Raw genomic sequence first — 57,302 nt, 5'->3', positions numbered from 1 at the left:
GTGAACAGCAGCACGACTGTCAACACGGCCTTGCCGGCGAACGAGAACCGGGACAGCGCGTAGCCGAGCGGGATGCCCAGGCCGACCGAGACGACCATCGTGCCGACAGCGATGATGAGGCTGTTGAGCAGCCAGCCGGCCGCCTTGCCCTCGGCCAGCGCGTCGACGAACACCCCGAACTGGCCGAGGTCCGGCGTGAGCCGGGGCTGGTCGGCGAAGAGGTCGCTGTTGCTCGACAGCGCCGTGACGAACATCCAGTACAGCGGGAACACCGCGACACCGAGTACGACGAGCACGGCGACGATCCGTGCGGTGACACCGAAACGGAAGCGCCTCATCGGGCGTGCTCCTTCTCCACGGCACGGGCGACCAGTCGGCTGCCGATGACGACGATGAGTGAGATGACGACGCCGACCATTCCGATGGCCGCCGCCGATCCGAGTTCCTTCGAGTCGAACGCCTGCGAGTAGAGGTCGATGACGAGCGTCTCGGTGGCGCCGACCGGCCCGCCCTTGGTCATCAGCCAGATCAGCTCGAACCGCCGCAGCGACCAGATCGTCATCAGCAGCGCCAGAAGCCCCACGGTCGGCTTGATGACCTGCCAGGTGACGGCGCGGAAGGTGGCCCAGCGTCCCGCGCCGTCCACGGTCGCGGCCTCGTTGAGGTCCTGCGGAACGGACTGCAACGCGGAGAGCAACACCACCGAGGTGAACGGGAACAGCTGCCAGATGGTCGTCGCGAGCACCGCCGGAAGCGCGTACCGCGGGCTGTCCAGGATCGCGCCGCCCGGCACCCCGAGTCCCACCGCGTCGAGGAACCGGTTCACGATCCCGTACTGCGCGTTGAGCATCCAGGTGGCGATGAGCGCGACCGCGATGCCGGGCGCGGCCCAGGGGACGGTCACCAGCGCCCGCGCCACACCACGGCCCCGGAACTTCCCGTTCAGCAGGAGCGCGACGACGAGCCCGGCACCGATCGCGACCACCACGCAGGTGAGCACGTAGACGACCGTGATCAGCAGGGTGCGGTGGAACTCGGGGTCGCCGAAGATCCGGTTGAAGTTGTCGAGCCCGACCCACTCGCTCTTGGTCGGGTTGAGCAGCCTCGTCCGGGTGAAGCTGAGGTACACCTCCTGGACGAGGGGCACCGCCTGGAAGACGAGGATGAACAGTGCGGCGGGTGCCAGGAACAGGTACGGCGTCCACCTGCTGCCCAACGGGCTGGGCCGACGCCCGGCCCCGGGCCGGGGTGTTGTCTTCGGTGCTCCGGTCTGCTCGACCACAGTCATCGGGTTCGATCCTTCTGGGAAGGACGCTGCCGGCGCACCTCGCGTCGCGCCGGCAGCGTCGCCGTGTCGAGCGGTCAGCGGACCAGGTCGGTCGCCTGCTGCTGGGCGCGGTCCAGTGCGGACTTCAGGTCGGTCTTACCCTGCAGGGCCGCGACGACGTTCTGCACGACCACCTTGCGGATGTCCGGCGTCTTGGCCTCGAACCCGAGGACGATCTGCGGCAGGCTGGTCTCGGTGAGTCCGTCGAAGACGGGCAGGAACGGGGTCGCCTTGAGCGTCTCCGCGCTGCGCTGCGTGGTGGTGGCGACGCTGCTCGCGCCGAGGATCTCCTGCAGCTTGACCTGGTTCTGCGGCTCCAGCGCCCACTTGATGAAGGTGGCGGCCTCGTCCTTGCCCTCGCTCGCCTCGTTGATCACGATCGGCGCCAGGATCGCGCCCTGCTTGCGAACGGGGAACGGGATGGGCGCGACACTGAAGTTGAGCTTCGCGTTCTGGCCACGGGTGGCGGTCACGTAGCCGCCGTTGTTGAGCTCCATGCCGACCTTGCCCTCGGCGAACATCCGCCGGAACGTCGCCGCGTCCGCTCCGCGCGGGATCACGTTCGCGTCGTACAGGTCCTTGAACGCCTGTAGACCCTTGAGGTTCGCCGGCGAGTTGATTGTCAGGTTCTTGCCGTCGGACCACGCGCCGCCGAAGCCGTAGACGTAGTTGAAGATGTCCTGCCACACGCCGGCCTCCTCGGCCTCCGTCTGGCGGAACGCCAGGCCGAAGACGTCGCCCTTGGTCAGCGACTTGGCGGTGGAGGCGAACTGCTCGTACGTGGTCGGGGGCGTCGGGATCAGGTCCGCGTTGTAGAACATCGCGTAGTTCGACGCCTCGAAGATGATGCCGTGCCGGACACCGTCGTGGACCATGAACTGGTCGGGCTGCTTGAGCAGGTCGTACTTGCCGGCGTCGATCACCTTGTCCAGCGGTGCGACAAGGCCGGCGTCCGAGGCGGCCTCGAACTCGGGCATGTCGAAGCGGACCAGGTCGGGGCCCTTACCGCTGCCCATCTGCGTGAGCACCGTCTGACCGAAGGTCGGGTACGGGACCGCGGCGGCGGAGACCTGGACCTTGGTCTGGCTCGCGTTGAACTCGTCGAGCCACTTGGTCAGCAGAGGTCCGCGACCCGGATCGCCGAAGGTCGAGGCGGCGAAGGTCAGTTTGGTGACACCGTCCCCCGAATCGCCGCCGGAGCCACAACCGGTCAGGAGAGCGGCGACCAAGCCGAGGGCACATGTCGCCCTGGCGATGCCGAAGCGAGCGCGCTGGTTACCCATTGTTACTCCAGTGTTACGAGACAGCCTCATCTGGGTGAAATTGCAACGATCGTAGCGCCATGCGCAACGGTGTCAAGAGGCGATTGCACATGGCGTCATCCATATTGCATAATGTGCAATGACAGCGACGGCCCGACCGTCGCGCGAGGGAGGCACGGCCTTGGCGCAATCGATCCGCCGCGCGATCGACCTCATCCGTCGATCCGCAGAGCACCCGCTGTCCCTCACGGAGGCTGCGGAGGTGCTCGGCGTCCACAAGTCCACAGCCCTGCGCATCCTGCAGACACTGGAGTCCGCGCGTTTCGTCCGGCGGACCGGCGCGGGCACCTACGTGCTCGGCAGCGGCCTGATCGAGTTGTCCGAGCTCGCGCTCGGCTCGATGGACCTCCGCCAGCCCGCCGCCGCACACCTGCGGGCGCTGCAACGCGAGACCGGCCACACCGTACACCTGGCACAGTTGACCGGCGACGAGATCATCTATATCGACAAGGTGGACAGCCCGGCGTTCGACGCCGTCAAGCTGCCGTCCCGGGTCGGGCGGGCGGTGTCCATCTACGCGAGCGCCGTCGGCAAGACGATCCTTGCCTACCTCCCCCGCGAGGAACGCGACCGCCTACTCTCCCACGTCGTCTACAAGAGATTCACCGACACCACCTTCACCGACCGCGATGCCCTCGACGCCGAACTCGCCCGCATCCGCGACAACGGCTGGGCCACCGACAACGGTGAGCACGACGCCTACGTGATGTGCGTCGCCGCGCCGATCAGGGACTCCCGGGGCCAGGTCATCGCCGCGGCCTCGATCACCGCGATCGAGGTCATCGCCAGCCTCGACCAGCTGAAGGGCAACCTGCCGCGCCTGCTGGAGACCGCGACCCAGATCTCCAACGAACTCGGCTACACACCCCCGTCCGCCCCGAGCCCGGCCGCGCCGAAGGATGGCCGATCGACCGACGGGTGACCCCTCAGCGTCCGGTCGACCCGGGCGCGGTCCACCACCAGGTTTCGAGCCTGGTTTCGGCGGTGGGTCGACGTCGAGCGGGAGGCGGTCGCGCTGCGCGCATTCCAACTCGCGTGGGTGCCGGGCCTACTGCAGACCGAGGCGTACGCGCGGGCCACGCTCGCGTGGGAGGCGCTGACACCTGCTGAGACAGACGAGTTGGTGTCCGCGAGCATAGGGGCGATCAGTGGAACTCCGGAGAGAAGCGGCACTGACCCGGAAGCGCAGGAAGGCCCGGCCTCCACACTCGGGGCCCGGGCCTTCCTGTTTCGTGTCTCAGTCGTATGGCGTGGCCGTGGAGGGTCACGCGTGTCCGCGTTCCCTCCGACCCGCTCGGCCGAGGTCTGGTGACCGCTTGAGCAGGACGACACCGCCCACGATGAAGATGATGCTGAGGACCAGCCCGGTGACGTTGCCCTGGGCCAGGGTCGCGAAGATGCCCAGCAGGCCGATGATGACCGCCACCCCGCCGACAAGTCGCATGAGGTAGCCGCCGACTGACTTGACTCGTTCATTCGCCATGGTCATTCTGTGCCCGACGGGCCGTCGCCACAAACACGTGCTGGCGGCGGAGCGTTCAGGCGTCGCCGAGCCGCTGGTGTTCGTCGGTCTCCATGTCGATAAAGGCATGGATCATGGCGCGGTAGATGCGCTCGATCAGGTCCGGGTCCGCGCCGGCCTCGTCCGCCAGCGTGCGGACCCGGGCAACCACCTGGGCGACCCGGTCCGGCGCACGGACCGCCTGCTTGTCGCTCTTGAGCGGGGCCGCTCGCCGGACCAGGGCCTCCCGCCGGGCGAGCAGCCCGACGAGCGCCGCGTCCAACTCGTCGATCTGGGCGCGGATGTCGGCGAGCGCCGACGCGGTGTCTGTCATGCCGGGAATCGTGGCACAGCGGGGTCGGACGCGCGGACCGCCGTCAACCCGCCGGGAACGCCGAGCACGGCGGTGTCCCCGACCGCGCGTAGATCTGCGCGTGCTCCGGGTACCACTCGGAACCGTTACTTCCCTTGTAGATGCCGATGAAATCGGGGCGGCCGATGTCGAACCACGAGAATGGCCCGAAATAGTCGTTGCTGTTGCGCTCGAAGTTGTCGGCCGAGTTGTCGAGGTTGACGTAGCCGGGCGACTCGGCGAGACCTGTTCGTGATTGCTGCGATGGCAGTGGAATGAGGCCGACACGCTCTCCCACGCCGGGGAGAGTCACCAGGCGGCGGGCGACCCGGGGGGCCGCTCGGCTCGCCTGGCTGCGGGCGTTGGACATCCTCGCCGCACTCGGCCATCCCGACGCCGACGGGCTCCGCGCCACGCTCCGCCACCACCCGTCGGTGCGCCCCGCCGCCCCGTCGACCGGCGCCTGACCCAGCTCAGCCGCCGGAGTCGTCACCGTCGGCGAACGCCGCCCGCGGTTCGAGGCGCTGGCCCCGCGCGTACTCCTGGGCGTAGCCGTCCGGACCGAGCGCGTCGACCGCGACCGCCCGCACGGCCGCCAGGTCGGCCGCGTCATCGGGATCCGGCACCTGGCCCAGTGCCGCGAACGCGGCGTCGGTGACGGCGACCAACCGAGCGGCCCGCGCGTGGTCGCCGTGGGCCGACGCGAGCGCGGCGCCCGCCAGGCAGACGTACGGGACGAAACCCGCCCAGTCGTTGCGGAAGACCCTCTCGCGACTCGCGGCGAACAACGCCCCCGCCGCGTCGAGATTGCCGAGGCCCAGCTCGCAGAACGCGAGGTTGTGGGTCTCCGAGTTGACGGTCTCGGGCCGGCCCAGCGCCTCGTTGAGCGCGATGCTCTCCCGGTAGAGCTCCCGGGCGCGGGCCAGGTCACCGGACATCCGTGCCACGGCGGCCAGCACGTGGCGGGGTCGCTCCTCCAGGCTCCGATCGCCGGCTCCCACCGCGACCGCGAGTGCCTCCCGGGCGCGTGCCTCCCCACCGGCGAGGTCACCGCCGCGGATGGCGACCCGGGCGAGGCTGTAGCGGGCCTCCACCTCCCCCGCCGGGTCGCCGGCGGCCCGAGCCCTGTCGATCTCGGCCTCGCTCATCCGCACCACCGCGGCGGTCTCGCCCCGTCGAAAGGCCGAGCGGACGTCGTCGCTGAAACCCATGTCTGTGCTTCCCTCTCCGCTGCGGTCATCCTGCGCGAACGTGTGCTTGTCAGCCCGCCGTGAAGACGGTCCAGGTCTCCACGAGACCGAACCCCATCGACTCGTAGAGCGCCCGGCCCATCGCGCTCGACTGCAGGTAGGCGGCGTCCGCGCCGGCCGCGATGCCATCGCGCAGTACGGCCTCCGTGATCTCGCGGCCCAGCCCCCGGCCTCGTGCGGACGGCACGACGGCGATGTTGAACACGCCGACCACGCCGGAGGTCGACATTCCGAGCCCGGTGCCGACGGGCCGACCGGACTCCTCGGCCAGGTGACCGGTGATGGAGTCGGCGTCGAGCACACCGCCGCCCATCAGTGGACCGAAGATGCCCTCGGGCGCCTCGAAGCCCCGGGTGAGGGTGTCGGTGTAGAGGTCAGCCTCCGCCGCGCGGACCCGGCGGACCGACTCTCGCCGCCTCGCGTCGGCCCGGAACACGACATCCTCCGCGCCGCAGGCCAGCATCGGCAGGTGACTGCGGTGGAGCATCCCGTGTCGAGCCGCGAGAGCGCGGACCTCGTCGTCCGCCTCACCGCGAACCATGATCGACCAGTGCGCGGTCTGTCTGCCGACCTCGACCGCCATCTCGTCGAGCGCCACGAGGTCCGGTTCGAGCGTCGTGTCGTAGGCCACGTTCAGCGTCGCCACCCCGGCGTGGGTCAGCGCCGCGCGGGCGGTGCCCCGCTCGGCGTACCAACCCTTCGGGGTGACCGCACAGAGGCCCCTGGTGGCGTCGAAGTACGACGCCGCCATCCGCTCGGCGATGGTGTTGATCGGAACCCCCTCATGTTGCCCGCGGGCCACTGACCCCAGCTCCGCGGCCCCCGGACCAGCCCGGGAAGCGTTCGAGTATGCCTGGGCCGGTTTCCATCGATGGAAACCGGCCCCAGCGAGGGCGGTCAGGCGGTGAGCTTGTTGGCGATCTTGACGACCCGCTGAACCATGTGGTCGAGGGCGTTGAGCTGAGCGTCACCCAGCGGGGCGTCGTTGCCGCCGCCGGTCACGTGCGAGACGCCGTACGGGTTGCCGTCCGCGAACTTCAGCGGGTCGGTGTAGCCGGGCGCGACGACCAGGCCGCCGAAGTGGTGGATCGTGTTGTAGAGCGCCAGCAGCGTCGACTCCTGGCCACCGTGGGCGGTCATGGTCGCGGTGAAGCCGGCGTACACCTTGTCGGCAAGCAGGCCCTGCGCCCACTGCGGGCCCAGGGTGTCGAGGAACTGCTTGAGCTGGCTGGCGACGTTGCCGAACCGGGTGGGCGTGCCGAACAGCACCGCGTCGGCCCAGACGAGGTCGTCGGCGGTCGCCTTCGCCTCGTTCTTGGTGGCGTCGAAGTGCTGGCTCCAGGCGGCGTTGGAGGCGATGGCCTCCGCCGGGGCAAGCTCCGGAACCTGACGCAGGCGCACCTCGGCGCCGGCCTTCTCGCCAGCCTCGGCGAGCCGCTGGGCCATGGCGTGGATGGTGCCGGTGGAGGAGTAGTAGATGACGGAGAGCTTGGCCATCGAAGGGTCCCTTCTCGAAGTAGTTGCTGGCGATAAATTTGCGCTAGCAACAATCTGACTCTAGCAACGGGAGCGGAGGTTTGCCACCGGGGCCCGGCCGGGCGGAAAATGCCGACAGACGCGCACGATCGACTCGGCTTGCAGAAAACCGGGCCATCCGACCGGCCCGGACACCCCGACATTCAGCAAACCGAGTCGATCACCCCCGAACCCGTCGCGGGCGGCCGTCGACCACGGACCGCAGAACCGGCGGCCGACCGGGCGAGCCCGCGGCCGGTACGCTCGACCGCGTGGATCTGGACGTCACCGCCGACAGACTCGGGGTGCCCGTCGAGGATGTCGACCGCGTACACCGCCTCGCCGGCAGCCGGCCGTCGGCTCCGCTGCCCGCCAGGGCGGACGTGCCCGCGCTCCTCGACCGACTCGCCGTACGGCCGGACGACGCCGCCGAGATCATGGCCGGCTGGCCCGACCCCGGCTCGCCACTGTGGACTCCGGAGCTGCGGTGGCTGCTCGACCGCTCGACCGCTCTGGTCCTCGCCGATCTCGGAGGCCACGGCTGGCTGCCACCCGGCCCCGCGCTGCCGCGCGACCGAGGCCCCGCCTGGCGGCACCTCTACGTGTACGCGTACCTGGCCCTGGTCGACGTCGTCCGGGGATACCACCGCGACCACGGCATCGCCGACGACGTGTCCTGGGCGACCCTGGCCGACCTGGGCCGCAACCTCGCGATCGACAGGCGGATGCGCCGCGAGGGTTGGCCGGTCATGCAGAGCTGGCTGACGCTGCACGCCCGCGGCGGCCTCTACGAGCTGGGCCGACTACAGCACCAGCGCGGCGGCACCGCCATCGATCTGCACATCCCCGAGGCGGGGCCGCTGACCCCGGCGGCCGTCGACGCGTCCCTCGACGAGGCCCGCGCGTTCTTCCCACGGCACTTCCCCGACGAGCACCACACCGAGTTCGCCTGCGGCTCCTGGCTGCTGGACCCGCAGTTGCGCGAGTACCTGCCCGAGGGGTCCAACATCATCCGGTTCCAGCAGCGCTTCGAGCTGGACCCCTACGAGGAGCCGGAAGGCATCGACGCCGACGTCGAGGTGCTGCGGTTCGCGTTCCGCACCCTGACCACACCACTCGACCAACTGCCGCGCGGCACCGTGCTCCAGCGTGCGGTCGTCGACCACCTGCGGGCCGGCCGCCACTGGCGCTGGCACCGGGGCCGGTTCTCCATCTAGCCCGACCCGACCGCCGGCCCGCTGCTGCTCAGTCGAGGCAGAACTCGTTGCCCTCGACGTCCTGCATCACGAGGCACGACTCGTTGTCCTCATCGGCGGTGAGCAGCCGCACGCGCGTCGCACCGAGCGCGACAAGTCGCGCGCACTCGGCCTCCAGTGCGCCAAGCCGCTCGTCGCCGACGAGGCCGGTGCCGACCCGTACGTCAAGGTGCAGCCGATTCTTGACGACCTTGCCCTCGGGAACGCGCTGGAAATACAGGCGCGGCCCCACCCCGGTGGGATCAGCACAGGCGAACGCCGCACCCCGCTTCTCCGGTGGCCGCGCCCGATCGAAGTCGTCCCAGGTGGCGAACCCCTTCGGCGGCGGCGGGACGACGTAACCCAACACCGCAGACCAGAAGCGGGCGACGCGCTCCGGCTCCGCGCAGTCGAAGGTGATCTGGACCTGCCTGACCGACGCCATCCCTCCACCCTAGAGGGATGGCGCGGTCGGCCGGACGGTCGCCCCCGACGCCTGGTCGGTCAGGACAGGATCTCGACGTACCCGTCGCTGCCGTGTACGCGGATCCGCTGCCCGTCGGCAATCAGCCGGGTGGCGTCCACCACGCTGACGACGGCCGGCAGTCCATACTCCCGGGCGATCACCGCGCCGTGCGTCATCTGCCCTCCGACCTCCGTCACCAGGCCCGCGACGGCGACGAAGAGAGGCGTCCAGCTCGGATCCGTGTGGGCCGTGACGAGGATGTCGCCCGGTTCGACATGAGCCTGGGCCAGGTCCAGGATGACGCGGGCACGCCCCTCGACGGTCCCGGCGGAGACCGGTTGGCCGATCAGCGCGCCGGCCGGCGCGTCGTCGCGCCGGTACGCCCCGGTGAGGGCCTCGCCGTCCGAGGTCAGCACCCGGGGCGGCGTGAGCGCATGGTACGACCGGAACTCGTCCCTGCGACGCTGGATCAGCGCGTCGTCCACCACCTGGTTCGCCCGCACGACGTCGTGCAACTCCTGGAACGTGAGGTAGAAGACGTCCTCCCGGTCACGGAGCACGCCGGCCCGCACGAGGCGCTCGGCCTCTCGCATCAGGGCCTGCTTGTAGACGAAGTAGCGGCTGATGATGCCGTACTTCGGGTACTCCCGATAGCCGACGAAGGTCCGGACCCGGTCGATCATCCGTTTGGTCTCGTCGGCCTTCTGCTCACCGTCCGGCAGTGCCCGCAGGCGCGTCAACACCTCGTGCTCCTTCTTCTGCGCCTCCTGCCGCCCCTGCTCGAAACGCCGCTGGGCGGCACCCGGCGCGAAGTTCGCGACGTTGTCGAGGAGCACCGGCACGAGCGTGGCGGGGCGTTCACGCCACCGCGGCCTGGTGATGTCGATCTCGCCGACGCAGCGCATGCCGTACCGGTCGAGGTAGGCCTCGATGGCATCGCGCGCCTCGGGCCCGCCCGCGAGCTTCGGCAGCTCGTCCAGGAAGCCGTCGTCCTGGACGCCTCGCAGGAACGCCACCACCTCCGGATGCGGACGGATCACGTCCGCGACGTCGAGCAGCGCGAGCCCCATCTCCGACGTGACGTTACCGGGGGCGGACAGCGTGAGGATGTCGGCGGCGTTCCTCTCGCCCAACCACTCCCCCAGCCGGTCGTTGAGCCACCAGGTGGCCTCCATCCCCGCCATGATCACCTGCATGTTCAACGGATCGCCGAGGGCGCGCTTGTGCTCCGTGAACGCCTCCACGAGGAAGTCGAACAGCGCCGGGCCACTCAACGCCGCGATGTCGTGCCGCAGGGCGGCGACGGCCGCCTCGCTGCGCTCGACCAGTTGGGTCACGATGGCCGGATCGGTCTCGATCGGGGCGGACGCACCGCGAGACGGCGGACCGGCGGGACCGCTGTCGGCGAGCGCCGCGACGAAGTCGGGGCGCCCCAGGACCGTCTCCAGCGCGTCCCCGGTCAGTGGGTCGATCCGGTCCGTCATCTTCAGGAAGCCGGCCCGGCTCGCGGGCGAGGACAGGATCCGGGTGGCGTCGACGAACAGTCGACCGCCGGCCTCGAGCATCGGCGCCATGGCCGTCAACTGCCACATGGAGAGCCCCAGCGGCCTCATGGGGTCGGTCATCATCTGCTGGTGACCGACGGAGAGGTAGACGTGGTTCTCCTGGTCGTCGGCGGCGGGGACGGGAAAGAGCGTGGTGATCGGCCGGCTCTGCACGATCTGGAAGTCGTCGTCGACCAGGCACCACTCGATGTCCTGGGGGCGACCGAAATGCGCCTCGATCCGTCGCCCGAGTCGCACGAGTCGCACGACCTGCGCATCCGTGAGCGCCGGCTGCTCCTGCCGCTGCGGATCGACCGGCACCTCCCGCGTCCCACCGGCCGGCAGGGCGTGCACGGCGACCCGCTTGGCGGCGACCGTCCTGGCGGTTACGGCACCGTCGCGCACCGTGAAGACGTCCGGGTTCACCCGGCCGGAGACCAGGGCCTCGCCGAGGCCGAAGCTCGCGTCCACGGTGGCGACCTTCCGGTTGCCGGTGACGGGGTCGGCCGTGAACAGGACGCCGGCCGACTGTGGGAAGACCATCTGCTGCACGACCACGGCCATGCCGACCCTGCGGTGGTCGAAGCCGTTGCGCAGGCGGTAGGTCACGGCCCGCTCGGTGAACAGCGACGCCCAGCACCGGCTGAGGTGCTCGAGGATCGCCGCCGGGCCCAGGACGTTCAGGTAGGTGTCCTGCTGACCGGCGAAGGAGGCGGTCGGCATGTCCTCTGCCGTCGCACTGGAACGCACGGCGTAGGGGGATCGCTCGCCGAGCACGGCGAGCGGACGGGTGATCGCCGCGGCGAGATCGCCAGGGATGGAGGTCCCCTCGATGCTGCGGCGGACCTCCGCGCTGAGCGCACCGATCGCCTCCCGATCATCCGGGCTCAGGCGCGACAGCCGGTCGAGCGGGTCGTCGATCGCCGGCGCGTCCGCCAGGATCCGCCGGAAGGCGGCGGTCGTCACGCAGAAGCCGGCCGGCACACGGATGCCGTCGATCCGGGACAGCCCGCCCAGGTTCGCGGCCTTGCCGCCGACGAGCGCGACCGACGTCTGGTCAACCTCGCGAAGATCCAACACGTACTGCTCGATCATCGCCACACCTCCCGGGTAACCGTGCTCCGTCGCACCGCGGCGGCCGCGGTCGCGGGCAACCGCACCGCCACTCCCGTCCGCGGATCGCGATGGCCACGCCCCCCGTACAACGACAACACACCCACGTCAGGCCCTCGTTCTCTTCGTCGACGCCGCGTTCGGCCGCCGATTCTGCGGCACGACCAGGGTCTTGCCGCAAGCCCACCGGTGCGGTATAAGTTAGAAGTGGCAGGGAGTCTGATCTCCTTGCCTTTTGCTTTTGTCGGCCGTCGCGGGCCGCGATCCTTCCACCGCCTCCGAGCCCACCGGGCACCTGCGGCGGACGCCGGGTTAGGGGTGGTCCGCTCCGGTGGGTCGGACTAGGTTCACAACGTCCGGCAGTTGCCTGCCGGGGCACCGGCCACCCCCGGCGACCCGCACCGGGCCCGGCCGTCGTGCGCCGGTGACGCGCCGCGGGGTACGACGAGAAGGGGCACCTGCCTGTGCTGCTGAGTTGGCTGCTCGCGTCGACCGACGAGCACCCGGACGCGATCCGGATCGACGACCGGGCGACGTCCTGGGTGGAGTTACGGCGCCTCGCCGGCGCGGTCGCCGACGACCTGCGCGGGGTGGACCGTGTCGCCATCGACGCGACTGCCAGCCTGCACACCGTGGTCGGCGTCGTCGGCGCGCTGCTGGCCGGATCGGCGGTGATACCGGTGCCACCGGACGCCGGCCCGATGGAACGGGAGCACATCCTGCGCGACTCGGCGCCCGGTGCGTTGCTCGTGCCGGCCGACGCGGAGCGCCAGGAGGCACCCGACGGGCTGCCGACAATCCCGGTCGACCTGGCACGCCGTTCGGACACCAGCCATCCGGAGCCGGATCCGGCCGGCATCGCGCTGATTCTCTACACCAGCGGCACCACCGGGGCGCCGAAGGGCGTGACGATCTCCCGGCGCGCCATCGCCGCCTGCCTCGACGGGCTCGCCGCGGCCTGGCAGTGGACGCCGGACGACCTGCTCGTGCACGGGCTGCCGCTGTTCCACGTACACGGGCTGGTGCTCGGGGTGCTCGGCCCCCTGCGCGTGGGCAGCCGGCTGCACCACGTGGGCCAACCCCGCCCCCAGCGGTACGCGGCGGCGGCCGGCTCCCTCTATTTCGGCGTCCCCACCATCTGGTCCCGGATCGCCGCCGACGAGACCTCGGCCCGGGCCCTGAGGGCCGCGCGGCTGCTGGTGTCGGGCAGCGCGGCTCTGCCCGCGACCGTCTTCGCCGACCTGACCCGGCTCACCGGGCACCAGATCGTCGAACGCTACGGGATGACCGAAACGTTGATCACGGTGAGCGCCACCGCCGACGGCCCCCGCCACCCGGGCGCTGTCGGTCTGCCGTTGCCGGGGATACGCACCCGGGTCGTCGACGAGCAGGGCCGCTCGATGCCCACCGACGGGGTGGCGATGGGCGAGCTGGAGGTGTGCGGCCCGACCCTCTTCGACGGATACCTGAACCGGCCCGACGCGGACGCCGCCGCCCGCACCACGGACGGGTGGTTCCGCACCGGTGACGTGGCCACGATCGGTCCGGACGGCTGGCATCGCATCGTCGGCCGGGCAGCCACCGACCTGATCAAGAGCGGCGGCTACCGGATCGGCGCGGGGGAGGTGGAGGACGCGCTGCTGGCGCATCCCGGCGTCCGGGAGGCCGCGGTGGTGGGGACTCCCCACCCCGACCTCGGCCAACAGGTGACGGCGTACGTCGTGGGTGACGCGCTCGACGAGGCGGATCTGATCGAGTTCGTGGCCCGACAGTTGTCGACACACAAGCGTCCCCGACAGGTGCGGCTTGTCGAGGCCCTGCCGCGCAACGCTCTGGGCAAGGTGCAGAAGAGCCGGCTCCGGGCGGACTGACCCCCACCGGCCGCCGCGAGATCGAGGCGTTCCCGGCCGAAAAATGGGAACGCCTGTCGTCCGCACCCGTGCGGACGACCGCGAGCGCCGCCGGAACCAGGGAGAGCACCATGAACGAGCTGACCGTACGCGTCATCGGCGGACCGACGGCCGTCCTCGACTACGCGGGCTCGCGCGTCGTGTTGGACCCGACCTTCGACGATCCGCAGACGTACCACTACGGCACGGTCACCGCGACCAAGCTGGTCGGCCCGAGCGCCTCGCCCGAGGACCTCGGTCAGGTCGACCTGGTGCTCGTGTCGCACGAGCACCATCTCGACAATCTCGACAGCTCCGGGCGGGAGTTCGCGCGGCGGGCCCCCCGGGTGCTCACCACGGCGGCGGGAGCACCGAAGCTCGGCCCCGGCGCGGTCGGCCTTCGGCCGTTCGCGCACGCCGATGTCGGCGACCTGCGGGTCACGGCGGTGCCGGCGCTGCACGGTACGCCGGAGATCGGCGTGGTCAACGGCCCGGTGATCGGGTTCGTGGTGGAGGCGAGTGGCTGGCCGACGGTCTACGTCAGCGGTGACAACGCCTCGGTGGACGTCGTGGCCGTGATCGCGGAGCGGTTCCCGGCGATCGAGATCGCGATCCTCAACCTCGGCGCGGCCCACATCGCGGCACGCGGCGAGGGGTTCCTCACCCTGACGGCGGAGCTGGCGGCACGAGCGGCGGCCCTGCTCGGCGTCCGGGCGGTGGTCCCGGTCCACCAGCACGGCTGGGCGCACTACACCCAGAACGCCGACGACGTCGTGCGCGCGTTCGAGGCGGCGGGCCTGAGCCACCTGCTCGTGGACCTGCGACCCGGCGACTCGACGACCATCTGAGCGCCTGGGGCGGCAGGTGACCGCCGCCCACGAGCACCTCCCGTGAGCGGCGGTTCCTTCCCGTCACTCGGTTCGCAGTGCCACCGCGACCCGGGTCCTCGCCGCCCAGCCGGCCGGCAGCAGGGCGCCGACCACGGCGATGACCAGCCCGCCCAGGCCGAAGAGCAGCAGGTCGACCGAGCCGTACACGTCCAGGACCGCGTCCGGCAGGCGGAAGCCCACGCTGCTCGCCATCTCGGTGATGACCGTGCGTTGCAGCAGCACACCGACCCCCGCACCGGCCGCGCCGCCGACCAGGCCGGTGACCACGACCGAGGCGATGACCATCGCCGTGGTCTGCCGGGGTGTCATCCCGAGCGCCTTGTGCACGCCCAGGTCGTGGACGCGTTCCCGGGTCTCCAGGACCACCGTGTTCAGCACGCCGAGGCCGGCGACGACCATCAGCAGGAGGCTGAGCAGCCCGGTCAGCGCATTGATGATGATGACCATCTCGTCGGGCTCGTGGCTGAGGCCGTCGGCCACCGCGCCGAGCGGCTCCAGGGCCGCCGTCAACGCCGTGGCGTACGCCCTGGCGTCGGTGCCGGGCTCCACCGTGACGTAGTACATCGAGGGTGCCAGTTCCGGCTCGGCCACCCGCAGGGTGGCGATGTCGGTGACGACCTGCATGCCGTCGTCGTCGACGTTGAACGTCTCACCGACGATCGTGACGGGGATGTCGACGCCCCTGTCGGTCAGCACGACACGGTCACCGACCCGTTTGCCGGCCGCGGTCAGGAACGGCGTCGAGACGACGATCTGCGCCGGGCCGGTCAGCCAGGTCCCCGACACCATCCGGTAGTAGCGCGCCGCGTCCGGCCCGGTGACGGCGACCGCGTCCAGCTCACCGGTGATTCCCCCGGCGGTGATCTCGCCGCGGGCCATGCCCAGGTACCCGTCGGTGCCCGCCTGGTCGGCGATCACCCGCTCGATCGCCGCCGGGTCGGCGAACGGTTCCGGCTGCACCGGCCCCCGCGGCTGCCCCGGCCCCGGCGGTTGCCCCGCGCCGGGCGGCGGGCCGCCCGGCGGCATCCGGTGCGGTTGCCCGATCTGGACGTCGGCGATGTCCTCGACCTCCTGGATCCGGTTCAGCGACGTACCGAGACCGACCGCGAAGGTGACCGCGGCCGCGCCGAACGCGATCGCGGCGACGACGCTCACCGCTCGGACCGGGCGGGCGAAGGGGTGGGCCAGGCCGAGCGTCACCGGCCGGGAGATCGGCAGCCGGCTGGTCAGGCGGGCCGCCCACCGACCGCGGCCGGGCCGGGGAGTACGCCCGACGGCGAGCGCGTCGACGCTGCGCAACCGGCCGGCCCGGGCCGCGGCGGCCAGGGCGGTCACCGCCACGAGGGTGAGCGCGCCGCCGGCCACGACCGCGTCGACCCAGAGCGCGACCCCGTTGTCGTCCGTACCGTAGATCCGATCGGTCTGGGCGAGGATCGGCACGGTCAGGAGGTTGCCGGCGACCACACCGAGCGCCGCGCCGACCGTGGCCGGGATGAGCGCCTGCCCCACGTACGCCCGGACCACCTGGGCTGGCGTGAAGCCGAGCGCCTTGAGGATGCCGATCCGGCGGGTGGCGGTGGAGACCGCGCCGGCGATGACGTTGCCGATGATCAGCACCGCCATGACCACACCCAGCATGCCGAAGGCGATCAGGAACGGCACCAGCAGGACGGTCTCGCCGGTCGCCTCCCGGCGGACGTCGAGCCACGACACGGCGCTGTCGAGCGCGGCGGCGGGGACGGACGCCTGCACCGCGGCCCGACCGGCCTGGACCTGTGCGGCGGTGCCGGCCTCGGTGAGGCGGTAGAGCATCTGGTAGGCGCTGGGGCCGTCGGGGCCGGTCCAGGCCGCGAGCTGCGCCGGGGTGGTCCAGGCGTCGGCGGTCTGACTGGCCGACCGGGCCAGCCCGACGACTGTCACCGACGGGCTGCCCGGCGCGTCGGACACCGTCCACCGCTGGCCGAGCACCTGCGGCGGCAACCGCAGGTGCTCCCCCGTGGCCAGCACGATCTCCCCCGGGCCGGTCGCCCACCGGCCGTCGACGACGTCGACCCGGTCGACCGCGCCGCCCGGATCGGCACGCCCGACGACGGTCAGCGGCGGCACCGGGCGACCCATCGGGCTGGTCAGGTTCAGCTCCGCGTTCGGGAACGGGCCCGCCGATCCGGCGACCCCGGCGGCGCTCGCGGAGGCGGCCACCTGCGCCTCGGTGACCGCGTCCGCGTCGAACTGGGCGGTGAGGTGGGCGCCCTGCTGCTGGTTGAAGGCCCGGTCGAAGGGTCCCCGGGAGGCCACCATCAGCGAAGCGCCGAGGACGGCCGAGGTCACCGCGATCATCACGACCAGACCGATCACGACAGTCTGTACGCGTCGCCGCCCGACCCCGGCGCGGACGACCCGAGCCAGCGCGCTCATCGGGCCCGCTCCAACGCGGAGTCGGCGGCGATCTGCCCGTCGAGGAGCTGGACGGTCCGGGTCGCGCACCTCTCGGCGAGGACCAGGTCGTGGGTGACCACGACGATGGTCTGGCCGTCGGCGTGCAGTTCGGTCAGCAGCCGCATGACCTCCTCGCCGGAGGCGGTGTCCAACGCCCCGGTCGGCTCGTCGGCCAGCAGCAGTGGCGGCCTGTTCATCAGCGCGCGGGCGACGGCGACCCGCTGCCGTTCACCGCCGGAGAGTCTTCCGGGGTACGCGCCGGCGTGTCGCTCGACGCCGAGCCGGCCGAGCAACTCGGCCGCCCGCCGCTGGGCGGTGCCGCGGCCCATCCCGGCCAGCTGTGCCGGCAGCAGGACGTTGTCGGCGACGGTCAGGTCGTCGAGGAGGTTGAAGAACTGGAACACCAGGCCGATCCGGGCCCTCCGGTACCGGGCGGAGGCCGCCTCGCCGAGCTGGTCGACCCGCACCCCGTCGACGGTGACCGTGCCGGTGCTCGGCCGGTCCAACCCGGCCACCAGGTTCAGCATCGTCGACTTGCCGCTGCCGGACGGGCCGAGGATCGCCACCGCCTCGCCGGGCGCGACGCTCAACGACACCTCCCGCAGCGCCGGTGGCCCCTCGTCGTACCGGCGTGTCACCTCGTGCAACTCGATAAGCGGTGTGGTCATGTCCCCGTCTCCTCAGGTGGTGGCGAGCTGGCGGGGCTGACGCTAGGGGCGGGGACGAGTCGGACACATCGGCAGCGGGAGGCATCTTCGGTACCGCGTCGGGATGAGCGGTGGCGGCGTCATCCCTGCGAGGTAGGCGTGCGGTGTAGCGACACCGCTCGACAGGCGGATGGGCATCGGCACGCGCGGCACCGAGAATGAACCGATGACGGGGCGTGCGGTGTTGATCCGGCTGTGGTGGCACATCCGGTCCCTGGCGCGTCCGGTCGGCCAGTTGCCGCCGTTGTCGCGCCGGGGGCAACTGTTCGACGCGTTCCTGGCCCTCGGGCTCGGTCTCCTCGCGATCCAGGCGGGTACGGGTGACGCTGACGCGCCGAGGCCGTACCGGGTCGAGTTCGATCGGGGTGAGCTCTGGCGGGGTCCGCCGGTGCCACCCGACCCGGTGTGGCCACCCTTCCTGCCGGTCGAGGACGACGGCACCGGCTGGACGGCGGCGCTGCTCCTGCTCGTCGTGCTTCCGTTGGTGTTTCGCCGCCGGTACCCGTTGGGGACGCTCTGGGTGGTGCTGGCGAGCGCCGGGCTGGTCGACAACAATCCGGCCGCGCTGCGGCTGTCGTTCTTCGCCTGCGTGGTGGCCGGCTACAGCGCCGCTGTCTTCAGCCCGTACAAGATCCTGGCATTGGCCAGCCTGCCGGCGGCCGCGTTTCTGCACGCCGGGTTGCAGTCGGACGCCAGCTCGGTGTCCGACAGCGCCGTGCCGTTCCTGATCCTGCTGCCGATCGCGGTGGCGGCCGACGGGTTACGCCGGTGGAAGGAGCACGCCGACGAGGGCCGGGCGCGGATGGTGGCCATGGAGCACGAGCAGGTCGAGGCGCTGCGCCGGGCGACTGAGGTCGAACGGGCCCGGATCGCCCGGGAGCTGCACGACGTGGTGACCCACAACGTCAGCGTGATGGTGATCCAGGCCGGCGCGGCCCGCAAGGTGATGGAGTCCAGGCCCGAGGACGCCCGGGCGGCGCTGCTCGCGGTCGAAGCCGGCGGCCGGGCGGCGATGACCGAGCTGCGGCACGTGATGGGTCTGCTCACCATGGACGACGACGTCCTCGGGCAGGAGGACGGCACCGAGCTGACGCCGCAGCCCGGCCTCGACGGGCTGGGCGCGCTGGTGCAGCGGGTACGCCACTCGGGGGTCGCGGTCGAGCTCGTCGAACGCGGGCAGCGGGGGCCGCTGCCGTCGGGCGTCGAGCTGACCGTCTACCGGCTGGTGCAGGAGGCGTTGACGAACGCGGTCAAACACGCTGCCGGCGCGTCCGTCCGCGTGCTCGTCGAGTACGGCGGGGAGCACCTGCGCGTCGAGGTCACCGACACCGGCGGCCGACCCGGCGTGACCACCGGCACCGGGCGAGGGCTGATCGGTCTGCGCGAACGGCTCGCGGTCTACGGTGGCACGCTTGCGGCGGGTCCACGACTCACCGGCGGGTATCGTGTCCAGGCCCTGATCCCGATGGAGAATGTCGTGTTCGACGGCGTCGGGGGCGACGATCGGACGGGCGCACCGTTGGGGGGCGAGGCATGACCGCAGCGTTGCGGGTGGTGGTCGCCGACGATCAGGCGTTGGTCCGGGCCGGGTTCCGGATGATCCTGACCGCCGACGGGATCGACGTGGTCGCCGAGGCGACGACCGGGGTCGAGGCGGTCGACGCGGTCCACCGGCACCGGCCCGACGTGGTCCTGATGGACATCCGGATGCCTGACCTGGACGGTCTCGCGGCCGCCCGCCAGATCCTCGCCGGTGTTGGCGAGGCGCCACGCATCATCATGCTCACGACCTTCGACCTGGACCAGTACGTGTACGCGGCACTGACCGCGGGAGCCAGCGGCTTCCTCCTCAAGGACGTCACCCCGGAGCATCTGGTGGGTGCGGTCCGGCTGGTCCGCTCCGGCGACGCGCTGCTGGCGCCGACGATCACCCGGCGGCTGGTGCAACGGTTCGCCCAGCGCGACACCGACCCGCCGACCATCCACCGGGACCTGTCCGCCCTGACCCCGCGCGAGCTGGAGGTGCTGGGCCTGCTGGCCCACGGCCTGAGCAACGCCGAGCTCGCCGGCCGCCTGCACCTGTCGGAGGCGACAGTGAAGACGCACGTCGCCCGGATCCTGGCCAAGCTGGGCCTGCGCGACCGGGTGCAGGCCGTCGTCGTCGCGTACCGGACCGGTCTGGTCGCCCCCTGACCGCGGCCCGGCACAGATGCCGGCGGTGGCCGCCGTAGGTCACCGGTGCGGTCGACGTGCGGAGAGCCGGATGCGCGGCGGGCTGACCGGACAGTGCAGGTCACGCCCAGATCTCCTTGACACACGTCGATGTTAACGCCAACACTATGACCGCAACCTGGGCGCAACGCCACCGTCATGTTTCCGGCCCGTTCGCTCTCCGTCCCCGGCGGACGCCGCAGGTAGGCCGCCCGCGGTGTATCGCCACCAGGCGCGACCCCGCCCGGTTCGCGTCGCTGCTCAGGCGTTCGACCCGTCGACACCGACGCGTCGGCTGGTGCCGCCGTCCGGACACCGGTCGCTCACGAACCTCACGGAGGACAGATGCCGCCGCCACTCCCCCACGCCGACCGCGCCACCCGCCGCACCCCCGGACGCCTACGGTCGGTCCTGGCCGCGGTGTTGGTGGTGCTCGCCGTGTCGGCCGGCCTGCCAGCGGCGGGGCCGGCGCAGGCCGCACCGGCCGTCAACTACACCAACCCGCTGGTGAACCAGCGGGCCGACCCGCACATCTTCCGGCACACCGACGGCTACTACTACCTGACCGCCACCGTGCCGCAGTACGACCGGATCGTGCTGCGACGGGCGACCACCCTGCAGGGGCTGGCGACGGCGGCGGAGTCGACGATCTGGAGCCGGCACACCAGCGGAGAGATGGGCGCCCACATCTGGGCACCGGAGATCCATTTCATCAACAACAGGTGGTACGTCTACTTCGCCGCGGGCCGGGCCGACGACGTGTGGCGGATCCGGATGTACGCGCTGGAGAACGCCAGCGCCAATCCGCTCACCGGTTCCTGGACCGAACGCGGACGGATCACGACACCCTGGGACACCTTCAGCCTGGACGCCTCGACCTTCGTCGCGAACGGGGTGCGCTATCTGACCTGGGCACAGCAGGAGCCGGGCATCTCCAACAACTCCAACGTCTACCTCGCCCGGATGGGTGCCAACCCGTGGCAGATCACGGGCACCGTGACCCGGCTCGTCGTGCCGACGTACGACTGGGAGACCCGCGGCTTCCGGGTCGCCGAGGGGCCGGCGGTGGTCCAACGCAACGGCCGCATCTTCCTGACCTACTCGGCCAGCGCCACGGACGCCAACTACTGCCTCGGGATGCTGAGCGCCTCGGCCACCGCGAACCTGCTCGACGCCGCCTCCTGGAGCAAGAGCCCCAACCCGGTGTTCGTCAGCAACGCCGCCACCAGCCAGTACGGCCCCGGCCACAACTCGTTCACCGTCTCCGAGGATGGGCAGAGCGACATCCTGGTCTACCACGACCGCAGCTACCGCGACATCAGCGGCGATCCGCTCAACGATCCGAACCGGCGGACCCGGCTCCAGAAGGTGTACTGGAACGCCGACGGCACCCCGAACTTCGGCATTCCGGTGCCCGACGGGGCCACCCCGGTCCGGCTGCGTTCCCACGACCTGGCCACCAGCTACATCCGGCACTACGACTACCGGGCCCGGATCGAGCCGAACGTGACGAACCTGGCGGACTCGCAGTTCCGGATCGTCAACGGGCTCGCCGGCGGCGGATCGGTGTCGCTGGAGTCGACGAACTTCCCCGGGTACTACCTGCGCCACCGGGGCTACGCCCTGTACGTCGAGAAGAACGACGGCTCGGCCCTCTTCGGCGGCGACGCGAGCTTCCGCCGCCAGGCTGGCCTCGCCGACAGCGCCGGGATCTCCCTGGAGTCCCACAACTTCCCGGGCCGTCACGTGCGCCACCGCGACGGGCTGCTCTACATCGAGGCGGTCAGTTCGAGCGCCGAGCGTGCCTCGGCCACCTTCCACCTGGAATAGCCGCCCACCGGCTGCGGCGCCTGCGGCCGTCGACACCCGTCCCGGCTCCCTCGGAGCCGATCCAGCCCAGGAGGAGCGATGTCCTTCACGATCAGGACAAGACTGGCCGGCGGCGGATCCATCCGTCGGCGTACGAGCCTCGTCCTCGCCATGATCACCACGCTGGTCGGCGCGGCCGCCGCCGTCGTGGCCGGCGCGCCGCCGGCCGCGGCGGCGAGCATCGACACCAACGCCTACTACGTTCTGGTCAACAGATACAGCGGCAAGGTGCTCGACGTCCGGGACACCTCGACGGCGGACGGCGCCGTGCTCCAGCAGTGGTCCCGCAACGACGGCGCGTGGCAGCAGTTCCAGTTCGTCTCCTCCGGCGGGGGCTACTACCGCCTCAAGGCGCGGCACAGCGGCAAGGTCGTCGACCTCTGGGAGTGGAACACCGCCGACGGAGCCGAATTCCGTCAGTGGTCCGACCTCAACGGCGCCAACCAACAGTTCCAGGTCCTCGACTCCGACAGCGGCCACGTCCGGCTGATCAACCGCCACTCCGCCAAGGCACTCGAGGTCTGGGAGCGGTCCACCGCGGACGGCGGCCGGATCAGCCAGTACGCCGACGGCAACGGCCCGAACCAGCAGTGGCAGTTGGTGCCGATAGGCGGTGGGGGTACCGGCTGTGGCAGCGGGTCGAGCAACGCCGAGGCCGTGCTGAGCGGAAGCACCTGGACGGCCCGCAACGGCTCGTCGACCGTCTACTCGGGATCGGACATGTTGTCGGCGATGCAGGCGGCGGTCAACTCGCTCTCGGCGGGTCGCACGTCGAAGCAGCGGGTGGTGGTGCGCGGCTCCGGCTCGATGAGCGCGGGCTCGCGGTTGTCACTGCCGTCGTACACGACCCTGGCTGTGTGCGGCACGATCAACGTGACCGGGTCGGGCTCGGGTGACCAGGCACCCGTGTACTCGCGGGGGACCACCGACGTCGAGGTGCAGAACCTCACGCTGACCGGGTCCCCGTTGTACGGGATCTTCATGCGCAACGTGAACAACCTGACCCTCGGGCAGATCGACATGCGGCTCTCCGCCGGCCTGGGCGTCCGCATCGACAACCACGGCGGTGACCGGGCGGTCAAGGTCCGCAACGTCCGCATCGACACCGTGTACGTGTCCGGGACCGGCACGCACGGGGTGGAGACCTACGGTGTGGACGGTCTGACGATCGGCACGGTCACGGCACGCAACACCCGCGACTCCGGCCTGCTGCTCAACGACACGATCAACGCCACGATCGGCACTGTCGACGCGCAGGGCGCCGGGACCGGCACCGGGTACGCGGCGTTCCGGATGGCCAACCGCAACGGCCGGGTGGGCAACTCGTACCCGACGAACATCCGGGTCGGCACCGTGCTCGCGTCCGGCGGCGGCCGGGGGATCTTCTGCGTGTCCGAGTCCGGTGGCGCGGTCATCGACCGGGTGACGATCTCGAACACCGGCAACAACGCGATCCTGGTGGAGAACTGCTACAACGTGGTCATCGCCGGGGTGTCCGGGACGGTCACCGGCGGCGGCGAGGTGCGGATCGCGGCACGGACCGAGTTTCCGATCTCCTCCGGCATCCGGTTGCAGAACCTGACAGTCAGCGGCACCAACATCACCCAGAGTCCCTGCGGTGGCGCGAACAACACCATCAGCAACGTCACGCGGATCAACTCGGCGCTGACGTGGTGTTAGGCCGAGCGGGTGCGGCCGCCCGCGTTCGGGCGGCCGCACCCGCTGCGCTCACCGACGGCGGTGGGCCATCCACTGCCAGACGTGGGTGCCGTTGAGGCTCGGGTCGTTGCGGGCCACGTAGATCCAGGACCAGTGGCCGGGGAACTGGTAGCCGTTCCAGACGACGTGGTCGTACAGGCTGATCAGCGATCCCGGGATGAGGTCGTGGGCGTGGATCGAGTTGGTCTCCGGTGGCACGGTGTCGTCGTCGCGCGAGGTGACCAGCCAGGTCGGGGTGTGAATGCTCGCCAGCTCCGCGTCGGTGACCAGTGGCGGGCCCTGCCCGTCGAGCGGCTCGACGACACCGCAGATCGGCACCGACGCGGCGAACAGGTCGGGATAGGTGACCGTCATCTCCAGGGACATGTAGCCGCCGTTGCTGCAACCGACCACGTAGATCCGGTCGGTGTCGACGCGCTTGCGGCGGACCAGGTCCTGGATGATCTCGCGGATCAACGGGGCGAACCGGGGGCCGTCCTCCATCCAGTAGGAGGTGCTCTGCGGAGCCACCACGTACGCGCCGGAGAAGATCCGCTGCGCCTGCGGAGTGGCGAAGCCGAGCGCCCCCCGGTTGGCGCGCAGGGTGGTCTCGTTGTCGTAGTAGTCGTCGGGCAACGAGGCACCCTCGCCGGCGCCGTGCAGCCAGACGATCAGCGGCCGCCGACCGTGCCGGGGCGAGGGGTCGGGGGAATACAGCCGGTATTTCATGCCCGAGCCCGAGACGTGGTAGCTGAAGGCGTCCACCTCGGGGTTCGACAGCCGTCCCTGCACGAAGCGCGTGATGGTGACCGGCGAGCCGTGCCGCCGGGCGATCGGAGCGTTCTGCGTGATGGTGTAGACGAGGTCCAGCCGGACGTTGCGGCCCTTGCTCAGGATGTAGCCGAGGGTGCCACCGCCGGGTTGACCTTCGGCGTGGCTCAACTCCAGCACGATGTCGCCGTGCCGGTCGAGGCGGGCCGCGGTCACCGTACGGTCCAGGTCGTACTCGCTGAAGATCTGGTCGCCGGGAGCGATCGGGAGCGGGCTGGTGGCCTTGGCGTGCACGCTGAACGTGCCGGGGGTCAGCCCGGCCGGGTCGATCGGCCCGAGCCGGCGGGTGTCGAGAGTGACCGAGGTGATCTGCTCACCGCCGTCGAGCGTTGTCGCGTCGAGGGTGAAGCTCACGACCGTGGGATGGCGGCCATCGGCGTGGGCGGCGAGGCCGGGCAGGGCCAGACCGATGGCGGCACCGGCCCCACCGGCCAGAACGGTGCGACGAGTGACAGGCGTGGACATGCGGGCCCCCGTACCGTGCGAGGTAGACGTACATCGATGACGCCTCAACGTAACGTCGCGGAGATCTGCTGGCAACCGGCGTCCCCGCGGCCGCCGCTCGCGCGTTCAGCCCAGCCGCAACCGGTGCGGGTGCGAGGCGCACGGGGCGTGGTGACCTCGGCCCGGGTATCGCGGGGTCGATCGCCCGTCCCGCCGTCGCTACAGTGAGTTCCATTATGGAACTTAATGCGTTCTGGCGCTGGTGGGTGGCCGGCTAATCATCCCGCTGGGCTCCGGCACGGCCGCCTATTTCGCCCTCGCCGTCGGGAACCTCGTCCTCGCCGGCTCCTCGGTGGTGCTCAGCGTGACCACCCGCACGTACCGGATGCTCGCCAGCCCACCGGAGCTTCTGTCGCGGGTCATCGCCACCGTCAAGTTCGTCTCCTGGGGCGCCATTCCGCTCGGCGGCCTGCTCGCCGGTGTCCTGGCCGGGCCGCTCGGCGCGCGCACGACCCCGCTGATCTTCGGCGCGCTCACCGTGCTCTCCCCGATCATCTATCTGTCGACCCCGATCCGCCGGATGCGCGACCTGCCGCTCGACCCCGCCCCGGCACCCACCGAAGCCCGGGTGTGACGCGCCGACGCGTCCAGGTCGGACGCGCGGGTCCGCCGCCCAGACATCGACAGGAGGTGTAGCCCGCGGATTCCCGGGGCAAGAACCCGCGCATGGAGGGAACGGCAGAACGCGACGGACAACCGCTCGGCAGGCGGCAGCACACCGGTGAGTCGGGACGGGCCCGGCATACGGCGCAGCCGTCGGTGGCCCCCGTCTGATGCGGCTGAGGCACAGCCTTCCGGCGGCGGCGCTCGGGGCCGCGGCGCTCGGCGCGGCCCTGGGCAGCGACCCCGCCCACGCCGACACGCCGCTACCGTTGCCGACGAGTGTCCAGCCGGTGGAGGCCAGCACCTCGCCACCCACCATCACGGTGCGGGTTCCCGACCTCGTCGAGGTGCGGCTGTCCGTCCCCCTGCCGTTGCCGACCGCACTCCCCCTGCCCCTGCCGCCGGCCGTTCCTCTGCCGACGCGGTCGGTCGATCCCTCCACCGTCGTACCGAGGCGGCCGGCCCGTCCGTCGCCGTCGTCCTCGCCGCGCGCCACGCCCACACCGCCGAATCCCGCCTCCGCGGCGGCAGTCGCTGCCGCACGGCCGACACCGTCGACGCTGGCGCCGGAGACGGTGTCCCGTGTCGTGCGCGGCACCTCCGCCCGCCGGACACCGGATCGGGCGCGGGTGGCGAGGGCCGCGGTCACCGACGAGCCGACCCGGCCACCCGCCCGTCCCGCGCCGGGGCCACCGGCGCTCGTGCTGGCACTCGCGTCGGCGCCCACCGGTGCCAGCACCGGCGGGGCCGATGCACCCTCGTCGACCGCCGAGGCTTCGCCGCCCGTCGCTCCGCTGGGCCCCGGCCCCACCGTCACCGCCGTCGACAGGCGCGCTGCCGGCCGACCGGTGCAGCGGGGTCCCCCACCGCCACGGCAACTCCTGATCACCCACTCGCGTCCACGACGTTGATCAGGAGAGGACCATGGAGATAGCAGTCATCTGGATCCCCGCCGACATCGAGCCGGCGGAGCCCGCCGTCGCGACGTGCCTTGCGCATCTTCGCCGACACTCGTACCGGTTCGCGGGAATACTGCGGGCATCGTGGGAGACCGTCGAGCAGGCCATGATCGACGGAGAGGTGGACGTCGTCGTCATCGCCGACCATGCGCACCTCCCGCCGGACCGGTCCCCCCGGATCGAGCTGGCCACCGCGCTCGACGCCGACGGGGACCGGACGATTTCCTACCCGAAGCTCGACTGACACGACGAAGCGCCCCGTCCGACCCGGACGGGGCGCTTCGTCGACTCTCGATCGAGCCGGAGGGACGTCGCGGGCGGCACGGCTCGCGACGAGGACATCGGCGGGCCAGGGCCTTGACGGGGCCGGATCGCCCCTCCGGTCAGGCCGCGACCGCCGCCCGGACGTCGTCGTCGGCGTCGCGCAGCCGGGCTGCGGCCTCCTCGGCGGTGCAGTTCGCGAGCAGCAGCACGATTGCCGTCTTGGCGTGCCCGTTCGCCGCCGCGAGCGCCCGCGCGGCGCTGTCGAGATCCGTGTCGGCGGCCTCGGCGACGATCCGCCGTGCCCGGTCGACGAGCTTCTCGTTCGTGGCGTTCATGTCCACCATCAGATTGCCGTAGACCTTGCCGAGCCGGGCCATCGTGGCGGTCGAGAGCATGTTGCAGACGAGCTTCTCGGCGGTGCCGGCCTTGAGCCGGGTGGAGCCGGTGAGCACCTCGGGGCCGGTGGGCACCTCGATGGCGACGTCGGCGTACCGGCTGATCACGGCGTCGGAGTTGCAGGCCACCGAGACCGTCGACGCGCCGAGTGCGCGGGCGTGCTCCAGCCCGCCCACCACGTAGGGCGTACGGCCGCTGGCGGCGAGCCCGACCACCGTGTCGCGGGCGGTCAGGCCGACCCCGTCGAGGTCGGCGACGGCACGGTTCGGGTCGTCCTCCGCGCCCTCGACGGCGACACCGAAGGCGCGCGCTCCTCCGGCGAGCAGGCCGAGAACCCGGTCGGGCGACGTACCGAAGGTGGGTGGGATCTCGACGGCGTCGAGCATGCCGATCCGGCCGCTGGTGCCGGCACCGACATAGATCAACCGCCCGCCCTGGCGCAGCGATGCCACGACGACGTCGACGGCGGCCGCGATGTCCGGCACGGCCCGGCGGACCGCCTGGGCCACCGTCTGGTCCTCGTCGTTCATCGCGAGGAGCAACTCGGTGGGGGACATCAGGTCGAGGTCGCTGGTCTTGTCGTTGCGGGTCTCGGTGCCGAGGGTGCTGAGGTCCACGGGGTTACTCGTTCCTCTCGCTGGTGTTCAGTCGCCGGTCGGACGACGGGCAGCGGCTCGTCGGGCCCGCGTCCGCAATGCGCCGTTCCGACCGTGCCAGCCTGGACGGGCACGGTGGGATGTGGGCCATTCCGCCGGGCCCCGCATCCCCCGTATCCGCAGGCCGGGACCACAGCGTAGCCAGCCCGGGCGGGGACTGGCAAAAAGTTTCGCGATACGCTAGACATGCGTCACTTATTGACAACTCCTGGTTGGGAGCGAGCCGTGCGTCAACTCGACCTTGTCGTGATCGTGCTGTACCTCGTGGTGATCGCCTATGTCGGACTACGCCTGTCCGGCAAACAGAAGTCCGCGAAGGACTACTTCGTGGGCGAGGGTCGACTGCCGTGGTGGACCGTCTCGTTCTCCGTGGTCGCCACCGAGACCAGCGTCCTCACCGTCATCAGCGTGCCCGGCGGCGCCTACAGCGGGCAGGGGTTCGGCAACGTCGAACTGGCCCTGGGTTACGTGATCGGACGGGTCGTCGTGGCCGCGGTGCTCATCCCGCTCTACAAGCGGGGCGGCTTCGTGAGCGCCTACCAGTACCTCGGTGAGCGGTTCGGCCTGAAACTCCAGGGCCTGGCGTCCGTCACGTTCGTCTTCACCCGCCTGCTCGCCGAGGGTGTACGGCTGTTCGCCTCGGCCATCCCGATCAAGCTGCTCCTCGACGAGTTCGGACTGAATGTCGGCTATCAGGCGATCATCATCGTCCTGACCCTGATCACGGTGATCTACACCTACCTCGGTGGCATCAAGGCCGTCATCTGGACCGACGCCATCCAGATGGGGCTGTACCTGGGCGGGGCGATCCTGGCCATCGCGGTACTCAGCCACGCCGTCGGCTTCGACGGCTACTCGCAGGCGCTGGACGCCGGCAAGTTCCAGCTCTTCGACACCAACCTCAACCTCGCGCACGTGCTCACCAGCCCGTTCGCCCTGCCCACCGCGATCATCGGTGGTGCGATCTTCGCGATGGCCAGCCACGGCTCGGACCAGCTCATCGTCCAGCGCATCCTGTCCACCCGCACGCTGCGCGAGGGACAGCAGGCGATGATCTCCTCGGGCATCTTCGTGGTCATCCAGTTCGCGGCGTTCTCCCTGGTCGGCGCGCTGCTGTGGTCGTACAACAAGGGTCAGACCTTCAAGGAACTCGGCCTGAACAGCAGCGACAACCTCTACCCGAGCTTCATCCTGCACGCCCTGCCGGTGGGCATCTCGGGTCTGCTGGTCGCCGGCATCCTCGGCGCCGCGATGGGGTCGTTGTCGTCGGCGTTGAACTCGATGTCGAACTCCACAGTCGCCGACTTCATCCACAGCTTCTTCCGCAAGGCCCCGTCGGACGACGCGATGCTCCGGCTGGCCCGGGTGATGACCCTGGTCTGGGCGGTGCTGATGGCGGTCTTCGCCTGCGCGTTCAGCTCCAGCACCGGCAACGTCTACCTGACCGGCCTGACCATCGCCGGCTACACCTACGGGGCGCTGCTCGGGGCGTTCCTGCTCGGCCGCCTGGTCAGCCGGGCCAACCAGGTCGACGCGTTCGTCGCCTTCCTGGTCACCGTGGCGGTGATGACCTACATCGTCCGCTACGTCAAGATCGACGTCACGACGGCCGGGCACACCGTCCCCACCGCCATCGCCGCGCAGTGGCTGGTGCCGATCGGAGTCCTGATCACCCTGCTGGTCGGCGCGGTGTCGAGCCGGTTCCACGCGGCACCGGCAGCGCCCTACGACCACCGGCGCGGCGACGACGCCGACGACCCGGCGGCAGAGCCCGCCGGCCGGGCGTGAGGGAGAACGCGATGCGTGTCATCGGCCTGATGTCCGGCACCTCCTACGACGGCATCGAAGCCGCCGCCGCCGAGTTCGACCTCAGCGGCGACACCCTGCGGATGCGGCCACTGGGCCGGCTCAGCCACCCGTACCCCGACGAGCTGCGCAACCGGATCGCCGCCGCCCTGCCGCCCGCGCCCACCACCACCGAGGCCATCACGGTGTTGGACACCGGCATCGGCCAGGCCTTCGCCCAGGCCGGCGCACGGGCACTCGCGGAGCTGTGCGACGGCGACGCCGACCTGGTCGTCTCGCACGGGCAGACCATGCACCACTGGGTCGACGGCGGTGTGGTCCGGGGCACCCTGCAACTGGGTCAGCCGGCCTGGATCGCGGAGGCCACCGGCCTCCCGGTCGTGGCCGACCTGCGCACCCGCGACGTCGCCGCGGGCGGCCAGGGCGCTCCCCTGGTCGCCCTCTTCGACACGCTGCTGCTGCGGGGCCTCCCCGGCGTCCCCGCCGCGCTGAACCTGGGCGGCATCGCCAACATCACAGTCGTCGCGCCGGACGCGGACCCGCTCGCGTACGACACCGGCCCGGCCAACGCGCTCCTCGACGCCGCCGCGCGGCACTTCAGCGGCGGCACCGAGGAGTACGACCGGGACGGGCGCGGGGCGGCGGCCGGCCAGGTGGACCAGGTCCTGCTGCGGCGGCTGCTCGACGAGCCGTACTACCGGCAGCCCGGCCCGAAGAGCACCGGCAAGGAGCTGTTCCACCTGCCGTACCTGCTCGCCGCCCTCGCCGACGCGCCCACGCCGGAGCCGAACGACGTGCTGGCCACGCTTACCCGGCTGACGGCGGTCACGGTGGCCGCCGCCTGCCGCGACCACGGCGTCACCCGACTCGTCGTCTCCGGCGGCGGCGCGCACAACCCGACGCTGCTGCGCATGATCGCCGAGGAGCTGCCGGGCGTCGACCTGTCGTCCAGCGACGACCTGGGTGTCGCGTCGGACGCCAAGGAGGCGCTGGCCTTCGCCCTGCTGGGCTACCTGAGCGTGCACGGGCTGCCGGGCACCCTGCCCTCGGGCACCGGCGCCCGGCACGCCTCGGTGCTCGGCAGCATCACCCCCGGTCGCCGGCCGCTGCGGCTGCCGACACCTGTCGACACCGCTCCGGACCGGTTGCTGATCGCCGCCGACTGACCACCCTCCCGGGAGGACCCGCCATGAGCACCGTCGTACCCGCGCCGACCACGGCCGGCGTCCGCGCCCGCGAGGTCGCCGACCTGCTGCGCTCGCGCCTCGACGATCCGAGCCGGGCCAGCGGCGAGCTGCCCCGCAGGCTGGCGGCGGCGCACGACGCCTCGCCGTATCTGTTCGAGCCACAGGCCGTGGTGCGCGCCGCCTCGGCGGCCGAGGTGGGGGCGCTGATGGCGGGCGCCCGGGAGGCCGGCGTCCCGCTGACCCTGCGCGGCGGCGGCACCAGCCTCGCCGGGCAGGCCGGCGGCGCGGGCGTGCTCGTCGACGTGCGCACCGACTGGCGGCACGCCGAGGTGCTCGACGACGGCCGTCGCATCCGGCTTCAGCCCGGCCTGACGATCCGGCAGGCCAACGCGCGGCTGGCCCGCTACCGACGCCGGCTCGGCCCGGACCCGGCCAGCGAGGCCGCCTGCACGGTCGGCGGCATGGTGGCCAACAACTCCAGCGGGATGACCTGCGGCACCACCGACAACGCGTACCGCACCATGGAGTCGCTGCGCTTCGTGCTGCCGTCCGGCACCGTCGTCGACTCCGGCGCGCGCGACGCCGACGACCGGCTGCGGGCCGACGAGCCGGAGCTGCACGCCGGGCTGCTGCGGCTGCGCGACCGGGTGCGCTCCACACCGGGGTCGCGCGCCACGATCGAGCGGCTGTTCGCCATGAAGAACACCATGGGGTACGGGCTGAACTCCCTGCTCGACCACGACAGCCCGGCCGACATGCTCGCCCACCTGATGATCGGCAGCGAGGGCACTCTCGGCTTCGTGGCCGAGGCCGTCTTCCGGACCGTCGAGATCCATCAGCACGCCGCCACCGGTCTGCTGATCCTGCCCGGCCTCGGCGCCGCCACCGACGCGCTGCCCGCCCTGCTCGCCGCCGGTGCGCGTACCGCCGAACTGCTCGACGCCGCCGCGCTGCGGGTCAGCCAGCGCGACCCGGATGCCAGCGCGGCCCTGCGCGGCCTGACAGTCGCCGGGCACGCCGCGCTGCTCGTGGAGTTCACCGAGGACAGCGGGGAACGGCTGGCCGCGACGCTCGCCGACGCCCGCGGTGTGCTCGACCGGCTGCCCGCCGTCACCGGCACCGAGCTGACCCGCGACCCGCGCGAACGGGCCAAGCTCTGGCACCTGCGCAAGGGCCTCTACACGGCTGTCGCCGGGGCCCGCACGCCCGGCACCACGGCCCTGCTGGAGGACATCGCGGTGCCGATGCCGCGCCTGACCGGCACCTGTGACGGGCTGATCCGCCTGTTCGACAGGCACGGCTACTCCGACGCGGTGATCTTCGGACACGCCCGCGACGGCAACCTGCACTTCATGCTGACCCAGCCCTTCGACACACCTGCCGAGATCGACCGCTACGCCCGCTTCACCGACGACATGGTCGACCTCGTGCTCGGCGAGGGGGGCACCCTCAAGGCGGAGCACGGCACCGGCCGGGCCATGGCACCCTTCGTCCGCCGCCAGTACGGCGACGAACTGTACGACGTGATGCGTGACCTCAAACGGCTGTGCGACCCGAGTGGCCTGCTCAACCCGGGCGTGCTGCTCAACGACGACCCCACCGTGCACCTTCGGCAGCTCAAGGCCGTCCCGACCGTCGACCCCGAGCTGGACGCCTGCGTCGAGTGCGGTTACTGCGAGCCGGTCTGCCCCACCGCCGACGTGACCACCACGCCCCGGCAGCGCATCGTCCTGCAACGACAGATCGCCCTCGCCACCGCCGCCGGCGACGAGGAGCGCCGCCGGGAGCTGACCGACGACTACGCGTACGCCGCGGTGGACAGTTGCGCCGCGGACAGCCTCTGCGTCACCGCCTGCCCGGTCGGCATCGACACCGGCGCGGCGATGAAGCGGCTGCGCGCCGAACGGCACAGCCCGCGCGCCCAGCGCACCGCCCGCGGTGTCGCCCGGCACTGGAAGGGCGCCGTCACCGGCGTCCGGGTCGGGCTGACCGCCGCACACGCCGTGCCGGCACCGCTGACCCGGGCCGCCACCGGGGTGCTCCGCGGGCTCGGCGGCACCGAACTCGTACCCCGGTGGAGCGACGACATGCCGCGCGCCGGTGCCCCCCGACCCCGACCCCGCAACGCGCCGGACGCCCAGGCGGTGTTCTTCGCGGCCTGCGTCGGCAGCCTCTTCGCGCCGGACGACGGCCCGTCCGGCGGCGCGGCGGCGGCGTTCCTGCGCCTGTGCGAGCTGGCCGGCGTGCCGGTCGCCGTGCCGGCCGGCACGGCGGGCCTGTGCTGCGGCACACCGTGGCAGTCCAAGGGCTACCCCGCCGGTCACCGCGAGATGGCCGAGCGGACCCTGGCCGCGCTGTGGGAGGCCAGCGACGAGGGCCGTCTGCCCGTCGTGTGCGACGCGTCGTCCTGCACGCACGGGCTGACCCAGCTGACCGCCGCGCTGGCCGAGGAGGACCGGGCACGGTACGACACCCTGCGCTTCGTCGACAGCGTGACCTTCACCGCCGCGCACCTCCTGCCGGCGCTGCCGGAGCCCCGGCGGTTGGGCTCGTTGGCCCTGCACCCCACCTGCTCCACGGTGCGCCTGGGCGGCAGCGACGACCTGCGCACGGTGGCCCAGGCGGTCGCCGACACGGTGACCGTGCCGGACAGTTGGGGGTGCTGCGCCTTCGCCGGTGACCGGGGGATGCTGCATCCCGAGGTCACCGCCGGCGCCACCGCCGCCCAGGCCGCCGAGGTCAACGCGCGCGACCACGACGCGTACGCCTCCTGCAACCGCACCTGCGAGATGGGCATGAGCCGGGCGACCGGGCGGCCGTACCGGCACGTGCTCCAGGTCCTCGTCGAGGCGGTCGAACCGCCGGTGTAGCCGCCCGGGCGGTCCGTCAGCGGAGCAGGCCCTGACCGCGGTACCACGCCACCGCGCTGGCCAGGCCCTCCGGCAGGCGGTACGCGGGGGTGAAGCCGAGGTCCGCCCGGGCCCGATCGGTGGCGCACGTCCACGCCAACTGCCGGATCTCGTGCGCGCGGTCCCGGTTCATCGTCAGTGCCGGGCCGCGCCGGACCGGGCTCAGGTCGCACAGCCAGCCGGTCGCGTGCACGAGCGGGCCCGGCACCGGGATGAGACGCGGGCGGGGGCGACCGATCGCGGTGGCGAGTTCGCGGCAGAAGTCGCTCCAGCCGTACACCTGGCCGTCGCTGATGAGGTACACGCCTGCGGCACCGCCGCCCGGGGGCAGCGTCTCGCCCCGGACGACGGCCGCGATCAGGGCGGCGCACAGGTCGTCCACGTGGACGAAGGAGTACTCGCGTTCCGGGCGGGTGGGGCGCAGTTGGGTGCCCAGGCGGGCCATCGGCAGGAAGGACGGCAGGAAGTCGTGGTCGCCCGGGCCGTACACGATGGTGGGGCGCAGGACCACTGTGGGCACACCGGCGGCGCGGGCGATCTGCTCGGCGGCGAGCTTGCTGCGGCCGTACTCGGAGACCGGCGCGGCAGGCGTGACCTCGTCGCGGGGCTGGCCGGGGCGCGACGGCCCGGCGGCGGCCAGGGACGAGCACAGCACCAGCCGAGGGGTCGGGTCGGCGGTGGCCACGGCGGCGACCAGCCGGCCGGTGGACTCGGTGTTTCCGCGCCAGAAGGCACCCGGACGGCGGGCCTTCACCTGGCCGGCCAGGTGCACGACGGTGTCGACGCCGGCGACGGCCGCCGGCACGCCCGCACCGGTGTCGAGGTCGGCTACCGCGTAGCGCAGCCCGGGGACGTCGGCCAGAACCGTGCGGTCCGAGGTGGGGCGGACCATCGCGACGACGGTGCACCCCAGGCTCGCCAGCCGTCGCACGAGCCGGGCGCCGATGAAACCGGTCGCCCCGGTGACCAGGATCCGGCGCGATTCGAGGCCGGGCCAGGGGTGCCGCTCGGTGCTCGTCATCGCCGCTCGGCGCGTTGCAGGGCGCGTGCCAGCGGTGCCGGGAGCGCGCCCGGTGCGGGGGTGGCCGCCGCGTCGCGGAACACCTCCAGCAGCAGGTGGGTGGTGAGGACGGCCATGCTTGCCCACTCGGCGACCGTGCCCTCCCAGGTGCGTCCGGCCCCGCGCAGTGCCGCCTGGTGCAGCGCGGTCACCTGCGCCGGGTCGAAGAGCCCGTTGGCGCGTACGGCCGCCGGCCCGAGGTACGTCGCCGCGAGTTCCTCGCCCGGACCGGTCAGATACCACGGCGTGATGGGCGTGAAGAACGGTTTCTTCCGGCGGCGTCGGATCGGTGCCGGGACCACGTCACGCAGGGCCTGCTTGAGGATGTGCTTTTCGCTGGTGCCGCGCATGAGCACCCGAGGATCCAGCCGTGCCGACAGGTCCAGCAGCGCCCGGTCCAGGAACGGCACGCGTACCTCGACGCCGTTGGCCATGGAGAGCCGGTCGCTGAGCACGAGGACCCAACTGGGCAGGCGGGTCTGGTACTCGTAGTGCAACGAGCGGTGCAGCGCCGTGTGCGTCGGCGGGGCCGGCAGCGGCGACGGGGCGAGAGCGCCGCTGGAGGGGCGCAGCAGCGCGGGCGCGACCGCGTCCATCGCCGACCACAGGTAGAACCAGGCGGGTGCGCCACCGCCGAAACGCTCCGCGGTGGCCGCGAGGCGCGCCGGCACGGCGAGCAGGTGGGCCGCCGCGCCGGCCGGGGCACCGTTGTGGGCCAGCACCCGGCCAAGGATCAGCCGGCGCAGTGGATCCAGGCCGGTCCGGGTCAGCCGGCCGAGCCGCTGCTCCAGTCGTTGGAGGACGTACCAGGAGTAGCCGCCGAGCAGTTCGTCGGCGCCGTCGCCGGTGAGCGCGACCTTGGCGCCCCGTTCGGCGGCGATCCGGGTCACCTCCAGAAACGGGGTGGCGACGCCGAACCACTGCGGTGACTCCAGGTGCCACAGTGTCTTCGCCAGGTGCTCGCACGCCTCGGCACCGCCGAACTCGATCTCGACGTTGTCGACAGCCAGTGCCCTCGCGGCGAGCCGGGAGTATCGGCCCTCGTCGAGGTCCGAGCCGGGCAGTCGGATGCTGGCGGTCCGTACCGGTGTGCCGAGGACGGCCGAGATCGTCGCGACGACGGCCGTGCTGTCCAGGCCACCGCTGAGGGTCGCGCCGAAGCCGACCTCGTCCGGCAGCCGTTTGCGGACCGCCTCGACGAACGCCGCCCGGAACTCGTCGACGGCCGCCCGCCCGCCCAGTAGGTCGCGCGGGTCACCGACCAGCGGGGTGAAGTACCGGCGCAGGACCACCCCCCGCTCGTCGGCCACCAGCAGGTGCCCGGGCGGCAGGTCGTGGACGTCGGCCCAGAAGGTGCCCGGCGCGGTCGGCTGGCCGTAGCCGAAGACGTCACGCAGCCCCTGCGGGTCGACGCGCGCCGCGCACAGCCCGGACGCGAACAGGGCCTTCACCTCGCTGGCGAACTGAAGCCGACCGCCTTCCACGTGGTAGTACAAGGGTTTGACCCCCACCGGGTCCCGGGCGAGCGTGAGACGACGAAGGCGGGCGTCCCACAACGCGATGGCGAAGTCCCCGTCGAGGTGGTCGACGAAGGCGAGGCCGTGCTCCTCGTAGAGGTGCGCGATCACCGCGCCGTCGCTGCCGCTGGTGAACGTGTGGCCACGCTCGACGAGCCAAGCCCGCAGTGCTCGGTGGTTGTAGATCTCGCCGTTGAAGATGACCTGGATGTCCCCGCGCTCGTCGCTCAGTGGTTGCTGCCCACCTGTCACGTCGACGATCGCGAGTCGCCGGTACGCCAGCCCGATCCCCGGGCCCACGAAGTAGCCCTCGCCGTCGGGGCCGCGATGCGCCAGCGAATGCGCCATCCGGGCCAGCCGGTGCGGCTCGACAGCCGCGTCGAAATCGAGGATGCCCGCGACACCACACATACGCGCCCCCTTCAGATGCGGTACAGCGCGGCGCCGACCTCCATGCCGGTGCTCGCGCCGACGACCACCACCAGTTCGCCTGGCGACACGCCGCCGCCGGCGGCCACGGCGCGCAGGCCGATCGGCAGGGCCGAGGTGAACAGGTCGGCACCGTCCGACGCGGGCGGCAGCGTCGCCAGCCGTGGACCGAGCACCGGCCAGGTGTCGCGCAGCCGGCGTTCGACAGGCGGTGGCAGCCAGGGCGGTACGACCGCGCGGATCGCGTCGGGTCGCACCCGCAGGCGGTCCAGCAGCTCCGCGACGACCACGGGCAGGTGTGCGGCGTACGCCGCGGCGGGCTCGGTGCGGTCGGTGGCGCGGATGAAGCTGTGCCCGCCGTCCTGCATCACCCAGGCGCCCCGGTCCGGGGCGGGCGTCGCGACGGAGCGGCTGTGGAAACCCAGGAAGCCGCTGGCCCGGTCGGGATCGAGGCGCAGCAGCACCGCGGAGCCGCACCTGGCCACCGCCGGCCCGGCGGCACCGGGTTCGCGCTGCTCGACCTCGGAGGCGACCACGACGGCGGTGTCGGCCCTGCCGGCCCGGATGAGTTCGGAGGCGATCCGGCAGCCGTCGAGCATGCCGAGCGCGCCGTTGGTGGCGTCGAAGGCGAGGATCTCGCCGGTGGCGGCGGTGCTGCCGTCGAATCCCAGCTCGCCCGCGGCGATCGCCGCGATCGCCGGTTCGGCGATCATGCCGGTGCGGTACACGCCCACGTGGATGAGCAGGTCGACGCCGGAGGCGCGGACGCCCGCCCGGCGCAGGCAGTCGTCGGTGGCGGCGCCGATGAGCTGAAGCGTCGTCGCACCGGCTCCGGGGTCGGCTCCGGCTCCGGGGTCGGCTCCGGCTCCGGGGTCGGCTCCGGCTCCGGGGTCGGCTGTGGTGTCGGCGAGGCCGATCGCGACGGCGCGCACCGGGTGCCGCCACGGTGCCGGGTGCCGGCGCGGGGGCGCGGTACGCGGTGACCGGGCCCCCCGGGCGAGCCGGTCGGGCAGCCCGTCCAGCCGGTACGCGGCGGTGCCGACGTTGACTCCGGACGCGGCGACCTCGAACAGCACCCGGTCGCCGGTCCGAATCCGCCCGTCGAGGCTCGCGTCGCGCAGCGCGACGGTGTGCGTCGTCGTCGCGGTGTTGCCGCGCCTCGGCAGGTTGTTGATGACGTCCCGCTCGTCCAGGACCACGCCGCCGAAGACCTTGTTCGTGCGGCGGACGGCGGCCTGGATCGCCAGCGTCGACGTCTGGTGCGGGATGAACCTGTCGAAGTCCGTCGGCGACAGGCCCATCGCGGCGAGGGTCTGCTGGGTGTGCGCCACCATCTCCCGGATGCCGGCGGCCGCCAGACCCATCATGTCGGTCTTCATGATCACGCCGCCGTGCGGCCGGTCGGTCGGCCCGGCCACGCAGAGGGTGTGGTAGCGGCCGACGGTACGGATGCCGATGTGGTCGAAGCCCTCCGACCCGTTGTCGGCCCGGGTCAGCAGGACCGCCGCCCCGGCATCACCGAGCGTCAGGCAGGCGATGCGGGCGTCGAGCTCGTCGGTGATCTCCAGCTGGGCGGTACGCATGAGATGGGAGATGTACTCCCCGCTGACGATCAGCGCCGAACCGATCTCGCCAGCGCGGATGAGCGCGTCGGCGATGTAGATGCCGGTGAACTGGCCGGCGCACGCGTTCGTCACGTCGAACGCCCACGCCCGTTCGCAGCCGAGCCGGTGGCGCAGGTGGGTGGCCGCCGACGGCTCGTAGGTCGACCGCTGCGGGCCGTCGACCCGCGAGATGCTCGCATTGATCAGCAGGTCGACGTCGCCGAGCCCGATGGACGAGCGGGAGACGCAGTCCTCGGCGGCCCGGGTGGCCAGGTCGAGGGCGTACTCGACGTCGCCGGCCACGCGCCGCGACACGATGCCGGTGGTCTGCTCCAGCGGCAGTGCCAGCCGGCTCCGGCAGCCGTCGAGCACCTCGCGGGTGGTCATGACCCGGTCGGGCAGCGCGACGCCGATGCTGTCGATGACGCTGCCGGCTCCCGCCGGGGCGGCCTGGATGTTCACCCTCGACCACCTTGTCTCGGTCGGACGCTGCGATTGCTTCAGTTGGAGTTGACGGTGGCGCCTTCGTCGTCGACGGAGGCGAGCACCAGCGCGGCGTTGTGCCCGCCGAAACCGAACGAGTTCGTCAGGATGGGGCCGGGACGGCCGGCGCGTGGGGCGTCGGCGACGACGTCGATGGGGATGTCGGACCCGCGGGTGCGCAGGTTGGCCGTCGGCGGGATCTCGCCGTGCCGCAGAGCGAGCAGTGACGCGACGACCTCGACCGCGCCGGCGGCGCCGATCAGGTGACCCAGCGAGCCCTTCGCCGAGGTGGTCGGTGGTGCGGCGCCCCCGAACACGGTGTGGATGGCCTGTGCCTCGGCGGCGTCGTTGAGCATCGTCGACGTGCCGTGCGCGTTGATGTGGCCGACGTCGGCCGGGTCGACGCCCGCGTCGCGCAGCGCCAGGCGCATGCAGTGCACGGCGCCGCGCCCCTCCGGGTGCGGCATGGTGGAGTGGTACGCGTCGCTGTTGAACCCGTAGCCGGCGACCTCACCGTGGATGCGGGCGCCTCGGGCCAGCGCCCGGTCGAGGCGCTCCAACAGCACGAAGGCCGCGCCCTCGGCGAGCACGAAGCCGTCCCGGGCGCCGTCGAACGGACGGGAGGCGGTCTCGGGCTCGGCGTTTCGCGTGCTGAGCGCGTGCATCCGGGCGAAACCGGCGACGACGATGGGGTTGACCGCCGCCTCCGCGCCGCCGGCCAGGACGACGTCGGCGCTGCCGTCCCGGATGAGCCGGACGCCCTCGCCGATCGCGTTCGCACCGGCCGTGCAGGCGGTCGAGATGCAGAAGTTCGGGCCGCGCCAGCGGAGTTGCCGGGCGATGAGCGACGCCGCCGCGTTCGGCATGATCATCGGGATCGCCCAGGGGCTGATCCGGTCCGGACCGTTCTCCACGAACGCGCGGACCTGCCGGTAGAAGCTGTCCGATCCACCCATGCCGGTGCCGACCACGACCGCGCACCGGTCCGGGTCGAACTGCCTGGTGTCGGCGTCGGTGTACGCGTCCATCGCCGCCGCGTAGGCGAGTTGGCTGACGCGATCGGTCTGCCGGACCATCTTCGGACTGAGATGGGCGGCCGGATCGAAACCCTGGATCTCACCGGCGAAGCGGGTCGTCAACCTGGAGGCGTCGAAGCTGCGGATCGGACCGATGACGGAACGTCCGGACCGCAACACCGACCACAGTGCGTCGGAGGTGTCACCAGCCGGCGTCCTGGCGCTCAGCCCGGTGACGGCAACCCGGTGCCGGGCTGGGCCGTCGCCCGCCATCAGGCCGGCGTCTTCCGCTCGGCCTCCCCCACCACCCCGGCGCCCTCGGCGACGTCACCAGCACCACCGTCGAGCACCATGTCGAGCGCCTGCCCGACAGTGTTGATCTCGCGCAGCCCGTCCTGCGGAAGCCGGATCCCGAGCCGGTCCTCCAGCGCCATCAACAGCTCCACCAGATCGAGACTCTCCGCGTCGAGATCCTTGCGAAAGTCGGCGTCCTCGGTCACCGCCTCCGGCTCGACCATCAGCACCTCGACCGCGACCTCACGTAAAACCGCAAAAGCCTGCAGTCTGTCCATGTGCCCTCCAACAATCACCCGAGGTATTCGGTGCCGAATTGGGCTTCACCTGCAAGAGTTGAGGCAGGCTAGCACGCAGGACTGTTGGCCAGTAAGGTCGATTTGGGCGTCCGTCATGGATCCGACTCGGATCTGTCACCGCCAATAGGACGCGCCCATTCCTATCGCGTCGACAACCGATCATGAACGGTGCCGCAAACGCCTGTCGCGGGCACCGCACACGCCGGACAGCCCCGCGTCGTGTCGCGGGGCTGCGGACCAGCAGACGTGCGGCACCCGGTCAACCGCGACAGCGGTCGACGACGTGCCCATCGGGATCGGACGTCAGCCGCCCACACCCCGGACCGCCTCGATGATCGTCTCGGTGACCTCGCTCGGCCGGGCCACCACCATGGCGTGCGAACCGCCGGCGACCTCACGTTGGCCCCGCGGTTGGGCCCGCTCGGCCATGAACCGGTGCGCGGCGACCGGGATGTTGTGGTCGGCGTCCCCGAACACGAACCAACTGGGCAGCGATCGCCAGGCCGGGTCACCGGTGAGCCCGTCACCCAGAGCCTTCTCGGTGATCGGCCGCTGAGTCCGGGCCATCTGCGCGGCGACGTCGGCCGACACGTCCGCGACGAACTGCTTGTGGAAGACGTCCTGGCCGATCGCGACCTCGTTACCGCCTGTCGACAGCGGGTACTTCACGAGCGTGTCGGCGAGCGTGCTGCCGGGGAACTTCCCGGACAGCGACACCCCCGACTCGCCGGTGTCCGGGGCGAAGGCGTTGACGTACACGAGGGCCCGCACCAGTGGTTCGTCGGCGGCGGCCTGCGTGATCACCATGCCGCCGTAGGAGTGTCCGACGAGGATGACCGGGCCGCCGATCCCGTGGACCACGTCCCGCACGTACGCGGCGTCGCCGGCGACCTCCCGCAGCGGGTTGGCGGCGGCCACCACGTCGTACGCGGCGCCCAGCCGCTCGATCACGCCGTTCCAGCTCCCCGACTCGGCGAACGCCCCGTGCACGAGAACGATTGTGGGCTGCGGATCAGACATAACACGCACTCCCTTACTCCGTGACACTCTGTTCCAGCCATTCGGCCGCGCCGGTGCGCCTGAATACCCGTGACGCGAGGCCGAAACATCGGGAGCCGCCGCCCTCACTCGTCCGCGGGTTGCTCCTTCGTCAGGTGCAACAGCCAGCCCTCGCCGGTGCGGATGAGCGCGTACCGGCGTCGGCCCGTGCGGCCGTGCAGCGTGAACAACATGCGGCGCTCGGTGCGGTCGTGCTCCTCCCACGTGCCGATGTCGGCGATCGACTTGTCCGCGTCCTGGTACGTGAGGTGATCGAGGTGGTGGTCCGGCACGGCGATCGCGAGCCGATTGTCACGGGGACTGTCCGGCAGGCCACGGGGCACCGCCCAGGAACGCAGCACACCAGCCTCCTCCAGCCGCAGGTCGAAGTGCGGTCGCGGCTTGCGGTGGTGGTGCAGCACGAAGGCGGGTGGCACGCCGACTATTGTCGCCGCCCGCCAGCGCTCCCGGTGCCGGACCTGACCTGCCCGGTGACGGCGGTGGCCATCCGGCGTACCGCCTCGGTGATCAGCTTCGGTGCGGTGGCCAGGTTCAACCGGACATGCCCGTCGCCGCCGGTGCCGAAGGCCGGACCCGGGTTGAGCGCCACCCGGCCGCGGTCGAGGAACACCGCGGCGGGGTCGTCGCCGAGGCCGAGGGCGCGGCAGTCGAGCCAGGCGAGGTACGTGGCCTGACCGGGCTGGTAACGGATGGCCGGCAGGTGCTCGCCGAGCAGCGCGGCGAGGAGCCGGCGGTTGTCGTCCAGGCCGGCCAGCAGGGCGTCGAGCCACTCGCCGCCGTCGCGGAAGGCGGCGGAGCCGAACCAATCACAGTGGCGGCCAGGCGTTGGTCAGCAACTGCCGGAAGTGCGCCGGGAACCACTCGCCGATCGGCGGGGAGGCCGGCATCGCCCCGGTGGCGTACGGGGAGCTGCGCGGCGCGAGGTAGTTCGGGTCGCACAGCGGCTCGTACGGCAGGCCCGGGGTCGGGCTGCCGGCGGTGCCGTCGGACTCGCCGGGCGGCTTGACCCACGCGTAGGCGTCGATGCCCGGCTCCGGTTCGGCGGCGGGGCGCTTACCGAGGCCGGAGCCCACCTGGTTGCACCAGTTGCCGACGAAGGCCCGCCGGTCGATCCGGCTACCGTCGACGTACCGGTTCACGTCGCCCGCGGTCGCCGGCCGGGTGGGACGGCCAGGGCCGCCCCAGCCGTTGCGGGAGGTGTCGACAACGACACCCACCTGCGGGGAGAAGCCCACCTCGGTCAGCAGGGCACGCATGTGCCGCGCGTAGGGCACCTCGTCGACGAACGGGTTCCAGTCGACCCACCTCGACTGGTACACCGGCTGACCGTTGATGACGTCGTCGGCGCGGAAGTACTCCTCGCGCAGGACGGAGTAGTTGGCGGTGTTGGCGACGAAGCCGTGCACGTTGGCCACCGTGCTGCCGGCGGCGGTCGCGGCTTGCAGCAGCAGCGCCGTCAGCGGAACGGAGTCCTCCGACCAGCCGACTTCGCCGTGGTGACTGATGTCCAGGTACGGGTAGACGTTGGGGACGGTGCCGAGCCGGGCCAGGGCGTACCCGATGCCCTGCTGGTAGGTGCCGCGTGCCAGCACCTCGTCGCAGGCCGGGGTGGCGGTGTACCGGCTGCCGGTGTTGACGACGAGGTTGGGCAGCGAGTTCGGCTCGACGAAAACGACGATGCGCAGGTCGGCATAGCGGGGAGCGGCGAGGATCTCGACGATCGGATCGACGAACTCGGCCTCGTACCGGGCGGTGTCGTCGATCGACAGCTCCCCCTGTGGGGCCCGCCGGCCGCAGTCGCGGGCCGGCAGGTTGTAGAGGGTCACCTGGACGAGGTCGGCCCGCTGCACCAGGGCGGCGTCCAGATGCTCGCGCAGACCCAGCTCCCCGCCGGTGCCCGCGATCCGGGCGATCCGGTCCAGCCAGACGGCCGTCGGCTGGCCGGCGACCGCGGCACCGCCGGGCTCGGCGGCGGCGCGGGCGGCCCACTCGGGATTGACGTAGACCCGGGCGCCGACGTAGGGGTTGTCCACCCTTGGCGGCGGATCGGTGGCGTGGGCCGGACCGGTGTTGGCGAGCACCCCCACCACCAGGACGGACACGGCGGCGAGGACTGAGCGGACCGGTGGCATGGTCACGGTGGTGCCTCCCTCGGATCTGACCCGGGCGTCGGGCGTGCACCCCCGCCCACAGATTCATCCATTTCGATCGATTATCGCACCCGTCGCGTCCCAGCGCATGAAATCCTAGTTGACACATAGGAATTGTGGGTTAGCGTCGTATCCATGACCAGCCAGCACACCCTGCTTCGGGGCACCGCCATCGCGGTGTCGCGGGGATGTTGCCGTGGCTGGACCGCCGCCTGCGGCTGCTGCCGCTGAGCGAGCGTTACCCGCTTCTCCCATCCGCGGCGCCGCCGGCTCGACGACGACCGGCAGCCGTTCCCTCCACCCGATCAACGGATGCGCGCCGAGCCGGTCACCTGGCTCCTGTCGCGTCACCCAGCGGTGCCCGCTGGTGGCCACGCAATCGTGCTCGCCGAGCCGCCGATCGGCAGTCCCGGCGACGGCGCCGCCCCGACCCCGTGGGGTGCTGCCCCCGTCCGGTAACCAGCCTCGAAGGAGTCGTACGTGACATCACCATCCCTCCTGGGTCGACGGGCCTTCCTGTCCGCCACCCTCGGCGCGGTCACGCTGGGCCTGACCGCCTGCGCCGGCGACGAGACACCTCCCGTGGCCCTGGCCGCCGGCGAGCCACTGCCGGAGGCCGTGCCGAAGGGCACCACGCTCGTCGTCGGGGACAAGGAGCACCAGAAGGCGATCGAGTTCTCCGGGGAAGCGGACAAGCTGTCCTTCACCGTGGAGTGGGCGAACATCAGCGGCGGCCCACAGACCCTGGAGGCTTTCCGCGCGAAGGCGGTGGATCTCGGCTCGGTGGCGGACATCCCCCCGATCCACTCGCACTGGACCGGCATCCCCACGAGGATCGTCGCCTCGAAGTACCGCCAGGACCCGCTCAACCACGCCATCTACCGCCTCGGCATCGCACCCGGCGTCACCGTCGCCACCCTCGCCGACCTCCGTGGGAAGAAGATCGCGTACAGCCCCGGGCAGGCGCAGGGAGCGCTGATCCTGCGGGTACTCCACAAGGCCGGCCTCAGCAAGAAGGACGTCAAGCTGGTCGAGCTGCCGAGCACGGGGGACGTCTACGGGACAGCGCTCGCCAGCCGCCAGGTCGAGGTGGCGCCGATCGGCGGCGTGCAGATCAAACGCTACGAGAGCAAGTACGGCCGCGACGGCGCGACACTGATCTCGCACGGACTGCGGGACGACCCCGGTCACCTGTACGCGCCAGTCACCGTGCTCGGCGATCCGGCCAAGGCGGCGGCGATCCGCGAGTACGTGCAGGCGTGGGCGCGGGCCTGGCGGTGGCGCGAGGCCAACCCGGACGAGTGGATCGAGCGGTACTACGTCAAGGACCAGGGCCTGACCACCGACGACGGCAGGTGGCTGGTCGAGAACGGCGGCGTGGCCGACATCCCGTCCAGTTGGACGGAGGCCATCGGCCGGCACCAGGAGACCATCGATCTGCTGGCCAAGGAGACGGGCAACAAGCCCCTCAGGGCCGAGGACCTGTACGACCGGCGGTACGAAGCCGTGGGCGCGCGGGCGCTGACCGCGGGAGGCGCCAAGTGAGCGTCTCGGCACTGACCCGGCCCCGACCGGCCGCCACAGTTCCCGCCAGGCGTCCACGCCGCCGGCTGAAGCCGGGTCGCCCCATCCCCTTCGGGTCGGCGATCGGTCCGTTCCTGCTCCTGGCGGTGTGGGCGGCCGGTTCGGCGGGCGGCTGGATCGACCCGCGTACCCTGTCGGCGCCCTGGACCGTGGTGACGACGGCGGGTGACCTCATCGCGGACGGCCGACTTCAGGACAACCTGGCCGTCTCGGCCCAACGGGCCGGCCTGGGCCTCGCCATCGGCACCGTCGTCGGCATCGTGCTGGCCCTGCTCGCGGGCCTGAGCCGGTGGGGTGAGGCCATCCTCGACGGACCGATCCAGATCAAGCGGGCCATCCCCGCCCTCGCGTTGATCCCGCTGCTCGTCCTCTGGTTCGGCATCGGCGAGCAGATGAAGGTCATCACCATCACGCTCGGCGTGTTCGTCCCCGTCTACATCCACACCCACAACGGGCTGCGCACCATCGACAGCCGCTACGTCGAGCTGGGCGAGTCGCTGCGCCTGCGGCGGACGGCCTTCATCCGCCGGATCGTGCTGCCCGGAGCGCTGCCCGGCTTCCTGCTCGGCATGCGGTTCGCGGTGGTCGGGGCATGGCTGTCCCTGGTGGTCGTCGAGCAGATCAACTCGACGAGCGGCATCGGCTACATGATGGAGCTGGCCCGGGAGTACGGCCAGACCGACGTGATCATCGTCGGGCTCGTGCTGTACGGACTACTCGGGCTGCTGTCCGACGGTGCCGTCCGGCTTGCGCAGAGGAGGGCACTGTCGTGGCGACGCACCATGGTGGACTGACCGCCACCCGTACCGTCCGGGTCCAGGGACTGGTCCGTGGCTTCCGGGATCGGGCCGTTCTGGACGGGCTCGACCTGGAGTTCGGCGCGGGCGAGTTCGTCGCGCTCCTGGGCCGCAGCGGCTCGGGCAAGAGCACCCTGCTGCGTGCGCTCGCCGGTCTGGACGGCGACGCCACCGGCTCCGGCCTGGTCGACGTGCCGGAGAACTCCTCGGTCGTCTTCCAGGACGCCCGGCTGCTGCCCTGGCAGCGGGTGCTGGACAACGTCGTCCTCGGGCTGCGCGGGCCGGACGCCTACCCGCGCGGCCGCGCGGCACTCGCCGAGGTCGGCCTGGCCGGGCGGGAGCGGGCCTGGCCGAACGAGCTGTCCGGTGGCGAGCAGCAACGGGTGGCGCTGGCCCGGGCACTGGTGTCCGAGCCGGAGCTGCTGCTCGCCGACGAGCCGTTCGGCGCGCTGGACGCGCTGACCCGCCTGCGCATGCACGGCCTGCTGCGTGAGCTGTGCGCCCGGCACCGGCCCACGGTCCTGCTCGTCACCCACGACGTCGACGAGGCCATCACCCTGGCCGACCGGGTCCTGCTGCTCGACGCGGGCCGGATCGCGGTCGACCTCGCCATCGACCTGCCGGCGCCACGCTCGTACCGGCAGCCGCAATTCCTCGCGTACCGCGAAACCCTGCTGCGCGCACTCGGCGTCGAGCAGACGGAAGGATGACCATGCTGCACCTCAACGCGTTCCTGATGGGCGTCGGCCACCACGAGGCCGCCTGGCGACTGCCGGAGAGCGACCCGTTCGCGCAGACCGACGTCGAGCACTTCACGCGCCTGGCGCGCATCGCCGAACGGGGCAAGCTCGACTCGCTCTTCCTCGCCGACAGCCCGGTGCTCTGGAACAGCATCGGCCGGCGGCCGGCGGGCACGCTCGAACCGACGGTACTGCTCACCGCACTGGCCGGCGCGACCCGGCACATCGGGCTCATCGCGACCGCCTCGACGACGTACAACGAGCCGTTCAACCTGGCCCGCCGGTTCGCGTCGCTGGACCACGTCAGCGGCGGCCGGGCCGGGTGGAACATCGTCACCACGGCCGGTGTGGACGCGGCCCGCAACTTCAACCTGGAGGAGCTGCCCGCCCACCGGGACCGGTACGAGCGGGCCGCCGAGTTCGTCGAGGTCTCACTGAAGCTCTGGGACAGCTGGGACGACGAGGCGCCACTCGGCGACAAGGACGCCGGCCGGTGGGGCGACGACAGCCTGCTCTACCCGCCCCGCCACGTCGGGCGGCACTTCCGGGTCGCCGGCGCGCTCAACGTCCCGCGCTCACCGCAGGGATACCCGCTGCTGGTGCAGGCCGGGTCGTCCGAGGACGGCAAGGAGTTGGCCGCCCGGTACACCGAGGCCGTCTTCACCGCGCAGCAGACGCTCGCCGAGGCGCAGGAGTTCTACCGCGACCTCAAGCGGCGTGCCGCGCAGGTCGGCCGCGACCCGGACGCCGTCAAGATCCTGCCCGGCATCGTGCCGGCGGTCGCCCCGACCGAGGCGGAGGCCCGCGCGCTGGAGGAGGAGCTGGATCGGTTGATCAAACCGGAGTACGCGCGCGCCCAGCTCGCCACCACGCTGCGGGTCGCCCCGGAAGACCTCGACCTGGACAAGGAACTGCCCGCCGACCTGCCCGGCGAGGACGAGATCCAGGGCGCCAAGAGCAGGTACACGCTCATCGTCACCCTGGCCCGGCGGGAACGCCTGACCGTACGCCAGCTCATCGGCCGGCTCGGCGGCGGACGCGGGCACCGCACCTTCGCCGGCACGCCGGAGCAGGTCGCCGATGCCATCGAGGAGTGGTACCGCAGCGGCGCCGCCGACGGCTTCAACATCATGCCGCCGGTGCTGCCGTCCGGGCTGGAGACGTTCGTCGACCACGTCGTGCCGATCCTCCAGCGCCGAGGGCTGTTCCGCACCGAGTACACCGGGACCACCCTGCGCGACCACTACGGGCTGCCCCGCCCGGTCAACCAGTCCGCACGGCGGCTCGCCGCCGTTTCCCACTGACCACCAGGAGAGGACCAACCATGGTCGACCAACGGCCCTTCGGGCGCACCGGCGTACGAATCAGCTCGCTGACGCTTGGCGCGATGAACTTCGGCGAACGGGGCAACCCCGACCACGAGGACGGCATCCGGATCATCCACCGGGCGCTCGACGCGGGCATCAACGCCATCGACACCGCCGACGTCTACTCGCACGGCGAGTCGGAGGAGATCGTCGGCAAGGCTCTCGCCGGTGGGCGCCGCGACGAGGTCTTCCTCGCCACCAAATTCCACGGCCAGGTGGGCGACAACCCGCAGCACCGGGGCAACTCCCGCCGCTGGATCTTCCGGGCCGTGGAAAACAGCCTGCGCCGGCTCGGCACCGACTGGATCGACCTGTACCAGGTGCACCGGCCGGAGCCGGACACCGACATCGACGAGACCCTGGGCGCGCTCACCGACCTGGTCCGCCAGGGCAAGATCCGCTACATCGGCACCTCCACGTTCGAGCCGTCGGCCATCGTGGAGGGTCAGTGGGTCGCGCAGCGGCGCGGCCGGGAACGGGTGGTCAGCGAGCAGCCTCCGTACTCGATCCTGGCCCGCGGGATCGAACGCGAGGTGCTGCCGGTGGCGCAGCGCTACGGGCTGGCGGTGCTCCCGTGGAGCCCACTGGCCGGCGGTTGGCTCTCCGGGCGCTACCACGGCGGGCTCGACACGCCGATCTCCCGCCGGGCCGACCGGTTGCCCGCTCGGTTCGACCCGTCGTGGCCGGCCAACGCCGCCAAGCTCGCCGTCGTCGACGAGCTGGCCGCCCTCGCCGACGAGGCCGGGTTGTCCCTGATCCACCTGGCCATCGCGTTCGTCCTGGAACACCCGGCCGTCACGTCGGCGATCATCGGCCCACGCACGATGACCCACCTGGAGTCACAGCTCGGCGCCGCCAAGGTGACCCTGTCCCGCGACGTACTGGACCGCATCGATGCCATCGTCGCGCCGGGCACCACGCTGAACCCCGCCGACGCCGGATACCAACCGCCGTCGCTGAGCGACCCGGCACACCGGCGTCGCGGCGGGAGGAACGGCTGATGAGTGCGGAGTTCCTCTGGTACATCCCCAACCAGGTCGAGCCGGGCCACCGCGGCGACGACGTCGTCGGGCAGCACAACAGTCTCGACACCCTCACCGGCCACGCCCAGGCCCTCGAACGGCACGGGTGGTCCGGTGCCCTCATCGGCACCGGCTGGGGACGCCCCGACACCTTCACGGTCGCCGCCGCGCTCGCCGCCCGTACGACGACATTCCAGCCGCTGATCGCGATCCGGCCCGGCTACTGGCGTCCGGCCAACTTCGCCTCGGCCGCCGCGACGCTGGACCACCTCACCCGGGGGCGGGTGCTCGTCAACATCGTGTCGGGCAAGGACAATCTGGCCGCGTACGGCGACACCGACGGCGACCAGGCCGCCCGCTACGCCCGGACCAGGGAGTTCATCCAGCTCGTGCGCCGGTTGTGGACCGAGGACGCCGTCACCTACCGTGGTGAACACTTCGGCGTCACCGACTCCACCCTGGCGCTCCGACCGGTCGTCAGTGGTGGTCGTACGCACCCGCGCCTGTACTTCGGTGGCGCCTCGGCCGCCGCCGAGGAGGTGGCCGCCACCGAGGCCGACGTCCAGCTCTTCTGGGGCGAGCCACTCGACGGCGTGGCCGAGCGGGTCGAGCGACTGCGGCGGCTCAGCGAGAAGCTGGGGCGCGAGCACGCCCCACTGGAGTTCGGGTTGCGGGTCACCACCCTGGTCCGGGACACCACCGAGCAGGCGTGGGCCGACGCCGAGGCGAAGGTCGCCCGGCTGGCGAATCGCACCGGCGGTATCGAGCGCAACCCGCACTGGCAGGCCGCCGTCGGCCAGCGGCGGTTGCTCGACCTCGCCGCGCGCGGCGACGTGCTCGACGACAACCTCTACACCGCACCCGGCAGGTACGGCGGAGGCGGGGCCGGCGCCACCTGGTTGGTGGGCTCGGCCGAGGACGTGGCGCGGTCACTGCGCAGGTACGAGAGTCTCGGCATCACACACTTCGTGCTCTCCGACACGCCCTACCTACCGGAGATCAAACGCCAGGGTACGCAGCTCCTGCCGCTGCTCCGCGAAGGAGCCGCGCGCCGCACCAGCACGCGCGACCGGAGCGCGGTGCCGACGGCCAGCTAGCGCCTGAGGTAGGCGGCCAGGCCGCCGAGCTCTTCGCTGGCGATGAACACCGACCGTACGTTGAGGATGGCCTCCTCGACGTGGGCGGAGCAGCCCCACGCCGCGTCGCCCCACGAATCGGCGATCTTGATCTCGGCCGGAGCGGTGCACTCCGGTGTGCCGCCCAGCTCGCAGTGTTCCGGGTGCGGCATGGCGGCCTGCGCGGCGGCGGCGGCGCGCATCCGGGCGGCGAGTTCCGCGGCGGCACTCGCGCGCTGCTCGGCCTCGGCGCGCAGCTCCCGTTCCACGCGTACCACCCTGGCCAGTTCGTCATGGGCTGACCTGGCCCGCTCCTCGGCGGCCCGGCGTGCCTGCTCGCTGTGGTGACACTCGATGGCCAGGGCGGCGGTGCCGGCGAAGACCCGGGCGAGGGCGAGGTCGGAGTCCTGCGGGGCACGCGGAATGCGGTGGTACATGGCGAAGGTGCCCAGGAGGCCGCCGTCGCGGGCCAGGATCGGGGTGGACCAACAGGCCGACACGCCGGCCTGATCGGCCAGGTGCCGGAAGTCGTCCCAGAACGGGTCGGTGCCGATGTCGGTGACGATCACCGGTTGCCGCCGGTGGGCGGCGGTGCCACAGGACCCGACGCCTTCGCCGGTGGCGATCCCGTCGATGGCCTCGTTGTAGAAGTCGGGGAGGCTGGGTGCGGCGCCGTGGCGCAGGTGCCGACCGTCGGGATCGGCAAGGAGAACGGAGACGAGCACCTCCTGCGGTGCCAGATTCTCGATGCAGCGGGCCATCCCGTCGAGCACCTCGGCCAGGGGCGCCTGGCGGGCGATCTGCTCCAACAGGGCGCGGTGTTCGGCCATCAGCCGTTGAGCCTGCTTGACCTGGGTGGTCTCCACGCCGAGCACCCGGATCCCGCAGACCTGACCGGCGGCGTCCCGGCGCGGCTCGTAGGTGAAGTCGAAGTATGCCTCCCGCGCCTGCGGGCCGGTCCCCAAGACGACCCGGGCGTCGCCGCCGGTGTACGGCTCACCCGTGCGGTAGACCTGGTCCAGCAGGGCGATGAAGCCCTGACCGGCCAACTCGGGCATCAGGTCCACGAGGGCGACCCCGGTGCGGGCCCGTTCTTCGCCGATGGTGGCGAAGAACGCCGGATTCGCCGCCTCCACCAGATGCTCCGGGCCGGTCAGCGAGGCGAAGACCGCGGTGGACTGCCCGAACAACTCCCGCAGATCCTCCTCCGCCGCTGCCTGCCCGACGCCCGCCGAAGCCGCGGCCGAGGACAGCTGGCCTGGTACCGCCGTCACGTCGTGGTCCGCCTCTCGTCTGCGGTTACGGGGATGACTCCATGGTGCATCGGTGCTCATCGTGCGCGACGAGGCGGCTGAGGCCGCCGGTGCAGCGTACCGGCGGGACGGACCGACGGCGAACGCACGCGGCTTCAGGATCACCGGCGGCCTGGCGCGGGCAGCCGGAGGCGTCACCCGGACGGATCCGGTGCGTTCCTCGGACCGGTCCGCGCCGACCGGCGACCATAGGAGACGGTCGCCCCCACCAGCAACACGGCCCCCAGGAAGAAGTAGGTGTTGATTGCGAGGCCGGCCCAGAACTCGCCCGTGGAGATGTCGTCGGTTCCGGCGAAGCCGCCGCGACGGACACCGGTGACCATCAGCAGGTTCTCGGCCATCCCGGGAACACCCCGAATCACGAGCAGGACGCTGCCACACAGCAGCGGCGGCAGCAGTAACCACCGGGGAAGATGTCGAGCCCCGGGACGGACGGTGGCGAGGACGACGGCCGCCCCGACGGCGGACACCGAGATGAGCACCACGTTGAAGATCACGTAGGCCCGCGTACTCCAGGGGCCGTCGCCTGTCGGATCGTCGCCCGGAAAGAACACCAGGAGCACGTGGGACACCACGAAGAAGGTCAACCACGCGAGGGCGCCGTACGCCCAACGCGGACCGTGGAAGGTGGGCATACCAGCACCATCGTCACGCCGGCATGATGACGCCTCCCTCCTTCGGGGGGTCGCCCTCCCACCACGGAGCGAGACGCGGGCTGTCAACGCGCTCAGCTCGGCCCCGGGGCCGGGAGACGCGGCGAGGAGGCCCCGGCCGACCGCCGTGTACATGAGCAGATGCGAATACGTGATTGCATCGCTACTATGGGTCAGCTATCCCGACGGAAGGGAGTCGTGCCGCGTGCGAAGTCCCGTCAACGGAACCGCACCGACGTCTACGCCGGGCCGATCCGCGCCGCCGGCCACCGGCCGACTGCGCAGGCTCGCCCGGTGGTTGGTGCTGTTCGTTGCTGCGGTCGGGGCCGGTTTCCTCCTGGCCGCCCTGTTCGACGGGCCGGCCTCCGCCGACGGGATGCGCAGCGGTGCCGGTGACGACCCCCATGCGCGGATCGCCGGCCTGGTCGAGCCGGTTACGCGACTCACGGTCGCACGGTTCCCCGCCACTGACCGCCAGCGCGCCACCGGTGCCGACGCCCGCCGCGACGGGCACCCCGACGCCCCGCTGGCAGGGACCATCGCTGCCGTCGTCGCCCCTCGCGACACGACCTCGTCAACGCGGCCTCGACAGTCGAGTGGCGCGGCACCGGCGTCGGTGCCGCCGCCCCGGGTCGACCCGTCCGGCGCGGGGAGGTGCGAACGACTCCGGGCCGTTTCCCCAGCTCGCGTGAATCATCGGCCAACTCGCCCGGCCCACCCGTCGCGACCGGCCGCTGATCCACCACGACGGGCGGCCGGGGCCGCGCCCGCCTCACCCGCGGTGCACGGGCCGGCCGACCCACCCGCGACGGACCTGATCACCGCCCCGCCGACCACCGCCCCACCGCGGCCCGTCGTCGACATCGCGCACGCCACACTGCCGCACGTCACGGGCATCGTGAACGCCACACTGCCGCATGTCGTCGACATCGCGACCGCCACGCTGACGCCCGTTGTCGAGATCGTGCCGATCCGGCCGGTCGTCCTGGCGCTCCTCGGTTTCACCGACGCCGTTCTGGCACCCGTTGTCGACGCGGTGGTCGTTCCGGCGGCACCTCCACCGCCCGCTCGCCGGGCACCCGGGCCGCCCGCCGCGACGGTGGCCGACCCGACACCCGCGCCGACCGTACCGACGCCACCAGCGCCACCAGCGGACCCGGTGGGATCAGCGGATTTGGCGGAACCGGCGGAACCGGCGGAACCGGCGTTGGTGCCGGTACCCGTCACGGCGGCGCTGACCCCCGTCGTGCCGCCGCGGGTGTCCGTCGTCGGGTGCACGCGCGCGACGGCCTCGACCAGGCACCTCGCCGCGCGGCCGGGTCCGGTGCTGGCGGAGGCCGACCTACCGGGCCGACCGGTCGCGCCCGTCGATCAGGATGCCGACGGTGTCGACGATGGATCGACGCCCGGGCCGGGGCTGCTCTGGACTGTCGATCGGCAGTCGCACCCCGGTGTCGCGCAGCCCTGCGAACTCCTGCCGCTTTTCGTCGAGGGCCGCACCCCGTCCGCGATCGCCCGGCCGGGCTGAGGCGGGTCGACCGACCCGGGTGGCTGGCACACGCGGCCAGCTCCATCCGGCCCGGTCAACAGGTCCCCGCGCCCGTCCGCCGTGACGGTGCCACGGGTCGATACCTATCCCGTCCATCGCGCACGAGCGCCCGACCAACCCGTGGATGTTCCGGGACCGGTGGCCGTCGTGACGCGTACCTAAGATCGGAGAGACGTGGTGATCCACGTTGTCGTCGCCGAAGACATGGGTTTGCTGCGTGGTGCGCTCTGCGCCGCGCTGTCACGTGAGGAGGACATGGAGGTGGTCGCCGACGTCGACGGTGTCGGCGAGTTGTTGACTGTGGTCCGGCGATGTCGACCCCAGGTGGTGGTGTTGGCGCTGACACCCGAGTTGCCCGACCCGGTGGAGGTGGTCGCCCGGATCAACGCGGAGACGCCGCACGCGGCCGTGCTGGCGATGAGCCCTCGGTGGAGCCCGGCCCTGGTGGAGGCGGCACTGGCGGCCGGTGCACGCGGCCTGGTCGGCAAGGACAGCTCCCTGGCGGAGTTGGTACGGGCGATCCGCGCGCTCGCGGCCGGGGAACGGGCCATCGACCCGGCCGCGGCGGTAGCGGTGCTGAGCCCTCCGAAGATCCCGTTGACACCTCGGGAGATGGACGTGTTGCGGATGGCCGCCGAGGGTCTGCCCCTGAAGGAGATCGCCGTCCGCCTCTACCTGGCGCACGGTACGGTGCGCAACCATCTGTCGGTGATCCTACGGAAGACCGGAGCCCGCAACCGCCTGGAGGCGGTGTGGCGCGCACGGCGTAACGGCTGGTTGTAGCCGTGGAGGGCGGGTCCGGCAGAAACGTCCGGGCCCGCCCCCGTCGCCGTGCGGACCCACCCGGGTCGTGTTTGAATGTTGACGTTGTGTGACGTCATCGGAGTGCGGGAAGGTTCATGGTGATCCGTACCCTGCTCGCCCTAGACGGCGCCCTGGTGTTGGGCGCGCTGTCGTTCGTCCTCGCCGCCGAGGAGGACATCCGTGTCGTGGCGGAGGTCGATCGCGGCGACGCGGTCTCCGCGGCTGTCCGCGCCCAACGACCCGACGTGGTGGTGGCGGACCTCGACTTCGTCGAGGACGTCGATCCGAGTCGCCTCGACCCGTGCCCCGTCCTGGTGCTGGCCCACCCACATCGGGCCCAGCGGCTGCGCGGCATGCTCCGTCCGACCAGGACTGTCGGCATCCTGCGCAGCGACGCCGCCCCCCAACGCGTCATCGACGGGATCCGCCGGCTCGCCCGGCGGGAGCCCGTGCTCGACGCGGATCTCGTCGTCGCGGCACTGCGCTCGGACGGCCCACTGACCACCCGGGAGACGGAGGTGTTGAGGCTGACCGCGGCGGGGGCGCCGGTCGCGGAGGTGGCGGCGTCGCTCGGGCTCAGCCGGGGCACCGTCCGCAACCATCTCGGTCGGATCGCCCGCAAGGTGGGCGCGCGTACCCGGGTGGAGGCCGTGCGGTTGGCCGGCGAGGCCGGCTGGATCTGACCGGGGCCGTCGACTGGTGTGCGGGGTTCAGCCCCGCCGCGTCGAGGCCGCCCGGGACGGCACGCCCGGGTCGTCCCAGCAGCCGACGAGCATGCGGTAGGTGGCCGAGCGGGCCATCAACTCCCGGTGCGTCCCGAGCACGGGCTCGTCGCCGTCGAGGACCAGCATCCGATCGGCCCGCAGCGCGGAGCTGATCCGGTGCGCGATCACCACGAGGCTGCCGGGCCGCCGGGAGAAGGCGTCCTCGACGGTCGCCTCCAGCGCCGGGTCGAGGTGGCAGGTCGCCTCGTCCAGGATCACCAGCGGGGCCGGTGCCAACCAGGCCCGGACCGCCGCGATGAGCTGCCGCTCACCGGCGGAGAGCAGAGCCGGCGCGACCGGCGCGGCCAGGCCCCCCAGGCGGGTGGCCAGGGCACGCGCACCGAGCGCGTCGAGGGTGGCCTCCAGCGTGTGGTCGTCGGCGTCCGGCCGCAGGTAGCGGAGGTTGTCGGCGAGGCTGCCGGTGAAGACGTACGCCTCCTGGGGCACCAGCACCCGCATTCCGCCCAGGGTGGACGGGTCGGCGTCGGCGACCGTCGCACCGGCCAGGTGGACCGTGCCGGTCTGCGGCGGCACCAGCCCGGCCAGCAGGGCGGCAAGTGTGGACTTGCCGGCACCACTCGGGCCCACCACGGCGAGGTGCTCCCCCTCGGCCAGCGTCAGCGAGAAGTTCTGGAGCACGGGCCGGGCGCTCGGGCCGTACCTGAAGGTCAGCCCCCGGACCTCGACGGCCGGTGAACGACCGACCGGCCTGGTCGGCGGGTGGGGTGCCCGGGTGGCGGGGGCCGGCAGGCGGGGGCCGTCGGACACCGGATAGGCGCGCAGGATGTTCTCCAGGGTGACCGCGTACCGCAGCCCGCCGCCGCCGAGGCCCTGCACGAGGGTGTGCAGGGCGGGTTGCAGCCCGGTGGAGACGTAGATCAGCGCGCCCAACACCGCACCCGCGGTCATCCCGCGTCCGACCAGCCACGGCGCGGCCACGAGCAGCACCACCAGCGGCAGCCAGCCGCCGATGCCGAGGCTGAGGCTGCGGATCGCCGCCATCCGGGCGAGGGTGCGTTCGGCGGCGGCCTGCGCCGACACGCGGCGTTCCACGTCCGCCGTCACGCGTGCCTGGGCGCCGCAGGCCAGCACGTCGCGGTGACCGGCGAGTGCGGCCGCCGCCGACTGGCCGAGCTGCTCACCGGCCCGGACGTACGCGCGCTGGTGCGTGACCATCGCCGGCAGCGCGGCGAGGAACACGGCCAGGCCGGCGACCAGCGGCGCGGCGGCCAGCGCCGCCACCACCGGTGCCAGGGCGAGGAGGCCGAGCAGGGCCGCACCGGCGGAGAAGAGGAAACCGCGGGCCACCATGAGCAGACCGGCGAAGGTGTCGCGGATGATCTCCATCTGGTGGGTCAGCCGGGTCACCGCGGCGCTGTCCGGACGACCACCCGCCCGGGTGGCGTCGCGCAACGCGCCCCGGACCACCTGGGCGGCCACGTCGTCGCGGAACGGCTCGACCACGGCACCGAGGCTCCGGTACGTCCGACCGGTCGCCGCCGCACCGACAAGCACGGCCACCGCGAGCGCCCCCAACCACGCCAGGCCGTTGAGGAGACGTCCGGCCAGGAAACCCTCGTCGACGGCGCGGGCGACCAGGAGGCCGGCGAGCAGGGCGGGCAGCGACTCGACAAGCGACCAGCCGCACAGCCGGGCGAGAGCACGCCGGCGGGCTCGCAGCGCCCGCCAGGTCACCCGCCGTACGCTGGGCCGGCTCACGGCCCACCGCCGGCCGGCTGGAAGACAGCCCGGTAGTCCGGGTCGGCCCAGAGCCGCCGGTGCGGTGCCAGGCCGCGCAGCCGACCGCCGTCCAACCAGGCGACGAGGTCGGCCGCCGCGGCCGCCGCCGGCCGGTGGGTGACCACCAGTCGGGTACGCTCGCCGGCCCGCCCGAGCACCGCCTCGGTGATCCGGTGTTCGGTCGCGGTGTCCAGGCTGGACGTCGCGTCGTCCAGAATGAGCAGCCGCTCGGCCGCGAACGCCCGGGCCAGGCCGAGGCGTTGGGCCTCGCCTCCGGAGAGCGGTGTGTCCACCAGCGGGGTGCGGTAGCCGTCGGGCAGCCGGTCGATCACGTCGGCGACCGCCGCCAGGCGGGCCGCCCGCAGGACCGCCGGTGTGGCTGGGCTCCGGTCGGCCGGTGGTGCCGCCGAGTCGACCGGCAGCGCCAACCCGATCGCGTCGTGGACTGTCGCGCCGATCAGCACCGGCCGGTCGAAGGCATAGCCGACGGCTCGGCGCAGTGC

Annotated in this window: 50 protein-coding genes and 2 pseudogenes (2 of these 52 cut by a window edge); 24 read left to right on the top strand and 28 right to left on the bottom strand. The window is 72.0% G+C overall.

What is annotated here, in order from left to right; genetic code table 11:
• The 3 genes from ACGFIW_RS25295 to ACGFIW_RS25285 all read right to left on the bottom strand — a co-directional run.
• Positions 1-338, bottom strand: the 5' portion of a protein-coding gene (locus ACGFIW_RS25295; RefSeq protein ID WP_393320341.1) for a carbohydrate ABC transporter permease. It extends 493 nt beyond the left edge of the window; the window shows 338 of its 831 coding nt (coding positions 1-338); the start codon lies at positions 336-338; its stop codon lies off the left edge, out of view.
• Positions 335-1,288 carry a carbohydrate ABC transporter permease gene (locus ACGFIW_RS25290; protein ID WP_393320338.1) on the bottom strand — a complete coding sequence of 318 codons (954 nt, stop codon included), beginning with the start codon at positions 1,286-1,288 and terminating at the stop codon, positions 335-337. The genes ACGFIW_RS25295 and ACGFIW_RS25290 overlap by 4 nt, the downstream gene beginning before the upstream one ends.
• Positions 1,289-1,362: 74 nt before the next feature.
• On the bottom strand, positions 1,363-2,610 hold the full coding sequence (locus ACGFIW_RS25285; RefSeq protein WP_393320336.1) for an ABC transporter substrate-binding protein: 1,248 nt from the start codon (positions 2,608-2,610) through the stop codon (positions 1,363-1,365).
• A gap of 160 nt (positions 2,611-2,770) precedes the next feature.
• Between ACGFIW_RS25285 and ACGFIW_RS25280 the strand changes: the two genes are divergently transcribed.
• Complete coding sequence (locus ACGFIW_RS25280) at positions 2,771-3,571, top strand: IclR family transcriptional regulator (protein ID WP_393320333.1); 801 nt, start codon at positions 2,771-2,773, stop codon at positions 3,569-3,571.
• Between the two features lie 48 nt (positions 3,572-3,619).
• Positions 3,620-3,787: pseudogene (locus ACGFIW_RS25275) on the top strand (Scr1 family TA system antitoxin-like transcriptional regulator); the annotation flags it as partial.
• Between the two features lie 126 nt (positions 3,788-3,913).
• Here ACGFIW_RS25275 and ACGFIW_RS25270 read toward each other — a convergent pair.
• The 6 genes from ACGFIW_RS25270 to wrbA form a co-directional block, all read right to left on the bottom strand.
• Complete coding sequence (locus tag ACGFIW_RS25270; RefSeq protein ID WP_393320330.1) at positions 3,914-4,132, bottom strand: hypothetical protein; 219 nt, start codon at positions 4,130-4,132, stop codon at positions 3,914-3,916.
• Between the two features lie 55 nt (positions 4,133-4,187).
• Positions 4,188-4,484, bottom strand: coding sequence for a chorismate mutase (locus tag ACGFIW_RS25265; protein ID WP_393320327.1), 297 nt, complete (start codon positions 4,482-4,484; stop codon positions 4,188-4,190).
• Positions 4,485-4,527: 43 nt separating this feature from the next.
• Positions 4,528-4,800, bottom strand: a complete 273-nt coding sequence (locus ACGFIW_RS25260) for a hypothetical protein (protein WP_393320324.1) — start codon at positions 4,798-4,800, stop codon at positions 4,528-4,530.
• A gap of 175 nt (positions 4,801-4,975) precedes the next feature.
• Positions 4,976-5,713 carry a tetratricopeptide repeat protein gene (locus tag ACGFIW_RS25255; protein ID WP_393320322.1) on the bottom strand — a complete coding sequence of 246 codons (738 nt, stop codon included), beginning with the start codon at positions 5,711-5,713 and terminating at the stop codon, positions 4,976-4,978.
• 49 nt (positions 5,714-5,762) lie between these two features.
• Positions 5,763-6,554: a GNAT family N-acetyltransferase gene (locus ACGFIW_RS25250; protein ID WP_393320319.1), complete on the bottom strand. Its 792-nt coding sequence runs from the start codon at positions 6,552-6,554 to the stop codon at positions 5,763-5,765.
• A gap of 95 nt (positions 6,555-6,649) precedes the next feature.
• Complete coding sequence (wrbA, locus tag ACGFIW_RS25245; protein ID WP_393320316.1) at positions 6,650-7,249, bottom strand: NAD(P)H:quinone oxidoreductase; 600 nt, start codon at positions 7,247-7,249, stop codon at positions 6,650-6,652.
• Between the two features lie 290 nt (positions 7,250-7,539).
• Between wrbA and ACGFIW_RS25240 the strand changes: the two genes are divergently transcribed.
• Positions 7,540-8,484, top strand: coding sequence for an acyltransferase domain-containing protein (locus ACGFIW_RS25240; RefSeq protein ID WP_393320313.1), 945 nt, complete (start codon positions 7,540-7,542; stop codon positions 8,482-8,484).
• A gap of 28 nt (positions 8,485-8,512) precedes the next feature.
• Here the strand turns inward: ACGFIW_RS25240 and ACGFIW_RS25235 are convergent, their stop codons facing one another.
• Entirely contained in the window at positions 8,513-8,947 is a 435-nt protein-coding gene (locus ACGFIW_RS25235) for a VOC family protein (RefSeq protein WP_393320310.1), read from the bottom strand.
• A 59-nt stretch (positions 8,948-9,006) separates the two neighbouring features.
• On the bottom strand, positions 9,007-11,607 hold the full coding sequence (gene rph / locus ACGFIW_RS25230; protein WP_393320307.1) for a rifamycin-inactivating phosphotransferase: 2,601 nt from the start codon (positions 11,605-11,607) through the stop codon (positions 9,007-9,009).
• A 482-nt stretch (positions 11,608-12,089) separates the two neighbouring features.
• Here rph and ACGFIW_RS25225 point away from each other — a divergent pair, with 482 nt between their 5' ends.
• Together ACGFIW_RS25225 and ACGFIW_RS25220 are read left to right on the top strand one after the other, a co-directional pair.
• On the top strand, positions 12,090-13,496 hold the full coding sequence (locus ACGFIW_RS25225) for an acyl-CoA synthetase (protein ID WP_393320304.1): 1,407 nt from the start codon (positions 12,090-12,092) through the stop codon (positions 13,494-13,496).
• A 110-nt stretch (positions 13,497-13,606) separates the two neighbouring features.
• A complete protein-coding gene (locus ACGFIW_RS25220; protein WP_393320301.1) occupies positions 13,607-14,362 on the top strand; it encodes an MBL fold metallo-hydrolase in 756 nt (251 codons plus the stop codon).
• A gap of 63 nt (positions 14,363-14,425) precedes the next feature.
• Here the strand turns inward: ACGFIW_RS25220 and ACGFIW_RS25215 are convergent, their stop codons facing one another.
• Positions 14,426-16,819 carry an FtsX-like permease family protein gene (locus ACGFIW_RS25215; RefSeq protein ID WP_393320298.1) on the bottom strand — a complete coding sequence of 798 codons (2,394 nt, stop codon included), beginning with the start codon at positions 16,817-16,819 and terminating at the stop codon, positions 14,426-14,428.
• Positions 16,816-17,508 carry an ABC transporter ATP-binding protein gene (locus tag ACGFIW_RS25210; protein ID WP_393320295.1) on the bottom strand — a complete coding sequence of 231 codons (693 nt, stop codon included), beginning with the start codon at positions 17,506-17,508 and terminating at the stop codon, positions 16,816-16,818. Before ACGFIW_RS25210 ends, ACGFIW_RS25215 begins: the two co-directional genes overlap by 4 nt.
• Positions 17,509-17,713: 205 nt before the next feature.
• Between ACGFIW_RS25210 and ACGFIW_RS25205 the strand changes: the two genes are divergently transcribed.
• From ACGFIW_RS25205 to ACGFIW_RS25190, 4 genes are all read left to right on the top strand, one after another.
• Positions 17,714-19,084 (top strand): sensor histidine kinase, encoded by a 1,371-nt coding sequence (locus ACGFIW_RS25205; protein ID WP_393320292.1) that lies wholly within the window; start codon positions 17,714-17,716, stop codon positions 19,082-19,084.
• Positions 19,081-19,740 carry a response regulator gene (locus ACGFIW_RS25200; RefSeq protein ID WP_393320289.1) on the top strand — a complete coding sequence of 220 codons (660 nt, stop codon included), beginning with the start codon at positions 19,081-19,083 and terminating at the stop codon, positions 19,738-19,740. The genes ACGFIW_RS25205 and ACGFIW_RS25200 overlap by 4 nt, the downstream gene beginning before the upstream one ends.
• Positions 19,741-20,103: 363 nt before the next feature.
• Complete coding sequence (locus ACGFIW_RS25195; protein WP_393320286.1) at positions 20,104-21,588, top strand: family 43 glycosylhydrolase; 1,485 nt, start codon at positions 20,104-20,106, stop codon at positions 21,586-21,588.
• Positions 21,589-21,738: 150 nt separating this feature from the next.
• The gene (locus ACGFIW_RS25190; RefSeq protein WP_393320841.1) at positions 21,739-23,307 is read left to right on the top strand and encodes an RICIN domain-containing protein; all 1,569 of its coding nucleotides are present in this window, start codon (positions 21,739-21,741) and stop codon (positions 23,305-23,307) included.
• Between the two features lie 48 nt (positions 23,308-23,355).
• On the opposite strand, the gene ACGFIW_RS25185 is transcribed toward ACGFIW_RS25190, so the two are convergent.
• Positions 23,356-24,621 carry a prolyl oligopeptidase family serine peptidase gene (locus ACGFIW_RS25185; RefSeq protein WP_393320283.1) on the bottom strand — a complete coding sequence of 422 codons (1,266 nt, stop codon included), beginning with the start codon at positions 24,619-24,621 and terminating at the stop codon, positions 23,356-23,358.
• Between the two features lie 241 nt (positions 24,622-24,862).
• Between ACGFIW_RS25185 and ACGFIW_RS25180 the strand changes: the two genes are divergently transcribed.
• The 3 genes from ACGFIW_RS25180 to ACGFIW_RS25170 all read left to right on the top strand — a co-directional run bounded on the left by ACGFIW_RS25180 (position 24,863) and on the right by ACGFIW_RS25170 (position 26,466).
• Positions 24,863-25,234, top strand: a complete 372-nt coding sequence (locus ACGFIW_RS25180) for a hypothetical protein (protein ID WP_393320280.1) — start codon at positions 24,863-24,865, stop codon at positions 25,232-25,234.
• 199 nt (positions 25,235-25,433) lie between these two features.
• Positions 25,434-26,174 carry a hypothetical protein gene (locus tag ACGFIW_RS25175; RefSeq protein WP_393320277.1) on the top strand — a complete coding sequence of 247 codons (741 nt, stop codon included), beginning with the start codon at positions 25,434-25,436 and terminating at the stop codon, positions 26,172-26,174.
• Positions 26,175-26,187: 13 nt separating this feature from the next.
• Positions 26,188-26,466, top strand: a complete 279-nt coding sequence (locus ACGFIW_RS25170) for a hypothetical protein (protein WP_393320274.1) — start codon at positions 26,188-26,190, stop codon at positions 26,464-26,466.
• 139 nt (positions 26,467-26,605) lie between these two features.
• Here ACGFIW_RS25170 and murQ read toward each other — a convergent pair whose 3' ends face one another.
• Complete coding sequence (gene murQ, locus ACGFIW_RS25165) at positions 26,606-27,499, bottom strand: N-acetylmuramic acid 6-phosphate etherase (protein WP_393320272.1); 894 nt, start codon at positions 27,497-27,499, stop codon at positions 26,606-26,608.
• Between the two features lie 264 nt (positions 27,500-27,763).
• Here murQ and ACGFIW_RS25160 point away from each other — a divergent pair, with 264 nt between their 5' ends.
• From ACGFIW_RS25160 to ACGFIW_RS25150, 3 genes are read left to right on the top strand one after another with little or no spacing between them, the layout of a single operon-like run.
• Positions 27,764-29,326, top strand: a complete 1,563-nt coding sequence (locus ACGFIW_RS25160; protein ID WP_393320269.1) for a sodium:solute symporter — start codon at positions 27,764-27,766, stop codon at positions 29,324-29,326.
• A gap of 11 nt (positions 29,327-29,337) precedes the next feature.
• Positions 29,338-30,510 (top strand): anhydro-N-acetylmuramic acid kinase, encoded by a 1,173-nt coding sequence (locus ACGFIW_RS25155; protein ID WP_393320266.1) that lies wholly within the window; start codon positions 29,338-29,340, stop codon positions 30,508-30,510.
• 23 nt (positions 30,511-30,533) lie between these two features.
• Entirely contained in the window at positions 30,534-33,401 is a 2,868-nt protein-coding gene (locus ACGFIW_RS25150; protein WP_393320263.1) for an FAD-binding and (Fe-S)-binding domain-containing protein, read from the top strand.
• Positions 33,402-33,417: 16 nt separating this feature from the next.
• Here the strand turns inward: ACGFIW_RS25150 and ACGFIW_RS25145 are convergent, their stop codons facing one another.
• From ACGFIW_RS25145 to ACGFIW_RS25105, 9 genes and pseudogenes are all read right to left on the bottom strand, one after another.
• The gene (locus ACGFIW_RS25145; protein WP_393320260.1) at positions 33,418-34,461 is read right to left on the bottom strand and encodes an NAD-dependent epimerase/dehydratase family protein; all 1,044 of its coding nucleotides are present in this window, start codon (positions 34,459-34,461) and stop codon (positions 33,418-33,420) included.
• The gene (asnB, locus tag ACGFIW_RS25140; protein ID WP_393320257.1) at positions 34,458-36,428 is read right to left on the bottom strand and encodes an asparagine synthase (glutamine-hydrolyzing); all 1,971 of its coding nucleotides are present in this window, start codon (positions 36,426-36,428) and stop codon (positions 34,458-34,460) included. The genes ACGFIW_RS25145 and asnB overlap by 4 nt, the downstream gene beginning before the upstream one ends.
• 11 nt (positions 36,429-36,439) lie before the next feature.
• On the bottom strand, positions 36,440-38,512 hold the full coding sequence (locus tag ACGFIW_RS25135) for a 3-oxoacyl-[acyl-carrier-protein] synthase III C-terminal domain-containing protein (protein ID WP_393320254.1): 2,073 nt from the start codon (positions 38,510-38,512) through the stop codon (positions 36,440-36,442).
• Positions 38,513-38,550: 38 nt separating this feature from the next.
• Positions 38,551-39,822, bottom strand: coding sequence for a beta-ketoacyl-[acyl-carrier-protein] synthase family protein (locus tag ACGFIW_RS25130; RefSeq protein ID WP_393320251.1), 1,272 nt, complete (start codon positions 39,820-39,822; stop codon positions 38,551-38,553).
• A complete protein-coding gene (locus ACGFIW_RS25125) occupies positions 39,822-40,121 on the bottom strand; it encodes an acyl carrier protein (protein ID WP_393320248.1) in 300 nt (99 codons plus the stop codon). Before ACGFIW_RS25125 ends, ACGFIW_RS25130 begins: the two co-directional genes overlap by 1 nt.
• A 324-nt stretch (positions 40,122-40,445) precedes the next feature.
• Positions 40,446-41,162 carry an alpha/beta fold hydrolase gene (locus tag ACGFIW_RS25120; protein WP_393320245.1) on the bottom strand — a complete coding sequence of 239 codons (717 nt, stop codon included), beginning with the start codon at positions 41,160-41,162 and terminating at the stop codon, positions 40,446-40,448.
• 104 nt (positions 41,163-41,266) lie between these two features.
• Positions 41,267-41,617 carry a DNA polymerase ligase N-terminal domain-containing protein gene (locus ACGFIW_RS25115; protein ID WP_393320242.1) on the bottom strand — a complete coding sequence of 117 codons (351 nt, stop codon included), beginning with the start codon at positions 41,615-41,617 and terminating at the stop codon, positions 41,267-41,269.
• Between the two features lie 5 nt (positions 41,618-41,622).
• Positions 41,623-41,997: pseudogene (locus ACGFIW_RS25110) on the bottom strand (hypothetical protein); the annotation flags it as partial.
• Between the two features lie 10 nt (positions 41,998-42,007).
• Entirely contained in the window at positions 42,008-43,333 is a 1,326-nt protein-coding gene (locus ACGFIW_RS25105) for a glycoside hydrolase family 6 protein (RefSeq protein ID WP_393320838.1), read from the bottom strand.
• Between the two features lie 498 nt (positions 43,334-43,831).
• On the opposite strand from ACGFIW_RS25105, the gene ACGFIW_RS25100 reads away from it, so the two are divergent.
• The 6 genes from ACGFIW_RS25100 to ACGFIW_RS25075 are packed head-to-tail and all read left to right on the top strand — an operon-like array spanning position 43,832 to position 49,958.
• Positions 43,832-44,896: an ABC transporter substrate-binding protein gene (locus tag ACGFIW_RS25100; RefSeq protein WP_393320240.1), complete on the top strand. Its 1,065-nt coding sequence runs from the start codon at positions 43,832-43,834 to the stop codon at positions 44,894-44,896.
• Positions 44,893-45,729, top strand: a complete 837-nt coding sequence (locus tag ACGFIW_RS25095; RefSeq protein ID WP_393320237.1) for an ABC transporter permease — start codon at positions 44,893-44,895, stop codon at positions 45,727-45,729. Before ACGFIW_RS25100 ends, ACGFIW_RS25095 begins: the two co-directional genes overlap by 4 nt.
• Complete coding sequence (locus ACGFIW_RS25090) at positions 45,705-46,442, top strand: ABC transporter ATP-binding protein (RefSeq protein ID WP_393320234.1); 738 nt, start codon at positions 45,705-45,707, stop codon at positions 46,440-46,442. The genes ACGFIW_RS25095 and ACGFIW_RS25090 overlap by 25 nt, the downstream gene beginning before the upstream one ends.
• Complete coding sequence (locus ACGFIW_RS25085; RefSeq protein WP_393320231.1) at positions 46,439-47,776, top strand: LLM class flavin-dependent oxidoreductase; 1,338 nt, start codon at positions 46,439-46,441, stop codon at positions 47,774-47,776. Before ACGFIW_RS25090 ends, ACGFIW_RS25085 begins: the two co-directional genes overlap by 4 nt.
• Positions 47,777-47,796: 20 nt before the next feature.
• Positions 47,797-48,840 carry an aldo/keto reductase gene (locus ACGFIW_RS25080; RefSeq protein ID WP_393320228.1) on the top strand — a complete coding sequence of 348 codons (1,044 nt, stop codon included), beginning with the start codon at positions 47,797-47,799 and terminating at the stop codon, positions 48,838-48,840.
• Positions 48,840-49,958, top strand: coding sequence for an LLM class flavin-dependent oxidoreductase (locus tag ACGFIW_RS25075; RefSeq protein WP_393320225.1), 1,119 nt, complete (start codon positions 48,840-48,842; stop codon positions 49,956-49,958). The genes ACGFIW_RS25080 and ACGFIW_RS25075 overlap by 1 nt, the downstream gene beginning before the upstream one ends.
• Here ACGFIW_RS25075 and ACGFIW_RS25070 read toward each other — a convergent pair.
• Both ACGFIW_RS25070 and ACGFIW_RS25065 read right to left on the bottom strand, forming a co-directional pair.
• The gene (locus ACGFIW_RS25070) at positions 49,955-51,250 is read right to left on the bottom strand and encodes a GAF domain-containing protein (RefSeq protein WP_393320222.1); all 1,296 of its coding nucleotides are present in this window, start codon (positions 51,248-51,250) and stop codon (positions 49,955-49,957) included. The two genes, ACGFIW_RS25075 and ACGFIW_RS25070, sit on opposite strands and share 4 nt — an antisense overlap.
• A gap of 173 nt (positions 51,251-51,423) precedes the next feature.
• On the bottom strand, positions 51,424-51,924 hold the full coding sequence (locus ACGFIW_RS25065; protein ID WP_393320219.1) for a hypothetical protein: 501 nt from the start codon (positions 51,922-51,924) through the stop codon (positions 51,424-51,426).
• A gap of 151 nt (positions 51,925-52,075) precedes the next feature.
• On the opposite strand from ACGFIW_RS25065, the gene ACGFIW_RS25060 reads away from it, so the two are divergent.
• From ACGFIW_RS25060 to ACGFIW_RS25050, 3 genes are all read left to right on the top strand, one after another.
• Positions 52,076-53,470, top strand: a complete 1,395-nt coding sequence (locus tag ACGFIW_RS25060) for a hypothetical protein (protein WP_393320216.1) — start codon at positions 52,076-52,078, stop codon at positions 53,468-53,470.
• 195 nt (positions 53,471-53,665) lie between these two features.
• A complete protein-coding gene (locus ACGFIW_RS25055) occupies positions 53,666-54,274 on the top strand; it encodes a response regulator transcription factor (protein ID WP_393320213.1) in 609 nt (202 codons plus the stop codon).
• Positions 54,275-54,390: 116 nt separating this feature from the next.
• A complete protein-coding gene (locus tag ACGFIW_RS25050) occupies positions 54,391-54,978 on the top strand; it encodes a response regulator transcription factor (protein ID WP_393320210.1) in 588 nt (195 codons plus the stop codon).
• A 27-nt stretch (positions 54,979-55,005) separates the two neighbouring features.
• Here ACGFIW_RS25050 and ACGFIW_RS25045 read toward each other — a convergent pair whose 3' ends face one another.
• Together ACGFIW_RS25045 and ACGFIW_RS25040 are read right to left on the bottom strand one after the other, a co-directional pair.
• Positions 55,006-56,778, bottom strand: a complete 1,773-nt coding sequence (locus ACGFIW_RS25045; RefSeq protein ID WP_393320207.1) for an ATP-binding cassette domain-containing protein — start codon at positions 56,776-56,778, stop codon at positions 55,006-55,008.
• On the bottom strand, positions 56,775-57,302 hold the 3' end of the coding sequence (locus ACGFIW_RS25040; protein WP_393320204.1) for an ABC transporter ATP-binding protein. The gene runs 1,200 nt beyond the window's last position; 528 of the gene's 1,728 nt are visible here — the last part of the coding sequence; its start codon lies beyond the right edge, outside the window; it ends in the stop codon at positions 56,775-56,777. Before ACGFIW_RS25040 ends, ACGFIW_RS25045 begins: the two co-directional genes overlap by 4 nt.

This window comes from Micromonospora sp. NPDC048935 (assembly GCF_043197875.1).
Lineage (GTDB): Bacteria > Actinomycetota > Actinomycetes > Mycobacteriales > Micromonosporaceae > Micromonospora.
Note: the sequence above shows the minus strand (reverse complement) of the source record. Positions and strands in the feature narration are given on the sequence as shown.

Excerpts from the sequence above, each read along its gene's own strand:
- ACGFIW_RS25235 (WP_393320310.1), bottom strand. The coding sequence starts at position 8,947 with ATGGCGTCGGTCAGGCAGGTCCAGATCACCTTCGACTGCGCGGAGCCG.
- ACGFIW_RS25210 (WP_393320295.1), bottom strand. The coding sequence starts at position 17,508 with ATGACCACACCGCTTATCGAGTTGCACGAGGTGACACGCCGGTACGAC.
- ACGFIW_RS25215 (WP_393320298.1), bottom strand. The coding sequence starts at position 16,819 with ATGAGCGCGCTGGCTCGGGTCGTCCGCGCCGGGGTCGGGCGGCGACGC.
- ACGFIW_RS25195 (WP_393320286.1), top strand. The coding sequence starts at position 20,104 with ATGCCGCCGCCACTCCCCCACGCCGACCGCGCCACCCGCCGCACCCCC.
- ACGFIW_RS25190 (WP_393320841.1), top strand. The coding sequence starts at position 21,739 with ATGATCACCACGCTGGTCGGCGCGGCCGCCGCCGTCGTGGCCGGCGCG.
- ACGFIW_RS25185 (WP_393320283.1), bottom strand. The coding sequence starts at position 24,621 with ATGTCCACGCCTGTCACTCGTCGCACCGTTCTGGCCGGTGGGGCCGGT.
- ACGFIW_RS25125 (WP_393320248.1), bottom strand. The coding sequence starts at position 40,121 with ATGGACAGACTGCAGGCTTTTGCGGTTTTACGTGAGGTCGCGGTCGAG.
- ACGFIW_RS25290 (WP_393320338.1), bottom strand. The coding sequence starts at position 1,288 with ATGACTGTGGTCGAGCAGACCGGAGCACCGAAGACAACACCCCGGCCC.
- ACGFIW_RS25220 (WP_393320301.1), top strand. The coding sequence starts at position 13,607 with ATGAACGAGCTGACCGTACGCGTCATCGGCGGACCGACGGCCGTCCTC.
- ACGFIW_RS25075 (WP_393320225.1), top strand. The coding sequence starts at position 48,840 with ATGAGTGCGGAGTTCCTCTGGTACATCCCCAACCAGGTCGAGCCGGGC.
- ACGFIW_RS25060 (WP_393320216.1), top strand. The coding sequence starts at position 52,076 with ATGAGCAGATGCGAATACGTGATTGCATCGCTACTATGGGTCAGCTAT.
- ACGFIW_RS25205 (WP_393320292.1), top strand. The coding sequence starts at position 17,714 with ATGACGGGGCGTGCGGTGTTGATCCGGCTGTGGTGGCACATCCGGTCC.
- ACGFIW_RS25265 (WP_393320327.1), bottom strand. The coding sequence starts at position 4,484 with ATGACAGACACCGCGTCGGCGCTCGCCGACATCCGCGCCCAGATCGAC.
- asnB (WP_393320257.1), bottom strand. The coding sequence starts at position 36,428 with ATGTGTGGTGTCGCGGGCATCCTCGATTTCGACGCGGCTGTCGAGCCG.
- ACGFIW_RS25255 (WP_393320322.1), bottom strand. The coding sequence starts at position 5,713 with ATGGGTTTCAGCGACGACGTCCGCTCGGCCTTTCGACGGGGCGAGACC.
- ACGFIW_RS25155 (WP_393320266.1), top strand. The coding sequence starts at position 29,338 with ATGCGTGTCATCGGCCTGATGTCCGGCACCTCCTACGACGGCATCGAA.
- ACGFIW_RS25145 (WP_393320260.1), bottom strand. The coding sequence starts at position 34,461 with ATGACGAGCACCGAGCGGCACCCCTGGCCCGGCCTCGAATCGCGCCGG.
- rph (WP_393320307.1), bottom strand. The coding sequence starts at position 11,607 with ATGATCGAGCAGTACGTGTTGGATCTTCGCGAGGTTGACCAGACGTCG.
- ACGFIW_RS25285 (WP_393320336.1), bottom strand. The coding sequence starts at position 2,610 with ATGGGTAACCAGCGCGCTCGCTTCGGCATCGCCAGGGCGACATGTGCC.
- ACGFIW_RS25130 (WP_393320251.1), bottom strand. The coding sequence starts at position 39,822 with ATGGCGGGCGACGGCCCAGCCCGGCACCGGGTTGCCGTCACCGGGCTG.
- ACGFIW_RS25175 (WP_393320277.1), top strand. The coding sequence starts at position 25,434 with ATGCGGCTGAGGCACAGCCTTCCGGCGGCGGCGCTCGGGGCCGCGGCG.
- ACGFIW_RS25120 (WP_393320245.1), bottom strand. The coding sequence starts at position 41,162 with ATGTCTGATCCGCAGCCCACAATCGTTCTCGTGCACGGGGCGTTCGCC.
- ACGFIW_RS25105 (WP_393320838.1), bottom strand. The coding sequence starts at position 43,333 with ATGCCACCGGTCCGCTCAGTCCTCGCCGCCGTGTCCGTCCTGGTGGTG.
- ACGFIW_RS25170 (WP_393320274.1), top strand. The coding sequence starts at position 26,188 with ATGGAGATAGCAGTCATCTGGATCCCCGCCGACATCGAGCCGGCGGAG.
- ACGFIW_RS25085 (WP_393320231.1), top strand. The coding sequence starts at position 46,439 with ATGACCATGCTGCACCTCAACGCGTTCCTGATGGGCGTCGGCCACCAC.
- ACGFIW_RS25080 (WP_393320228.1), top strand. The coding sequence starts at position 47,797 with ATGGTCGACCAACGGCCCTTCGGGCGCACCGGCGTACGAATCAGCTCG.
- wrbA (WP_393320316.1), bottom strand. The coding sequence starts at position 7,249 with ATGGCCAAGCTCTCCGTCATCTACTACTCCTCCACCGGCACCATCCAC.
- ACGFIW_RS25065 (WP_393320219.1), bottom strand. The coding sequence starts at position 51,924 with ATGCCCACCTTCCACGGTCCGCGTTGGGCGTACGGCGCCCTCGCGTGG.
- ACGFIW_RS25270 (WP_393320330.1), bottom strand. The coding sequence starts at position 4,132 with ATGGCGAATGAACGAGTCAAGTCAGTCGGCGGCTACCTCATGCGACTT.
- ACGFIW_RS25050 (WP_393320210.1), top strand. The coding sequence starts at position 54,391 with ATGGTGATCCGTACCCTGCTCGCCCTAGACGGCGCCCTGGTGTTGGGC.
- ACGFIW_RS25200 (WP_393320289.1), top strand. The coding sequence starts at position 19,081 with ATGACCGCAGCGTTGCGGGTGGTGGTCGCCGACGATCAGGCGTTGGTC.
- ACGFIW_RS25150 (WP_393320263.1), top strand. The coding sequence starts at position 30,534 with ATGAGCACCGTCGTACCCGCGCCGACCACGGCCGGCGTCCGCGCCCGC.